Here is a 54830-nt window from a genome sequence, read left to right on the forward strand (position 1 = left end):
CCTCGTCACGGGCGCTTCATCGCGCCTGCCTAGGCTCTTGCGTTCGATCCACTTTCGAACGATCCGATGAGCTCCGCCAGCCAGCAGACACGCCCGCACGACGACGAGGACCACAACACTTCAGGCAACCCGAGCTTCCAGTCGGTGCTCGACGCCCGCCTGAGCCGCCGCGGCCTGTTGCGCGGCAGCGTCGGCACGGCCGCCACCGCGATGTTCGGCAGCCTGGCGTTCGCCGGCTGCTCGAGCGACGACGACGCCCCCGCGCCCGCCCCGGCGCCTGCACCGGCACCGGCCGAGAAGCTGCTCGGCTTCACGGCCGTCGCCAAGAGCCTGGCCGACAGCGTGGTCGTGCCCGCGGGCTACACCGCCAGCGTGCTGTACGCACTGGGCGATCCGCTGACCGCCGACACGCCGGCCTTCAGGAACGACGGCACCGACGAGGCCTTCGACAAGCGCGCCGGCGACCACCATGACGGCATGGAGTGGTTCGGCCTGAGCGCCACCGGCACACCGTCGACCACCTCGGTCGCGCGCGGCCTGCTGGCGATGAACCACGAGGCGACGACCGACGAGACCTTCGCATCCTTCTTCGTGCATGCCAACGGCGGCACCTCGACGCTGCCGCGGCCGGCCGCCGAAGTCGACAAGGAGATGGCGCTGCACGGCCTCTCGGTCGTCGAGGTCGCGAAGACCGGAAGCCAGTGGGCGTACGTGCAGAACTCGGCCTTCAATGCCCGCCTGCACCAGCAGACCGAGATCGAGATCGCCGGCCCGGCGCGCGGCGATGCGCTGCTGGTCACGAAGTATTCGCACACCGGCACCGTCACGCGCGGCACCTTGAACAACTGCGGCACCGGCAGGACGCCCTGGGGCACGCTGCTGACCGGCGAGGAGAACTGGTCCGGCTACTTCACGCGCCCGACCGGTGATGACGCCGCGCGCGGCAACGACAGGAGCGTGACGGCGCTGAAACGTTACGGCCGGGCTGAAGGCGCCGGCTCGCGCCACGCCTGGGAAACCGGCGGCAGCGAGGATCGGTTCACGCGCTGGATCAACGCGAAGACCGGCACCTCGACCGACGGCAGCGACGACTACCGCAACGAGATGAACGGCATGGGCTACATCGTCGAGCTCGATCCGTACGACCGCACGAAGAAGGCGACGAAGCGCACCGCGCTCGGCCGCTTTGCGCACGAGGCCGCGGCGTTCGGCAAGCTGGTGGCCGGCCAGCCGCTGGCGGTGTACATGGGCGACGACTCGCGCGGCGAGTACTGCTACCGCTACACCTCGACCGCGTTGTGGGACGCGGCCGACGCCGGCGCAGCCAACCGCATGGCCACCGGCGACAAGTACCTCGACGCCGGCAAGCTCTACGTCGCGAAGTTCAATGCGGACGGCACGGGCCAGTGGATCGAGTTGTCGATCACCAACCCGGCGGTCGCCGGCTACACCACCTACCGATTCGCGAACCAGGCCGACGTGCTGGTCAACGCGCGCCTGGCCGCCGACGCGGTCGGCGCGACGAAGATGGACCGCCCCGAGTGGAGCGCCGTGCACCCGACGACCGGCGAGGTCTACTACACGTTGACCAACAACAGCAACCGCCGCGCCGAGCCGAGCGGCTCGTCGCAGTTCGCGCCTGACGCCGCGAATCCGCGCGCCTACACCGACCAGCGCGGCAGCAGCACCCAGCAAGGCAATGTCAACGGGCACATCGTGCGCCTGAAGGAAAGCGGCGGCCCCGCCGGCACGACGTTCACCTGGGACGTCTACCTGTTCGGCGCCGAGGCCGGCGCCGGATCGACGGTCAACCTCTCGGCCTTGAGCGCGGAGCAGGACTTCTCCAGCCCCGACGGCATCGCCTTCACGCCGTCGACCGGCCTGTGCTGGATCCAGACCGACGACGGCGCCTACACCGACGTCACCAACTGCATGATGCTGGCGGCCGTGCCCGGCCAGGTGGGCGACGGTGGCAAGAAGACGATCCAGCATGCCCGCGCCAGCGGCGGCCCGCTGAACGTGGACACCTATGTCGGCAAGGCGCCGACCGCCGACACGCTCAAGCGCTTCCTCGTCGGGCCGGTCGGCTGCGAGATCACCGGCATCACCGAGACGCCGGACGGCAAGGCGCTGTTCGTCAACATCCAGCACCCGGGCGAGAGCACCGCGAAGGCCAACATCGCCGATCCGGCGAAGTACACCAGCCAGTGGCCGAGCAATGCCGGCTACGGTGCCGGCAAGCGGCCGCGCTCGGCGACGATCGTGATCACGAAGAACGACGGCGGACGCGTCGGCACCTGAGCCCTCTTCTGGTGCGGTCAGTGCTTGCCGGTCGAGCCGAAACCGCCCTCGCCGCGCGACGAGGCCTCGAACTCGTCGACGCGGCGGAAGACGGCCTGCACCACCGGCACGATCACCATCTGCGCGATGCGCTCCATCGGCTGCACGACGAAGCTCGTCGCGCCGCGGTTCCAGCAACTGACCATCAGCGGCCCCTGGTAGTCGCTGTCGATCAGGCCGACGAGGTTGCCGAGCACGATGCCGTGCTTGTGGCCCAGGCCCGAGCGCGGCAGGATCATCGCGGCCAGGCCGGGATCGCCGATGTGGATGGACAGGCCGGTCGGGATCAGCACCGACTGGCCGGGCTCCAGGGTCAGCGGCCCGTCGAGGCAGGCGCGCAGGTCCAAGCCGGCGCTGCCGGGGGTCGCGTAATGGGGCATCTGCTCGGCCATGCGGGCGTCGAGCACTTTCACGTCGATGGTGGTCATGAGGTCTGAAGGCGTCTGGCGATCTCGCGCACCAGTTCGCGCGCGAGGCTGAGCTTGTCGGCGGTGGCGAGCTCGCGCTCGCCGTCGGCATCGACCAGCAGCAGCGTATTGAGGTCGCTGCCGAAGGTGGCCGGGCCGTGGTTGGCGACGATCAGCGGCACGTTCTTGCGCGCCAGCTTCTCGCGCGCATGGCGCGCGATGTCGTGGCTCTCGGCCGCGAAGCCGACGCAATAGGGCCGGTCGGGCAGCCGCGCGACGGCCGCCAGGATGTCGGGGTTCTCGGTCAGCTCGAAGCTCGGCACGCGCTTGGTGCCGTCCTTCTTGATCTTCTGCTCGGCCAGCGTCGCGGGCCGCCAGTCGGCGACCGCCGCGGTCGCGACGAAGACGTCGTGCGCCGCGGCCCGCGGCAGCACCGCGTCGTGCATCTGCTGTGCGCTCTTGACGTCGATGCGCTGCACGTGGCGCGGTGTCGGCAGGTGCACCGGGCCGGCGACCAGCGTGACCTCGGCGCCGGCTTCCTGTGCCGCGCGCGCGATCGCGAAGCCCATCTTGCCGCTGGAGAGGTTGGTGATGCCGCGCACCGGGTCGATGGCCTCGAAGGTGGGGCCGGCGGTGATCAGCAGCTTCCTGCCGGCCAGCAGCTTGGGCTGGAAGAAGGCAATCAGCTCGTCGCAGAGCTCGGCCGCTTCGAGCATGCGGCCGTCGCCGATCTCGCCGCAGGCCTGGTCGCCGGCGGCTGGGCCGAGGATCGTCGCGCCGTCGGCCTGCGCCTGCGCGACGTTGCGCTGCGTCGCCGGATGGGCCCACATCTCGCGGTTCATCGCCGGCGCCAGCAGCAGCGGGCAGCGCTCGATCGGGCGCGCGACGCACAGCAGCGAGAGCAGTTCGTCCGCCCTTCCCTGCGCGATCTTGGCGATGAAGTCGGCCGATGCGGGCGCGACCAGGATCGCATCCGCCTCCCGCGACAGGTTGATATGCGCCATGTTGTTCGGCTCGCGCGCATCCCACTGGCTCAACGCGACGGGGCGGTTCGACAGCGCCTGCATCGTCACCGGCGTGATGAACTGCGTCGCGGCGTCGGTCATCACCACCTGCACGCTGGCGCCGGCCTTGGTGAGCTCGCGCACCAGCTCGGCGGACTTGTAGCAGGCGATGCCGCCGGACAGGCCGAGCACGACATGACGGCCCGAGAGGGGCAAGGGGGCGGCGGACATGGCTGCGCAATGTAGCGCAGCGGTCCCAATCCCCAGGCCGCTGCACGGTCAAGCTTCCGCAACTTTCAGAATTTCCTGAAATTCAGGCAAACTCTGATCCACGTCAAACCGGCGGCAGATCCAGGACCTCGCGATGCTCGATGCCCCCACCCCGCTGATGCGCGCATTCATCGGCCACTTCGGCGAGATGGGCAGCCGCTGGGGCATCAACCGCACCGTCGGCCAGATCTACGCGCTGATCTTCGTCTGGCCGCAGCCGATCAATGCCGACGAGATCGCCCAGCACCTCGAGTTCAGCCGCTCCAACGTCAGCATGGGGCTGAAGGAACTGCAGGCCTGGCGGCTGGTGAACCTGCGTCACCTGCCGGGCGACCGACGCGAGTACTTCGACGCGCCGCGCGACGCCTGGGAGATCTTCCGCACGCTGGCCGAGGAGCGCCGCCGGCGCGAGATCGAGCCCACCTTGTCGATGCTGCGCAACGCGCTGCTCGAAGCGCCGACCAGCGAGGAAGACCGCATCGCGCAGGAACGCATGCGCGGCATGCACGACCTGATCGAGATGCTGACGACCTGGTTCGACGACGTGCAGCGGCTCGATGCGCAGACGCTGTCGCAGCTGATGCGCATGGGCGCCAAGGTGCAGCGCCTGCTCGAGTTCACCGGACGCACCAGGTCGACGCGAAACACCTAACGGACAAAAACCATGGACGCCCTGCTGCTCGCCCGCATCCAGTTCGCTGCCAACATCAGCTTCCACATCCTGTTCCCGACGATCAGCATCGCGCTGGGCTGGGTGCTGCTGTTCTTCCGCTGGCGCTGGTTGTCCACGCATCAGACCGGCTGGCTGCTGGCCTATCGCTTCTGGACCAAGGTGTTCGCGCTGACCTTCGCGCTCGGCGTCGTCAGCGGCATCGTGATGAGCTTCCAGTTCGGCACCAACTGGCCGGGCTTCATGCAGAAGGCCGGCAACATCGCCGGGCCGTTGCTGGGCTACGAGGTGCTGACGGCCTTCTTCCTCGAGGCCACCTTCCTGGGCGTGATGCTGTTCGGCCACGAACGGGTCGGCGAACGCATGCACCTGCTGGCGACCTTCCTGGTCGCCTTCGGCACCACGCTGTCCGCTTTCTGGATCCTGAGCCTGAATTCCTGGATGCAGACGCCGGCCGGCCATCAGATCATCGACGGCGAGTTCCACGTGCGCTCGTGGCTCGAGGTGATCTTCAACCCGTCGTTTCCGTACCGCCTGACGCACATGCTGCTGGCCTCGGCGCTGACGGTGGCCTTCCTGGTCGCCGGCCTGTCGGCGTGGCAGGTGCTGCGCGGCACCACGAACCGCTCGACGCCGAAGGCGCTGCGCACCGGCCTGACGATGGCCGCGCTGCTGGTGCCGCTGCAGATCCTCGTCGGCGACCTGCACGGGCTGAACACGCTGGAGCACCAGCCGCAGAAGATCGCCGCGATGGAAGGCGTGTGGAAGACCGAAGCCGGCGCGCCGCTCCTGCTGTTCGCCTGGCCGAACGAGGCCGAGCGCCGCAACGACTACGCGCTGGGCATCCCGCGCGGCGCGAGCCTGATCCTGAAGCACGACGCCAATGCGGTGATCCGCGGCCTCGACGAATTCCCGAACGCCCATCCGCCAGTGAAGCCGCTGTTCTTCGGCTTCCGCATCATGGTCGGCATCGGCGTGCTCATGCTGCTGGCGGGCTGGACCGGCCTGGTGCTGCTGTGGCGCCGCGCGTGGCTGCCCGACCGCCTGCCGCGACCGCTGCTGTGGACGCTGGCGGCGATGAGCTTCTCGGGCTGGCTGGCGACGCTGGCCGGCTGGTACGTCACCGAAATCGGCCGCCAGCCGTGGATCGTGCAGGGGCTGCTGCGCACCGCCGACGTCGCGTCGACCCAACCCGCGCCGACCATCGCGCTGTCGCTGGCGCTGTACCTGATCGTCTATGCCTTCCTGCTGCTGGCCTACATCGGCGTGCTGCGCTACATGGCCGAAAAGCCCGAGGCCGTGCTGCTCGCGCCGCAAGCCCCGGTCAAGAGCCGCGCCTTCGCCTGATCAACGGAAGTCCACCATGAACGACGCCACCTGGATGCCCGTCGCCTTTCTCGGCCTGATGGGGCTCGCGATGCTGCTGTACGTCGTGCTCGACGGCTTCGACCTCGGCGTCGGCATGCTGCTGCGCCATGCCGACGATGCGCAGCGCGACCTGATGATCGGCAGCCTGGGCCCGTTCTGGGACGCCAACGAGACCTGGCTGGTGCTGGGCATCGGCATCCTGCTGATCGCCTTTCCGAAGGCGCATGGCGTCGTGATGGGCGCGCTGTACCTGCCGGTGGCCTTCATGCTGATCGGGCTGATCCTGCGCGGCGTGGCCTTCGACTTCCGCGTCAAGGCGCCCAGCGGGCACAAACAGCTGTGGACCCGCGCCTTCTTCGCCGGCAGCGTGATCGCCGCGGTCGCGCAGGGCTGGATGCTGGGGCGCTACATCACCGGCTTCGCGGACGGCTGGACGGCGGACCTGTTCGCGGCGGCCATTGCCGTGACGCTGCCGGCGGCTTATGTGCTACTGGGCGCGTGCTGGCTGATCCTGAAGACCGAAGGGGAACTGCAGAAGCGCGCCGTGGCCTGGGCCAAGCGCGCCTGGCCGGCGATGGTGCTGGGCATCGCGCTCGTCTCGATCGCCACGCCGGTCGTCAGCGCCACGGTGCGCGACCGTTGGTTTACTCTGCCCGGCTTCATCGGCCTGCTGCCGATCCCGCTGTCGACCGCCGCCGCGCTGCTCGGCGTGCGTGCGCTGCTGAACTCGCAGCGCATCCTCGGCAAGCTGTGCTGGCTGCCGTTCACGCTGGTGATCGGCGTGTTCGTGATGGGCGCGCTGGGGCTGGCGTACAGCCTGTACCCGTACGTCGTGATGGACCGGATGACGGTGTGGCAGGCGGCCAGCGCGCCGGCCTCGCTGGCGGTGATCCTGGCCGGCTGCGCGGTCACGGTGCCGGCGATCCTCGGCTACACGGTCTATTCGTACCGCGTGTTCCGCGGCAAGGCGACGGTGCCCAGCTACGCCTGAGCCTGCGCCCTCATGCAGCGCTCCAAACGGAGCGCCGCGTCCTGCGCCTGTTCTTGCGCCTGCTCAAAGCTGGAGCGGCGGCCGATCGATCCTTGCGGGCAAACCCGCGCGTTGCCCGCCTTTGCCGCGTCCTGCGATGCTGGCACCGCTCTTGCGCCATCGAACCTCGTCCACCCGAGGAGACACCCGATGCGCCTTCAGCTCACTTCCGCCTTGATCGCCCTCGCCTTCAGCGCCCCCGCGCTGGCGGGCCCCGTCACCGACGCGATGATCCGCGACGACGCCCGCACCGGCGGCGACGTGCTGTCCTGGGGCCTCGGCACCCAGGGCCAGCGCTACTCGCCGTTGAAGCAGGTGACCACCGCCAACGTGCAGCGCCTCGTGCCGGCATGGGCCTTCTCGTTCGGCGGCGAGAAGCAGCGCGGCCAGGAATCGCAGCCGGTGATCCACGACGGCCGCATGTTCGTCACCGCGTCGTACTCGCGCCTGTTCGCGCTCGATGCGAAGACCGGCGCCAAGCTCTGGAAGTACGAGCACCGCCTGCCCGATGGCGTGATGCCCTGCTGCGACGTGATCAACCGCGGCGCCGCGCTCTACGACAAGCTGGTGATCTTCTCGACGCTCGACGCGCAGCTGGTCGCGCTCGACCAGGCCACCGGCGACGTCGTGTGGAAGGAGAAGATCGATGACTACGCCGCGGGCTACTCGAACACCGCCGCGCCGATCATCGCCAACGGCCTGGTGCTGACCGGCGTCTCGGGCGGCGAGTTCGGCGTCGTCGGGCGTGTCGAGGCGCGCGACGCGAAGACCGGTGCGCTGGTCTGGTCGCGGCCGACGGTCGAGGGCCACATGGGCCACACCTACGACGCCGACGGCACCGCGAAGGACAACGGCATCACCGGCACCACCAACGCCTCGTGGCCGGGCGACCTGTGGAAGACCGGCGGCGCGGCCACCTGGCTCGGCGGCACCTACGACGCGAGCACCGGCCTCGCCTACTTCGGCACCGGCAACCCGGCGCCGTGGAACAGCCACCTGCGCAAGGGCGACAACCTGTACTCCTGCTCGACGGTGGCCATCGACGTCAAGACCGGCAAGATCGTCTGGCACTACCAGAACACGCCGAACGACGGCTGGGACTTCGACGGCGTCAACGAGTTCGTCACCTTCGACATGGACGGCAAGCGTGTCGGCGGCAAGGCTGACCGCAACGGCTTCTTCTACGTCAACGATGCGAAGACCGGCGCGCTGCTGAACGCCTTCCCGTTCGTGCGCAAGATCACCTGGGCCAGCAGCATCGACCTGAAGACCGGCAAGCCGAACTTCGTCGCCGCCAACCGCCCCGGCGACCCGACCGCCGGCGACGGCAAGAAGGGCCAGAGCGTGGTCGCGGCGCCGTCCTTCCTCGGCGGCAAGAACCAGATGCCGATGGCCTACTCACCCGATACGAAGCTGTTCTACGTGCCGGCCAACGAATGGGCGATGGAGATCTGGAACGAGCCGATCGCCTACAAGAAGGGCGCGGCCTACCTGGGCGCCGGCTTCACGATCAAGACGGTCGCCGACGACCACATCGGCGCGTTGCGCGCCGTCGATCCGAAGAGCGGCAAGATCGTCTGGGAGGTGAAAAACGGCGCGCCGCTGTGGGGCGGCGTGCTGACCACCGCCGGCAACCTGGTGTTCTGGGGCACGCCCGAAGGCTTCCTGAAGGCCGCCGACGCGAAGACCGGCCAGGTGGTCTGGCAGTTCCAGACCGGCTCGGGCGTCGTCGCGCCGCCGGTCACCTGGCAGCAGGACGGCGAGCAGTACATCAGCGTCGTGTCCGGCTGGGGCGGCGCGGTGCCGCTGTGGGGCGGCGAGGTGGCCAAGAAGGTCAACTACCTCGAGCAGGGCGGCATGGTGTGGGTCTTCAAGCTGCCGAAGGCCTCGTGATGGGCTCAGCGCGCCGGCTCGGCGGCTTGGCCGTCGTGCTCGCCGCACTGGCCGCATCGGGGGGCGCGTCGGCCGGCGACCGGCCCTTCCTGCTCGGCGGCACCGCGCTGCAGGAGGACGACGACGAACGCGTCTTCGAAGTCGGCAGCGGCGCCGCGCGCGCCGGCCGGGCCCGGGCCTACACGGGTGAGCTGCAGTACAGCTTCGCGCCGTGGTGGTCGGTCGAGCTCGGCTGGTCGCGCCGGCTCGCGCGCAACGATCAGCGCGAGACCGAGCGCGAGTGGTCGGTCGAGGCCCGCTACGGCTGGCTCGACCCGGCCCGCCACCCGGTCGGCGTCGCCCTGCAGGCCGAGCTCGAGCGCGCACGCGAATCCGATGTCGAGGGCCGCGGCCGCTGGCAGCTCGAACGCACGGCACTCACGCTGCCGCTGACCGTGCAATGGGCGACGCACCGGGGCCAGGCAGCGCTGCACCTGACGCCCGGTGTCGAGCACCGCCATGGCGAGGGCCGCCGGCCGCTGCTGGCGCTTGCCGGCCAATGGCCGCTGCTGCGCTCGGTCGAGCTCTTCGGCGAGTGGGGCGCGGTGCGCGAGCGGCAGCGCTTCGCCCAGGCCGGCGCGCGCTGGTGGATCAAGCGCGAGCGTTTCGCGCTGGACATCAGCGTCGGTCGCCAGCGCGGCGGCGGCGAAGCCGTGCCGATGGCCGCGCTGTCGTTGTCGCTGATGGACTTGTCGTACTGACGGGCGCATCCTTGCAGGCTTCCCACAACGCGAGGCCTGCGATGAAGCTCTACTACCACCCGGCGTCGACCACCAGCCGCCCGCTGGTGATGTTCATCGAGGACCACGGCATCCCCGCCGAACTGCAGGTGGTCGACCTGTTCACCGGCGAGCACGTGGCGCCGCCGTACGCAGCGATCAACCCGAACTGCCTGGTGCCGGTGCTCGAGGACGGCGACTTCCGCCTCACCGAGAGCTCGGCGATCCTGAAGTACCTGGCCGACCTTGTCGATTCGCCCACCTACCCGAAGGACCTGCGCCAGCGCGCGCGCGTCAACGAGATGATGGACTGGATCAACACGCAGCTGAACCGCGACCTCGCCTACGGCACGGTCTACGTCCAGGTGTTCCCGCACCACAAGCGGCCCAGCGACGAGGCGCAGCGCGCGACCATTGCCTGGGGCCAGGAGCGCGCGAAGCGCTGGCTCGGCATCCTCGACCAGCACCTGCTCGGCAGCGACAAGGCCTACCTGTGCGGCGCGCAGCTGACGATCGCCGACTACTACGGTGCGTCGTTCGTGCACCTGGCCGAGGTGGTGGGGTCGGACCTGAAGGACTACCCCAACGTGCGCCGCTGGCTCGACCGCATGAAGTCGCGCCCGACCTGGGAGAAGGTCTACGCCGCGATCAACGGCTTCGCGCAGCAGCTGCCCCGCGGCCAGCTGGCGAGCGTCTGAGCGCAGGGGGCCGCGATGATCAAGGGCCTGCACCACAACGCCTACCGCTGCCGCGATTCGGAAGCCACGCGCGCGTTCTACGAGGACTTCCTCGGCCTGCCGCTGGCCGGCACGCTGGAGATCGGCGAGACCAAGACCGGCCGCGCGACGCAGGTGCTGCACACCTTCTACCGCCTGGGCGACGGCTCGTACCTGGCGTTCTTCGAGGCGCCGGACATGCCGTTCGAGTTCAAGCCGCAGCACGACTTCGACCTGCACATCGCCCTCGAGGTCGACCGCGCGACGCTGGACGCGATGTTCGAGAAGGGCCCGGCCTGCGGCATCGAGACCCGCGGCGTCTCGAACCACGGCTTCATCGACTCGATCTACTTCCGCGACCCCAACGGCTACGTGATCGAGCTGACGACGAAGCGCGCCGGCCACGACGAGGCGATGGACCCGGCGCGCAACGGCGCGCGCGACAAGCTCGAGCGCTGGCAGGCCGGCAAGGCCGCGTCGAAACTGCGTTAGGGCGTCAGCCGGCGCGGGCCAGGCCGAGTTGCTCCGCGGCGCGCTGTTCGTCGCGATAGGCCTCGCGCAGCGTGGCCGCGTAGTCGGCCGGGCCCAACAGCGCCGGCGCCTGGTCGGCCTTCGCCAGCTCGGCCAGGAAACCCGGCTCGAGGGCCGCTGCGCGGAACGCCGCGTGCAGCCGGTCGACCACCGCCGGCGCCAACCCGCGCGGTCCGGCCAGGCCCCACGGCGAGGTCGCGACCAGCCCGTGGCCGAGCTCCTTCAGCGTCGGCACAGCAGGCCAACGCCGCGAGCGTGTCGCGCCGAAGGTGGCCAGCAGGCGCAGCCGGCCGTCGTCGATGAAGGGGCCGAACCCGGTCGAACCGGCGCCGGCCATCACCTGGCCCGCGGCGATCGCCAGCACCATCTCGTTGACGCCTTTGTAGGGTACGTGCGTCCAGCGGGCATCGCGCCGCCGCATCAACGTGTCCAGCACCAGGTGTGGCGTGCTGCCGATACCGCTGGTGGCGATGCTGAGTTCATCGGGCCGCTCGGCGGCGTGCGCGAGCAAGTGATCGAGCGTGCGCCAGGGGCTCGCCGCCGGCACCACGATGCCGAAGGTCGTGCCGGCGACCTGCAGGATCGGCGTCGTGTCGCGCAGCGGGTCCCAGGCCACCGGGTGCAGCCAGGGCGCGCGCAGCACCGTCTGCGGCAGCTGCGCGAGCGTCAGGCCGTCCGGAGCCGCCTGCTGCAGCAGCGGCATCGCCAGCGTGCCGGCGGCCCCCGGCCGGTTGTGCACCTGCACCGGTTGCTGCAGGCGCTGCGACGCCGCCTCGGCCAGCACGCGCAGCGCCTGGTCGGTCGGGCTGCCGGCGGGCCACGGCACCCATAGCGTGATCGCGCGGCCGTCGGCCCCGGCGCCGGTGGCGGCGCCCATGCCCGTGGCGCCGAGCCCCGCGGCGATGAACGTGCGGCGCTTCATGCCGCGCGCCGCGCCGGCGTGAAGCCGCGCTGCGGGTCGTAGCCGATGCAGGCGAACGCGAAGCAGAGCAGCCCGATGGCGATCACCACGACGGGCGCCAGGCCCGGGTCCTTGCCGTACCAGGCGAAGCGCATCCATTCCACCGCATGCGTGAACGGGTTCAGCCGCGCCAGCTCGAAGACCCAGCGGGCACCCGATTCCTCCAGCTTCCACAGCGGGTACAGCGCGGTCGACAGGAAGTACATCGGGAAGACGACGAAGTTCATCGTGCCGGCGAAGTTCTCCAGCTGCTTCACGTGCACGGTGAGCAGCAGGCCCAGCGCGGCCAGCATCAGCGCCGCGGCGAAGGCGGCGATGCTGACGCTCAACAAGCGCGTCCATTGCAGTGGCAGCTCGGTGCCGAGCATCAGCGCGATCACCACGAACGCCGCCGCCTGCAGCAGCGACTGCAGCGCCGCCGCCAGCAGCTTCGCGCCCAGCAGCAGCGGCCGCGGCAGCGGCGCGGCCAGCAGCGCGCGCAGCACGCCGAGCTCGCGGTCGACCACCAGCGCCAGCGACGACTGCATGCCGTTGAACAGCAGCACCATGCCGACCAGGCCCGGCGCGATGTAGGTCTCGTAGGGCACGTAGGTGTCGTAGGGCTCGACGATCGCGATGCCGAAGACGTTGCGGAACCCGGCCGCGAACACCGCCAGCCACAGCAGCGGCCGCAGCAGCGCGGCAAAAAGGCGCCCCGGCTGGCGCAGGCTGCGCAGCAGCTCGCGTTCGACCAGCGCGCTCACCGCGCGCAGGGCGTGGGCGCCGGTCACGGCTGCCCCTTCGCGCCGGCGGCCGCCGCGCCCGCAGCGGTGCAGCGCCGCTCGCCCTCGTCCGCACCCAGCGTGTCCATCACATCGCGCGGATGCAGCACGCCGTCGACCGGGGCGAGGCCGGCGACGCCCTGCCCGTCCGTCAGCAGCAAGGGCTGGCGCAGCTGGCGATCCCAGGCGCGGAAGCTCAGGCGCGGGCCCTTGAAGCCGTCGAGGCCGAAGGTCGGCGCGCCGGTCGACGTGCGCTCGAGCGCGGCCTGCACGATGGCCTTCGCGGCCATCCACGCGGCCCAGTCGGGCGCAGTCATCGGGCGACCGGCGAGGCGTTCGAAACGCCGAGCGAGCTGCGGCGCGCCGTTGCGCTCGTGGTGCGGCGCCCAGGCCAGCGCCAGCAGCCCGGCATCGCCGACCACCGGACGCGGCAGCGCCGTGCGGTAGGGCAGGCCGCGCGCGAACTCGCCGTCGCTGTCGACCACCCACACGGCGTCGTGCTCGATGCCGCCGGTCAGCAGCAGCGGATTCGCCAGCGCCCGCTCGCGCGGGTCGGCCGAGAGCTTGAAGGGCCGTGCCGCGACCACCTTCAGGCCATGTCGCTGCAGCGAGGCCTGCGCGGTCGCCCGCCGCTCGGCATCGGCCGCGCTCGACCCGTGCAACAGCAGCACGCGCTGCCAGCGCCGCGCGACCAGCCACTGCGCCAGCGCATCGGCGCGCATGCGTTCGCTCGGCAGCGTATGCCACAGGTTCGGACGGCAGTCCGCCTCGCGCAGCGCGTCGTCGGCGGCGCCGGCATTGAACACCGGCAGCGGCGTCGCGGCCGCCAGCGCCTTCAGCTGCGGCGCCGGCAGGTCGGCGATCAGCGCGACCGCGCCGGCCTGCTGCAGGCGCTGCAGCGCGGCCTGCGGTGCTTCGCCGTCGCTCAGCTCGACCGCTTCGATGCGGGCCGTGCGCTGGGCGCTGGTCAAGGCCAGCCGCGCATCGGCGATCGCCAGCGCCACGCCGGGCTGCAGCGGCCCGCCAGGGTGGCCGGGGTAGGCCGATGCGAGCCGCGCCGGCGCCAGCCGGTCGTCGTTGGCCCGTTGCACGACGCCGATCACCAGCGGTGTCGCCAGCGACGGCAGCGCGGCCAGCGCGAGCAGCCCGGCCAGCAGGGCGTGGCGCCCGTCAGTCATCGACCACCACCGAGTGCGGCACGCGGCCCACCGCGACCGTCTTCAGCGCCTTCGCGGCGGCCACGTCGACGAGCGTCAGGTCGTCGGAGAGCCCGTTGGCGACATACAGCCGCGCCCCGTCACGGCTGATGCCGAGTCCCCACGCGCGCTTGCCGACCAGCACCTGCTTCGTGACCTGCCGCCGCGCCGCGTCGATGAAGGCCACGTGGTTCGCTCGCCCGAGCGCCGCGAACACCGTGCGGCCGTCCGGCGCGAACAGCAGGCCCACCGGCGTGACGTCGCTCGCCCGCAGGCCCGGCAGCTGCAGCGCGACGGTGTGCGTGACGGCCAGCGTGATGGTGTCGATGACGCTCAGGCTCGCGCCCAGCTCGTTGCTGACCCACAGCTCGCGCCCGTCCGGCGACAGCGCGAAGCGCCGCGGCCGCTGCCCGACCGGGATCGACTTGAGCAGCCGGCCGCTGGCGACCTCGATCACCTGCACCGCGTTCGCGACCTCCGAGGTGACGAAGACCCGCGCCCCGTCGCGCGACAACTGCACGCCCTCGGGCTCCGGCCCGACATCGACCGCGCGCAGCTTGCGGCCGCTGCCGGTGTCGATGATCGCCAGCTCGCCGTCCTCCTCGTTCGAGACGCAGGCGGTGCGGCCGTCGGCCGACAGGTCGAAGACCTCGGGGTCGGCGCCCAGCGGCACGCGGCGCACGGAGCGCCGGCTGTCGAGGTCGATGACGTCGGCCGCTCCGGAATCGCTGCAGGCCACCCACAGCTGGCGGCCACCGGGCGCGCGCTGCAGGTGGCGCGGCCGCTTGCAGGTCGGCACGCTGGCCACCACGGCGAGCGTCTGCGGGTCGAGCACGGCCAGCGCGTGGTCCTTCTCGCTCGAGACCCAGACCAGGCCGGTGGCTGCCGACGCGACGCCCGGCACCATCGCTGCTGCTGCTGCTGCTGCGGCGGCGGCGGCGGCCAGGCCCATCCTGATAACACGTGATCTCATCGTCCGTCTCCTTCGCCATCGCCGGTCGCGCGCACGAACACGTCCTCGAGCCGCCCGCCGCCCAGCGCCGCGGCCACCGCGTCGGGACGGCCGTCCGCCAGCAGCCGGCCGTGGTGCAGCACCAGCACCCGATCGGCGGGCAAGGCCTCCTCGACCCAGTGCGTCGCCCACAGCACGCTGCTGCCGCGCTGGCGCACGTCCTCGTGCAGCGTGGCCAGCAGCGCGCGGCGTGACGCCGGGTCGAGCCCGACCGTCGCTTCGTCCATCAGCAGCAGCGCCGGCCGGTGCAGCAGCGCCCGCACCAGTTCGACCCGCCGGCGCAGCCCGCCGGACAGCGCGCGCACCGGGCGGTCCAGCTCGGCGCCGAGGCCGGCGCGGGCCGCGTCCTCGTCGATGCGCTGCTGCGCGAGGCGCCGCGGCAAGCCGTGCAGCGCCGCGTGCAGCGCGAGGTTGCGGCGCGCGCTGAGCTCGAGGTCCAGCGACAGCGGCTGGAAGACGACCCCGATGCGCGCCAGCGCGGCGCTGGCCCGCGCGCGCAGGTCGATGCCGTCGATGCGGATCGTGCCGCGGCTGGGCGTGAAGAGGCCGGTCAGCAGCTGGAACAGCGTCGACTTGCCTGCGCCGTTCGGACCCAGCAGCGCGACGAACTGGCCGGCCGCGATGTCGAAGCCGATGCCGTCCAGCGCCGCGCGTGTGCCGAAGCGCTTGTGCAGGTCCTGCACGTTCAGCATGGCGCCGCCTCGGCCGCGGCCCCGGTGCATCGCGCCCGCGAGTTCGCATCGGTGCGGAAGACCAGCCCGGGGACATCGCCCTTCGCCTTCGGCATGAAGACCAGCGGCTGCGCGCGATCGACGATGGCGTCGACCAGCGGCCGGTCCGGGCTCTTCGGGCAGACCGGATCGGTGGCCGACGCATCGCCCGACAGCAGGAAGGCCTGGCAACGGCAGCCGCCGTGGTCCTGGCCGCGCCGCTCGCAGCTGCCGCAGGGCTCGGGCATCCAGTGCTCGCCCCGGTAGCGCTCGAAGGCCGTGCTGCGGCGCCAGATGTCGGCCAGCGACGTGTCGCGCACGTTCGGCAGCTGCAGCCCCGGCAACTGGCGCGCGGCATGGCACGGCATCGCGAGGCCGTCCGGCGCGACCACCATGAACACCGAGCCCCAGCCGTTCATGCAGGCCTTCGGCTTCGCCTCGGCATAGTCCGGCGAGACCCAGAAGATCCTCATGCGGCCGGCCAGGCGCGCCTTGTGGCGATCCACCACGCCTTCAGCCTCGGCCAGCGCAGCGCGCGTGGGCATCAGCGCGTCGCGGTTCAGCCAAGCCCAGCCGTAGTACTGCGCATTCGCGAGCTCGAGGAACTCCGCGCCCATCGCTTCGGCCATCTCGACGATGCGCCCGACATGCGGCAGGTTCCAGCGGTGCATCACGCAGTTCAGCACCATCGGGTAGCCGAGCGACTTGATGATGGCGGCCACGCGCGACTTCATCTCGAAGGTGCGCGTCGACGACAGGAAGTCGTTGAGCTCGCGCGACGAGTCCTGGAACGACAGCTGGATGTGGTCCAGCCCGGCCTCGCGCAGCGCGCGGGCGCGGGCCTCGGTCAGCCCGACGCCGGAGGTCACGAGGTTGACGTAATAACCCAGACCATGCGCGTGCGCGACGATGGCCTCCAGGTCGTCGCGCAGCAGCGGCTCGCCGCCGGACAACCCCAGCTGCACCGCGCCCAGCGCGCGGCCCTGCGTCAGCACCTCGCACCAGGCCGCCGTGTCCAGTTCCTGCCGGTGCGCGGCGTAGTCGACCGGGTTCGAGCAGAACACGCAGTGCAGCGGGCAGCGGTAGGTCAGCTCGGCCAGCAGCCACAACGGTGGGCCGGGCGGCGGTGCGATCGAGGGGCCCATGTCAGCGGATCCAGCCGCGCGCCTGCGCATCGGCCAGGAAGTGGCAGACGTCGGCGCGCAGCCGCGGCGCGGTGTCGGCGCCGCCGAACGCGGCCTCGAGCTCGGCGATCAGGCCCTGCACGCTGAGCACGCCGTCGCAGCGGCGCAGGATCTCGCCGGCGGGGCCGTTCAGCCGCACCATGCCTTCGGGATACAGCAGCACCCAGGCCTGCTGCGCGGTCTCGTACTGGCAGCGGTAGAGCGGCGCGATGGCCGGGCGGCTGTCGAGATCCAGGGTCATGGCCGGCGCTCGTCGATCAGGTCGTCCGGGAAGGCGCGTTCGATCGAATCGAGCATCGCCCACAGCACGTCGAGCTTGAACTGCAGGATCTCGAGCGCGCGCTGCTGGCGCTCGCGCGTGCGGCACCAGTCGTGCGCCACCTCGAGCCCGTGCTCGACGTCGCGCGAGGCCAGCGGGATGCGGCTGCGGAAGTACGCCAGTCCCGCCGGCTCGATCCACGGGTAGGCATCGGGCCAGGTGCGCAGGCGGTCGGCATGGATGCCGGGCGCGAACATCTCGGTCAGCGATGAGATCGCCGCTTCCTGCCAGCTGGCCTGGCGCGCGAAGTTCACGTAGGCCTGCACCGCGAAACGCACGCCGGGCACGACGAAGCGGTGCGACCACAGGTCGTCCCGCTCCAGGCCCACCGCCTCGCCCAGCCGCACCCAGGCCTCGATGCCCCCGGCGTTGGGGCCCTCATGGTCGCCACGGCCGTCATGGTCGAGCACCCGCTCGACCCAGCGCCGGCGCGTCACGCGGTCGGGGCAGTTGGCGAGCACCGCCGCGTCCTTGATCGGGATGCAGACCTGGTAATAGAAGCGGTTCGCCACCCAGCCGCGCACCTGGAAAGGCTGCAGCTCGCCGCGGTTCAGGCGCTGGTTGAACGGGTGGTGGCTGTGGTAGCCGCCCTCTTTCGCGCGCAGACGGGCCTCGAACTGTTCCGGGCTCCACGGCGCCGGTGGGTCGATCGTCCGGTGGACGCTCATCTCGTCCGTCAGCAGCAGTTCAAGGCTCATAAGTCGATCTCCATGCCGTCGTGCGCGACTTCGATGCCGTGGCGCGCGAGCTCGGTGCGTTGCGGGCTGTCCTCGTCGAGGATCGGGTTGCTGTTGTTGATGTGGATGAGCACCTTGCGCCGCGCCGGCAGCGGCGCCAGCGCATCCAGCATCCCGCCCGTGCCGCTCTGCGGCAGGTGGCCGAGCTCGACCGCGCGCTCCGGGCGCAGGCCGGCGGCGGCCATCTCGTCGTCGGTCCAGAAGGTGCCGTCGACCATCACGCAGCTCGCGCCGGCCATCCAGGCGCGCTCGGCGTCGCCGATCGCCGCCAGGCCGGGCGCGTAGAACAGGCGCTCGCCGCTGGCGAGGTCGTCGATCACCAGCGCGATGTTGTCGCCCGTCGCCGAGTCGTTGCGGTGCGGCGAGTACGGCGGCGCCTTGCCCGGGATCGCCAGCGCCGTGAGCGCCAGACCGGGCAGCGCGGGGATGCGGAAGGCCGCTTCGCTCTCTTCGCCGGCCACCGGCAGCACGTGCCAGTGCACGCCGCAGTAGTGCTCCAGCGCGGGCAGCAGCGGCAGGCCGCTGGTCAGGTCCTCGAACACGCAGGGCGTGCAGTACAGCTCGATCGGCGGGCCTTCGCGCAGGCTCAGCAGGCCGGTGACGTGGTCGATCTGCGCGTCCATCAGCACGACGGCGGCGATCGGCGTGTCGCGCAGCTTCGGCGGCACCATGGACCGTGGATGCAGCAGCGGATGCGCGCGCAGTTGCTGGCCGATGTCGGGCGACGCGTTGATCAGCACCCAGCGCTCGCCGTCGGCAGACACCGCGATCGAGCTTTGCGTGCGCGGCACGGCGCGCGTGCTGCCGCGCCGCAGGCCGGCACAGTGCGCGCAGTTGCAGTTCCACTGCGGAAAACCGCCGCCGGCCCCGGCGCCGAGCACAAGTATCTTCATGGTCAGGTCTCGTCCGCCCCTGCGGAACCGCGAACGGCGCCGCAGGGGCCGTTCGATCAGCGGGCCGAGATGTACATCGTGATCTCGAAGCCGAAGCGCAGGTCTTCGTACGCGGGGGTGGTCCAAGCCATCGTGGTCTCCTGGGGGTGGGTCATGCCGTCAGTGGCAGACCTTCAACCGCAAGAGGTGTGCCGATGTCGTCCATCGCGCGATTCGTGCTCGCTAACCCCGAAAGACGCATGCCTCTGCGGCGATTTCTCCTGACGCCCGGCCTTGCTGCGACGGCCCGCGCCGGATGACCCCATCAAGGTGTGGCGACTTGGAGCAGTGCGACGTTCACTGCGGCACAGGGCAAACCCGTGCGGTGGGGCTGATCAGCCTGAGTGGCGGTTGTCGGCCCGTTGCGGACATTGGTGTGGATGGTCCACGTGGGACTTGCGACGTGCAGAGCGACAAAGGCGCGGTCGGGCAGGCCGCATCGCGCGAGTCCGGCGGTCGGCCCCGGGGGGCCGACTTCCCGGGCTTGAGCGGCTCGGGGGCGCGCCGTCCATTTAGCTTCGCTCGCTGCGCTCGCTACGCACAGCGCCGGCGAGTCAGTTGTCGATGCTCGCTGCGCTCGCCGCCCCCGAGCCGCTCAAGCCCGGCGCCTCCCACGCGCGCTGCGGCCTGCCCGCCCGCGCCTTTGCGAATCACCGAGGACTTAGCGGGACCGCATGCCACCGCACTCAGCAGGAGAGCGGCTTGGGCTGCGGGCGCAGCGGGCCGTGGGAGGCGGTGAGGACCGGAGGCCCGGGGCCGGCGAGCGAAGCGAGCATCGACAACTGACTCGCCGGCGCTGTGCGCAGTGAGCGAAGCGAACGAAGCTAAATGGACGGCGCGGCCCCGGGCTGAGGACCGCAACGGAGTCGGCCCCCCAGGGGCCGACCGCCGGACTCGGCCCGCTGTGCCCGCACTCCGAGACGCTCGGGCGCTCCATTCCGGCCGCTGAGCACGAAGCCGCCGTTGGCGCGGCGGTGATGTCGCCGACATAGCCGCAGGCCTGAACGTCCCGGCTCGGCACGTTCAGGGCCTTGCCCGGCGCGTTTGTTCGTGGGAAGAACCCTGGAGCCGCGGGAAATTGCAGCCGCCTCTGACCTGCGTCAACCTGCGCTTCACCGCGCCGGCGATCGACAAGCAACGCTACCTATAGTGTCCGTCACCACGACGAACCACATATCTAGTGCCCATGACCACGCCGCACGACCCTACGCATGTCATCAAGCGCGACGGCACGGTCCGTCCTTTCGATCTGGGCAAGATCGTCAGCGCGCTCGAACGCGCCGGCCGCGCCAGCGGCGAGTTCGACGCCGCCGAGGCGCGGCGGCTGGCCGCCGACGACGTGCTGCCCGCAATCCGCGCGCTGGGCCCGGTGACGCCGCACATCGAACAGCTGCAGGACATCGTCGAGGCCGCGCTCTACGACCGCAGGCACCGCCGCACGCTGCGCGCCTACATCGTCTACCGCGAGCAGCACCGCAAGCTGCGGCAGGACAAGCGCAGCCTCGTCGACGTCGAGACCTCGATGAACGAGTACCTGCAGCAATTGGACTGGCGCGTCAACGCCAATGCCAACCAGGGTTATTCGCTGGGCGGGCTGATCCTCAACGTGTCGGGCAAGGTCACCGCGAACTACTGGCTCGACCATGTCTACCCGCCCGAGATCGGCCGCGCGCACCGCGATGCCGACATCCACATCCACGACCTCGACATGCTCAGCGGCTACTGCGCCGGCTGGTCGCTGCGCACCTTGCTGCACGAAGGCCTGAACGGCGTGCCGGGCAAGGTCGAGGCGGGGCCGCCGAAGCACCTGTCGAGCGCGGTCGGGCAGATCGTCAACTTCCTCGGCACGCTGCAGAACGAATGGGCCGGTGCGCAGGCCTTCTCGTCCTTCGACACCTATCTCGCCCCCTTCGTGCGCAAGGACTCGCTCGACTATGCGCAGGTGCGCCAGTGCATCCAGGAGCTCGTCTACAACCTCAACGTGCCCTCGCGCTGGGGCACGCAGACGCCGTTCACCAACCTCACCTTCGATTGGGTGTGCCCCGAGGACCTGCGCGAGCAGGTGCCGGTGATCGGCGGCGTCGAGATGCCGTTCTCGTACGGCGAACTGCAGGCCGAGATGGACATCATCAACCGCGCCTACATCGACGTGATGATGACCGGCGATGCCAAGGGCCGCGTCTTCACCTTCCCGATCCCGACCTACAACATCACGAAGGACTTCGACTGGGACGGCCCGAACGCGAACGCGCTGTTCGAGATGACCGCGCGCTACGGGCTGCCGTACTTCCAGAACTTCGTCAATTCCGACCTGCAGCCGAACATGGTGCGCTCGATGTGCTGCCGGCTGCAGCTGGACGTGCGCGAGCTGCTCAAGCGCGGCAACGGCCTGTTCGGCTCGGCCGAGCAGACCGGCTCGCTCGGCGTGGTGACGGTCAACTGCGCGCGGCTGGGCCACGTGCATGCCGGCGACGAGCCCGCGCTGCTGAAGCGCCTGGACGAACTGATGGAGCTCGGCCGCGACAGCCTGGAGATCAAGCGCAAGGTGATCCAGCGCCACATGGACGCGGGCCTGTTCCCCTACACCAAGCGCTACCTCGGCACGCTGCGCAACCACTTCTCGACGCTGGGCGTCAACGGCCTCAACGAGATGATCCGCAACTTCTCGCGCGACGCCTACGACATCACCGCGCCCGAGGGCCATGCGATGGCCGTGCGGCTGCTGGACCACGTGCGCGCACGCATGATCGACTTCCAGGAGCAGACCGGCCACCTCTACAACCTGGAGGCCACGCCGGCCGAAGGCACGACCTACCGCTTCGCGAAGGAAGATCGGCGCCGCTTCCCGGCCATCCTGCAGGCCGGCACGCCGGCGCAGCCGTACTACACCAACTCCAGCCAGCTGCCGGTGGGCTTCACCGACGATCCGTTCGAGGCGCTCGAGCGCCAGGACGAACTGCAGCGCAAGTACACCGGCGGCACCGTGCTGCACTTGTACATGAGCGAGCCGCTGTCCAGCGCCGACGCCTGCCGCCGCCTCGTGCAGCGCGCGCTGTCGCGTTTCCGGCTGCCGTACATCACGGTGACGCCGACCTTCTCCATCTGCCCGACGCACGGCTACCTCGCCGGCCAGCACGAGTTCTGTCCGACCTGCGACGACGCACTGCGCGCGCGCAAGCGGCTGGCGACGTCGAACTGACGTTCGCCCGCCATCCGACGTCCCCGCCCCACCCACGAGAGGAGTTCCCCCGATGACTGCCACGACGATCCATGCCCCGACCACCGCTCCCGCTGCGACGATCGCGCTCGCCGACAGCGAACGCCAGCGCTGCGAGGTCTGGACCCGCGTGATGGGCTACCACCGCCCGGTGTCGTCGTTCAACACCGGCAAGAAGGGCGAGTTCCACGAGCGCCTGTACTTCGAGGAACGGCGCTGCGATGACCAACCGCGTCTGGCTTGATCAGCCCGGCCTCGCGTCCGCCGCCGGGCCGGTGCCGGCGCCGCCGGCCGCGCATGCACGGCCGCTCCAGATCGGCGGTATCACGCCCTTCACCAGCATCGACTTCCCCGGCCGCCTGGCGGCCGTGGTCTTCGTGCAGGGCTGCCCGTGGCGCTGCACCTGGTGCCACAACCCGCACCTGCAGCCGCGGCGCGCCGACGACGCTTCCGGTGGTCGCCCCTGGGCCGAGGTGCGCGGCTGGCTGGCGCGCCGCACGGGCCTGATCGACGGCGTCGTCTTCAGCGGCGGCGAGCCGACGATCGACCCCGGCCTGGCGGCGACGATGGCCGACGTGCGCGCGATGGGCTTCGCGGTCGGGCTGCACACCGCGGGCATCTACCCGCGCCGGCTGCAGGACGTGCTGCCGCTCGCCGACTGGGTCGGCTTCGATGTCAAGGCGCCGCTGTCGCGCCCGGCGCTGCTCGATCGCACCACGGGTGTCGCCGGCAGCACCGGCGCCGTGCAGCAGAGCCTGCGCCTGCTGCGTGCCAGCGGCGTGGCCTTCGAATGCCGCACCACCGCGCATCCGGCGCTGCTCGACGAGGCCGCGCTGCAACTGATCGGCGACGAGCTGGCCGCGCTGGGCATCACGCATGTCGCGCTGCAGCGGGCGCGGCCGGTGGCTGCCGCCGCCGCGCCGCTCGACCCGGTGCCGAAGGACTGGCCGTCTGCGGCGACGCTCGAGCACTTCGAGCGCCTGTTCCCGCACTTCGTGCTGCGCGACGGCTGAGCGCCCTGATTCTTCAAGGGATCGCGCCGATCCTTCAAGCCGCGGCCATCCTCGCTGCGTAGGCTTCTGCTCGTCGCGCCATGTACCGGCTCCAACCCGGCCGGCGCGGCGCATTCAGCCTTCAATCCATCACGAGGAGACATGACATGGAAGCCGCGACCCGCTTCACCCGCATCCCGCAGTACTCGCCGCTGTGCGTCGACAGCGACAAGACGCCGTGGCATCCGTTCACGCCGTACTCCGAGGAGGTGATGATCAAGCTGCTGCACGTCGATGCCGTCACCGGCCAGGTCGTGATGCTGCTGAAGGCGCCGGGCGACTGTTCGCTCGGCGTGCACGACCACTACGGCACCATCCATGTCTACACGATCAGCGGCAGCTGGTACTACGAGGAGCACAAGCAGGACTGGGTCGCCAAGGCCGGCGACTTCATCTACGAGGTCGCGAACTCGAAGCACACCTTCCGCACCCTGCCCGGCGAGGACATGGTGGCCTTCATCATCTTCGAGGGCTCGCTCGCCTTCCTCGACGAGAACGGCCAGCGCGTCGGCCTCGAGACCGCGCGCACGATCCAGCAGCGCTACATCGACCACTGCCTGAAGCACGACATCCCCTTGATCGACCTCAACAGCGTGCCGGTGTCCTGATCGGCACGAGGGCTCTGGCCCCGGGAGAGTCCCCAGCACCGGAGGCCCGCATTCGGTCGCAGACTTCGCCGCATGGCGCGTTTCATCCGACCCGAGCAGCTGCCCGACTGGGTGCCCACCGGCGTGCTCGCCAGCAGCGAGCCGCTGGACTGGCGCGGGCTGGCCTACCGCGCCTACCGCCACCCGGCCTGCGACGTCGAGGTGCCCGGCATGACCGACTTCCTGGTCATCGGCCACCGCAGCGCCTGCCATGCGATCCACCGCCGCACTGAAGGGCGCTGGTCGCGTGTCGCGGTGGTGCCTGGCGACCTGTCGCTGCTGACTCGCGGCGAGGCCTCGCACTGGCACTGGGCGCAGCCGATGGACGTGCAGCACGTCTACCTGTCCGAGCGGGTGCTCAACGATGTGGCGCAGGAAGTCTTCGAGCGCGACGTCGCCGACATCCGCCTGCACGACCTGCTGAAGGTGGACGACCCGGCGATCGCCCGCTGCCTGCAGGCCCTGGCGCAGGAGGCGGCGCGGCCCGCACCGGGCAGCGCGCTGTGCGCCGACGCGATCGGCGTTGAACTGTCGGTGCACCTGCTGCGGCGCTTCGCGCGGGTGGCCTGGTCCGAGCGGGCCACCGACGGCGGCCTGAGCCCGACGCAGCGCCGGCGCCTCGAGGCGCTCGTCGAGCAGTCCCTGCACGAGGCGCTCACGCTGGCGCAGCTCGCGGCGGCAGCGCACCTGGGCGTCAGCAGCTTCGCGCGGCGCTTCCGCGCGAGCTATGGCGATTCGCCGCACGCCTGGCTGGTGAAGCGGCGCGTGGCGCGCGCCCGGCAACTGCTGGGGGCGGGCGCGCTGTCGCTGAAGGAAGTGGCGCTGGCCTGCGGCTTCGCCGACCAGGCGCATCTGACGCGCACCGTGCGTGCGCACCTGAAGACCACGCCGCGCGCATTGCAGCGCGGCGCCTGAATCAGGCCGCGCGCGGCGGGGCCGCGGTGCCGCGCAGCACCGCGTCGATCTCGCGGTCCTTCTCTTCCCACACCTCGGCCAGCCAGCGCGCCAGCGCGGCGCGACCGGACGCGTCGTCGCCGGACGCGGCAGTGATCGACGGCACCGGCCGGTGCGTGCAGCGCACGACGATGCGCGGCGTTCCGCCGCAGAGGAACTGCCAGAAGGTGGGCACGCCTTCGGGGTAGACGATGGTGAAGTCCAGCATCGAGCTGAACTGCGGCCCCAGTGCCTGCAGGCTGGACGCCAGCGCGCCGGTCTTGGGCTTGAGCAGATGGCGGTAGGGCGAGGCCTGCACCGCATGCTTCTTCGCGGTGAAGCGCGTGCCCTCGACGAAGTTCATCACGCAGGTCGGCACGCGCCGGAACTTCTCGCAGGCCTTCAGCGCGGTGGCTTCGTCCTGCGAGCGCAGCGCGGGGTCGCGGCGCAGGGCCGCCTTCGAATGGCGACGCATGAACGGGAAATCCAGCGCCCACCAGGCCAGGCCCATCACCGGCACGTAGAGCAGCTCGCGCTTGAGGAAGAACTTCAGCATCGGCACCTTGCGGTTCAGCACGCGCTGCAGCACCAGGATGTCGACCCAGCTCTGGTGGTTGCAGCTCACCAGGTACCAGCTGTTCCGGTCCAGGCCCTCCAGCGCGGGCAGCGCCCACGCGGTGCGCTGGGTCAGCCGCATCCAGGCGCTGTTGCCGCTGACCCAGCCGGTGGCGATGGCGTTCAGCAGGGGATCGAGCCGGCGCCGGGCCGCCTCGAAGGGCAGCACCAGTTTCACCAGCGCCGCGGCGAAGAGCAGGGAGCACCAGAACAGGGTGTTGAGCACCAGCAGCAGCAGCGCGAGCACGCCACGGGCCAGCGAGCCGGACGCTTGCGGGTCGCGCGCAGGCGCGACGGACATCAGAGGCCTGGGGGCCGCCATTGGGAGAACTCCGGAAAGAGGGGGTGGATCAGCCGGCGCGACCATCGGGCCGCGGCGTGCCGTACCAGCGACCATACCGCAGCGCCCAGGCGATGCAGGCGCCGGCCCAGGCCAGCGCGGCCGTGGTGAGCAGCACCTGGCCCCACGCGGCGTCCAGCGGCGCCACGAGGGCGGCCGCCAGCCGCATCACGATGGCGGCCTGCAGCAGCCAGAACAGGCGCCACGCCGGGTCGTCGGCCGCGACGATGCGCCCGCCGTGGCCGGTGCTGATGCGCCCGACCATCGTGAACATCGTCGTGCCGAGGAAGCCCATCGTGAACGCATGCAGGGCCGCGAGTCGAATAAAAGAGGGCTCGCCGAGCGCGGCCGCCACCGCATTCGACAGCCCGAAAAGCAGCAGCGCGACGCCGAGCCAGCTGAAGCCGGCATGCAGCATCACGAGCAGTCGCGCACGCGCGCCGCGCGTCGCGCGCCAGTGGATCGCCAGCGCGACGAGGCCCAGGCCCGCCGGCAGCTCGACCGCAGCGCGGACAGCGGCCCAACCGCGCCCGGAGACCAGCTGCAGCGCTTCGGCCGCGCCGGCCAGGCCTTCGAAGCCCAGCACGGCGAGCAGGCCGGCCAGCAGCCACTGCGGCCGCCACGCGGCCAGCGCCGGCACCGCGTCGCCGGAGAAAAAAGGGATCATGCGGTGGCCCGCGGCGACGAAGACGCCGCCGATGAAGCCCCAGAGCCCGAGCTGCGTCGCCGCACGAACGACCGTCAGCTCGCCCGCGGCGATGCCCCAGGCGGCCAGGCCGATCGCCGCCGCGCCCAGGCTGCCGGCGGCGAGCACCAGGCGCGCATGCAGCCGGTCGTTCACCTCGCTCGCGGACAACAGCGCGCCGAAGCGCCGCAACACGCCGGTCCAGCCCAGCAGCACGGCCGACAGGCCTATCGCACCAAGCGAGCGGCCGAAGGCCTCGTCGCGGCCGTGCGCCGCGAGCAGAAAGACGATCCATCCGGCCAGCATCGGCAGCAGGGCCGGCAGCAGCGCTGCGGCCGGCACGGCCGGACGGCCCAGCCACTTCGGCCCGGCGGTGAACAGGAAGCCGGCGAAGAACAGCGGCATGAAGCCGAAGCTCATCAGCAGGCCGTGCACCAGCGACGGGGGCAGCGCGCGCGGCGCGGCCTCGGCGCCAGCCCACTGCAGCGCGGCCCACCACAGCGCGGACAGCGCCAGCAGCAGCGCGCCCGCCGCGAACGCCAGCCGGTGCGGCGCGCGCAGCAGGTGCGCGAAGCGCCACGCACCGCTGTCGCGGGAGAGGGCGCAGGAGGAGCCGGCGGGAGGCATGGACGGGGAAGGGAGCGCGGGGCGGGATCGGGAAAACGGCAGCGCCGACTCTAGAGAGCCGGCGCTGCCAGGTCGCTGACCGAGGTCAAGCTTCGTGCGTTGCAGCGGCCACGTTCAGCGGCGGAACGCGGCACTCGTCACGGCACCGGCGGGCAGCGCCGCGGTGGCCGTCGGCCGGCGCAGCAGCTTCAGCGCATAGAGCGCAAGCGCAACGCTGCCGGCCGCGAAGACGATGTCGCCCGGCACGCGCAGCCACACCAGCGCTTCCATCAGCGGCGAGTGGATGAGCTCCGGCGAGCGGGCGTACCACAGGCCGTGCTGGATGCTGGCCCAGGCCTGCACGATGCCGGCGGGCAGCAGCGACATGAACACCATCATCGCCAGGCCGATGTTCAGGCTCCAGAAGGCCGGCTTCAGGAAGCGGTCGGCATGCAGGTGGCGCGCATACAGGCCGCGCAGGCAGAACAGCATCAGGCCGATGCCCAGCATGCCGTAGACACCGAACAGCGCGGCATGGCCGTGGGCGGCGGTCATGTTCAGGCCCTGCACGTAGTACAGCGACGCCGGCGGGTTGATCGCGAAGCCGAGCAGGCCGGCACCGACGGTGTTCCAGAAGCCGACGGCGACGAAGCTCAGGATGACCCACTTGTAGGCCCCCAGCCATTCGACGTTGCGGGCCCTGCGCCAGGTCTGCAGCGCCTCGAGGCCGATCAGCGTCAGCGGCACGACTTCGAGCGCCGAGAACACCGAGCCCACCGCGATCACCGAGGTCGGCGTGCCGGTCCAGTACAGGTGGTGCAGCGTGCCGAGGATGCCGCCGAACAGGAAGACGATGGTCTCGGCGACGATCGCGCGGTTGGCCGACGCGGCGCGCACCAGGCCCAGGTTGGTGAAGATCAGCGCGACCACCGCGGTGGCGAAGACCTCGAAGAAGCCTTCGACCCACAGGTGCACCAGCCACCAGCGCCAGTACTCGATCATCGAGTAGTGCGTGTGCTGGCCCCAGGTCAGCGAGGTGGCGTAGAAGCCGCCGATGCAGGTGGCCGACAGGAAGACCATCGCGATCAGGCCGCGGGTCTGCGAGGGCTTCTTCAGGGCCGGCCACAGCGCGCGACCGAGCAGGAAGACCCAGAACAGCAGCCCGACGAACAGCAGCAGCTGCCAGATCCGGCCCATGCTGGTGAACTCCAGGCCCTGGTTGCCGAGCCAGAACGCGAAGTCAATGCCGCGCTTCTGCAGCGTGCCGAGCCAGCCGGTGATCGTCGAGCCGAGCACGACGACGATCAGCGCCCAGAAGAGGGCATCGACGCCGAGGCGCTGGTACTTCGGTTCGCGGCCCGACAGCAGCGGCGCGACGTAGAGGCCGGTGGCCAGCCACGCGGTGGCGATCCAGAAGATGCCCACCTGCGTGTGGATCGTGCGGCTGGTGACGTAGGGCAGCAGGTCGGCCAGCGGCAGGCCGAAGAACGACTGGCCCTCCACCGCATAGTGCGCGGTGATGACGCCCATTCCGATCTGCAGCAGCATCAGGCCGATCACGACGAAGAAGTACTTGCGCGTGGCCTTCATCGACGGCGTCGCCTTCACGCCCGCCAGCGGGTCGGTCTTGGGCAGCTCGGCCGCGGCCTCGTCGGCATCGTGGCGGCCGTGCAGCCACAACATCGCCGCGATGCCGGCGAGCAGCAGGATGATGCTGACCATCGACCACATCGCGGCCGAGGTGGCCATCACGTTGCCCACCAGCGGCTCGTGCGGCCAGTTGCTGGTGTAGCTCAAGCCCGTCTCGCCGGGGCGGTTGGTCGACGCCGCCCAGGCCGACCAGAAGAAGAAGGCCGTCAGCGCCTGGCGCTCGGCCGGGTCGGGCAGGGCGCCGTCGGTCATCGCGTACTGCTCGCGCAGCCTGGCGAGCTTCGGCTCGGTGCCGAACAGGCCCGCATAGTGCGCGGCGACCTGCCTGATCGCCTGCGCGCGCTCGGGCGATACGGTGACCGTGCCGTTGATCGGGTCGTAGGTGTTGCGGCGCATCTCGTCGCGCACGCGGGCTTCGACGGCCGCGCGGGCGGCAACGTCACCGTCCGGCGCGCCGGCCTGCTTCGCGCGGATCGCGCCCAGCGCGACCGCTTCGCGGTGCAGCCAGTCGGCCGACCAGTCCGGCGCCACGTAGCTGCCGTGGCCCCAGACGGTGCCCAGCTGCTGGCCGCCGGCCGACAGCCAGGCCTGCTGGCCCAGCTGGACCTGGTCGCCGGTGTACAGCACGTCGCCGTCGCTGCTGACCACCGACTTCGGTATCGGCGGTGCCGCGAGGTAGATCTCCCATCCGAGGTAGCCGAGCGCCCCGAACGATAGGACGCAGATGAGGCCGAGCCATCGCCACAGCCTGGTGGTGCTCTTCATGTCAGTTCCCGTGGTTGATGCCGGCCGTTCCACAGGCCGGCTTAAAGCTGCATTTGAGATGCAGGAATAGTAGGAACCGGAAGCGGGCAGGGCTTTGACGGGCATCAACCGGCAGCGGTGGGGCGCCGCCTATGCCGGCGCGCCGAGGCGGCGCCTATACTGTTGAAATGAACGAAACAGTTCGTGCCAAACGGGCGGACCTCGCTCCGCGCCGGGCCGCCGGAAATGCCGTGGCGCGCAAGGAAACCGGCCGCACCAACGACCCCGAGCGCACGCAGGCCAACATCCTGGAGGTGGCCGAGGCCGAGTTCGGCGAGAAGGGTCTCGCCGGCGCGCGCATCGACGCGATCGCCGAAGCGACGAAGACCAGCAAGCGGATGATCTACTACTACTTCGGCAGCAAGGAGGGCTTGTACCTCGCGGTGCTGGAGGAGGCGTACCGCCGCGTGCGCGACGTCGAGGCCGAGCTGCACCTGCAGGACCTCGAGCCCGAGGAGGCGCTGCGCCGCCTGGTGGCCTTCACCTTTGACCACCACCTGCACCACGAGAGCTACATCCGCCTCGTGATGAGCGAGAACATCCACCGCGGCCAGTACCTCGCGGCCAGCCCGCGCATCCAGGAACTGAACGTGCCGGCCATCGCCGCGATCCGCAACCTCTACGAACGCGGCGTGAAGGCGGGTGTGTTCCGCAAGGGGCTGGATCCCGTCGACATCCATGCGTCGATCTCGGCGCTGAGCTTCTTCAACGTCTCCAACCGCCACACCTTCGGCCTGATCTTCAAGCTCGACATGCAGTCGCCGGCCTACATCGCGCAGCGCCGCGACAACGTGGTGGAGATGGTGGTGCGCTTCGTGCGCAAGCTCTGACGAACCGCCGGCGCGGACGGCGCCCCAGGGCGGCTCAGCGGGGCGCCGGGTGCGTCGGGTCGACCCAGGGCACGTGCTCGGGCTTCTCGGCCGGCTCGATGTCGAGGTTCACCGCAACCGCCTCGCCATCGCTGCGCACCAGCACGCACTCGAGCGTCTCGGTGGCACTGGCGTTGATCTCCTGGTGCGGCACGTAGGGCGGCACGTAGATGAAGTCGCCCGGCCCCGCCTCGGCGGTGAACTCGAGCCGATCGCCCCAGCGCATGCGCGCACGGCCCTTGACGACGTAGATCACGCTCTCCAGCGGCCCGTGGTGGTGGGCGCCGGTCTTGGCATTGGCGTGGATGTGCACGGTGCCGGCCCAGAGCTTCTGCGCGCCGACGCGTGCGAAGTTGATGGCCGCCTTGCGGTCCATGCCGGGTGTCTGCGCGGTGTTGGGGTCGAGGCGGTCGCCGGGCACGACGCGCACGCCGTCGTGCTTCCAGCGGTTCGGGTCATCGTGGGGCATGGCGGGCTCCCGGCTGCGTGGCGCGATTGTGTCGCAGCGGGCGCCGCAATGCCCCTCCCGTTCGACGGGACCGCGCCGGCGCCCGCCACGCTCCAGCACGCGGGTTTCCACCAACTTTAAAACTAACCAGTTCGTACAAAATGCGCCGCACGGAGACAAGGCGCATGCTCGACAACTTCATCGACCGGCTCTGCCGGCTGTTCGGATTCCTGATGGTCGGGTGCCTGGCGCTGATGGTGCTGATGGTCTTCGGCAACGTCGTGCTGCGCTATGGCTTCAACTCGGGGCTGACGGTCTCGGAAGAGCTGTCGCGCTGGCTCTTCGTCTGGATGACCTTTCTGGGCGCGGTCGTCGCGGTGCGGCGCCATGCCCACCTGGGCACCGATACGCTGATCTCCCGCCTGCCGCGCACCGGCAAGCTCGTCTGCTACGTCGCGGCCCATGTGCTGATGCTCGCGCTGTGCGTGCTGATGGCCCGCGGCGCGTGGCAGCAGATGCTGATCAACCGCGAGACCACCAGCGCGGTGATGGAAGCGTCGATGGCCTGGCTGTACGCCAGCGGGGTGATGTTCTCGGTGCTCGCCGGCCTGATCCTCGTGCATGAACTGGTGCGCCTGCTGACCGGCCGCGTCGCCGAGCAGGACCTGATCGCCGTCGCCGAATCGGACGACATGCCGCATGGCCAGCCGGCCGCGCCGGCCGGCAACGACACCGCCCTGACCCGGGAGAAGGCATGACCATCGGCATCTTCCTCGGTGCGCTGCTCGGCGCGATGGCGCTGGGGGTGCCGATCGCCTTCGCGCTGCTGTTCTGCGGCGCCGCGCTGATGTGGCACCTGGGCATGTTCGACCCGCAGATCCTGGCCCAGAACACCATCGAAGGCGCCAACAGCTTCCCGCTGCTGGCGGTGCCCTTCTTCATGCTCGCCGGCGAGATCATGAACGCCGGCGGCCTGTCGCGCCGCATCGTGAACTTCGCGATGACGCTGGTCGGCCACGTGCGCGGCGGCCTCGGCTACGTCGGCATCATGGCCGCGATCATCATGGCCGCGCTGTCGGGTTCGGCGGTGGCCGATGCGGCGGCGCTGTCGGCGCTGCTGCTGCCGATGATGGCGCGCGCCGGCTACGACAAGGCGCGCTCGGCGGGCCTGCTGTCGGCGGCCAGCATCATCGCGCCGGTCATTCCGCCGTCGATCGGCTTCGTCGTCTTCGGCGTCGCGGCCAACGTGTCGATCTCCAAGCTGTTCATGGCCGGCATCGTGCCGGGGCTGATGCTCGGCGCGGCGCTGTGGGCCACCTGGTGGTGGCTGGTGCGCAAGGAGAAGATCGAGCCGGCGCCGCGCGCCTCGCGCGGCGAGATGCTGCAGTCGCTGCGCGACGCCACCTTCGCGCTGGTGCTGCCGGTGATCGTGATCGTCGGCCTGAAGTTCGGCGTCTTCACGCCGACCGAAGCGGCGGTGGTCGCCGCGGTCTACGCGCTGTTCGTCGCCACCGTGGTGTACCGGGAGCTGAAGCTGTCGCAGCTGTACGGGCTCTTCCTGGCCGCCGCGCAGACCACCGCGGTGATCATGTTCCTGGTCGCGGCGGCGATGGTCTCGGCCTGGATGATCACGGTGGCCAACCTGCCGGCCGAGCTGGTCTCGCTGCTGCAGCCGCTGCTCGACCGCCCGGTGCTGCTGATGTTCATGATCATGGTCATCACGATGCTCGTCGGCACCGCGATGGACATGACGCCCACCATCCTGATCCTGACGCCGGTGTTCATGCCGCTGGTGAAGGCCGCGGGCATCGACCCGGTGTACTTCGGCGTGCTGTTCATCATCAACAACGCGATCGGGCTGATCACGCCGCCGGTGGGCACGGTGCTGTCCACCGTCGCCGGCGTCGGCAAGGTCAGCATGGACGCGGTCACCAAGGGCGTGTGGCCGTTCATGGTCGCGCAGTTCGCCGTGATGTTCCTGATGGTGGCCTTCCCCGCCCTCGTCACCGTGCCGGCACGGTGGTTCTATGGCTGACGCGCGTCAGCACCCAATCATTCGAAAGACACGTCCATGAAACACCTGATGCTGAAGACGCTGATCGCCGCGTTCGCGATCGCTGCCGGGGCGACGGCCGCGGCGCAGACCCGCACGATCAAGTTCGCGAACCAGAACGCGAAGGGCCACCCGATCGTGCTGGGCATGGAGAAGTTCGCCGAGATCGTCGACGCGAAGTCCGGCGGCAAGTTCAAGGTCAACGTCTTTCCGGGCGGCGCGCTCGGCAGCGACCAGGCCAACGTCTCGGCGCTGCAGGGCGGCGCGCTGGAGATGGCGTCGATGAACTCGGGCATCTTCGCCAGCATCGTCAAGGACTTCGAGGTCTACGACTTCCCGTTCCTGTTCGGCAATCCGAAGGAAGCCGATGCGGTGGTCGACGGCCCGTTCGGCGCCGGCCTGCACAAGAAGCTGGAGGACAAGGGCATCGTCGGCCTCGCCTACTTCGAGCTGGGCTTCCGGCAGCTCACCAACAGCAAGCGCGCGATCACCAAGGTCGAGGACATCGCCGGCCTGAAGCTGCGCGTGATCCCGAACCCGATCAACGTCGACTGGGTCAGCGCGCTCGGTGCGAACCCGACGCCGCTGCCTTTCCCCGAGCTGTACGCGGCCCTCGAGCAGAAGGCGGTCGACGGCCAGGAGAACCCGGTCGCGACGATCAACGGCGCCAAGCTGTTCGAGGTGCAGAAGTTCATGACCCTCACCAACCACCAGTACAACCCGCAGTCGGTGGTGGTCAGCAAGAAGTTCTGGGACTCGCTGTCGGCCGACGAGCGCAAGCTGCTGCAGGACGCCGCCACCGAGGCCTCGAAGTTCCAGCGCGAGCAGTCGCGCAACGCCGCGGCCGGCATCCTGGAGAACCTGAAGAAGGCCGGCATGCAGGTCAGCGAGCTGCCGCCGGCCGAGGTGGCGAAGCTGCGCGACAAGATGAAGCCGGTGATCGCCAAGCACAGCGCCAGCGTCGGCGAGGCCACCGTCAAGGCGGTGATGGCCGAGCTGGACAAGGTCCGCGCGAAGTAAGACGAGGGGGCGGCCCGGCCGCCCGAAGCAGATGCAGATCGATGGCCGCACCGAGGTGATCGCGCACCTCGGCTACCCGACCCATGCCTTCAAGGCCCCGCTGGTCTACAACCCGTACTTCGAGGCGGCGGGCATCAATGCCGTCGTCGTGCCGATGGCCTGCCGCGCCGAGCACTTCCCGGCGCTGCTGCCGCGGTTGTTCGAGCTCGACAACGTGCGCGGCGCGCTGATCACGATGCCGCACAAGGTGAGCGTGCTCGCGCTGCTCGACGAGCTGACGCCGACCGCGCGCGTGGCCGGCGCCTGCAACGCCGTCAAGCGCCTGCCCGACGGGCGCCTGGCCGGCGACCAGTTCGACGGCGCGGGCTTCGTGCGCGGGCTGCAGCGCAAGGGCTTCGCCACGGCCGGCGCGCGGACGCTGGTGGTCGGCGCGGGCGGCGTCGGCTCGGCGATCGCCGCATCGCTGGCGGCGGCCGGTGCCGCGCAGCTGGCCTTGTTCGATACGAACGAGGCCTCGGTCGATGCGCTGGCGCAGCGGCTGCGCACCGTCTTTCCGCAGGTCGGCGTGGTGACCGGCCAGCGCGACCCGGCCGGCTTCGACCTGGTCGTCAACGCGACGCCGCTCGGCATGCAGCCCGGCGACCCGCTGCCGGTGGACGTGGCGCGCATCGCGCCCGGCGCGTTCGTCGGCGAGGTCGTGATGCGCACCGAGAAGACAGCCTTTCTGCGCGCCGCGGAGGCGCGCGGCTGTCGCATCCAGGTCGGCACCGACATGCTGTTCGAGATGATCCCGCCCTATCTCGAATTCTTCGGCTACCCGACGACGACGGCGGAGCGCCTGCGCGAGCTGGCGCGGCTGCCGGTGACGACCGAGGAGATCGCATGAATGAATTGCTGCTCGACCCGGCGCGTGACGCCAGCGAAGGCGGCCGCGAGCCGGCTCAGGCCTCGTTCAGCGACGAAGCGAATCCGCTCGGCCTGAACGGCATCGAGTTCATCGAATACGCGACCAGCCGTCCGCAGGCGCTCGGCCACGTGCTCGAGATGATGGGCTTCCGGCCGGTCGCGCGGCACCGCTCGCGCGAGGTGCTGCTGTACCGCCAGGGCGGGCTGAACATCGTCGTCAACGCCCATCCGGTGGCCGACCGGGAGGCGGACGCCGCCGACGAGCCGCCGGCGATCAGCGCGATCGCGCTGCGCGTGCGCGATGCCCGTGCCGCCTACCGCCATGTGCTCGAACGCGGCGGCTGGGAAGCGCCGACGCATCCCGAGGCGATGGAGCTGAACATCCCGGCGATCCACGGCGTCGGCGGCAGCCGGCTCCACTTCGTCGACCGCTACCGCGAGTTCTCGATCTACGACGTCGACTTCGTGCCGATCCCGGCCGTCGAACGCCAGCCGCCGGCGCTGGCCGGGCTGCATGTCTTCGGCATCGTGCAGTACATCGGCCGCGGGCGCAGCGCCGACTGGATCGCGTTCTACCGCGAGCTCTTCGGCACCACGGTGATTCCGGACGAGGAGCGCTTCGGCATCCTGCCCGCCGGCACGCTGCTGCGCGCGCCGGCGCTGGACGCGACCAATGGCTTCCTGCTGCAGCTGGTGGAGCCGCGCGGAACGGACGGCGATGCGGGCGGCGAGCGCCTGCAGCGCATCGGCCTCGGTGCGCCCGACGTGCTGGCCGCGGTGCAGGCCCTGCGCGCGCGCGGCATCGAGTTCGTCGAGACCGCGGCCACGCACTCGGGCCAGCGTGGCGCGCTGACGAAGACGTACCTGGGCAGCGTGGTCTTCGAGCTCGTCCACAGCCCGGCTCGGTAAGTGACATGACCCCCAAGCTCACTTCGTTCGCGGCCCCCCGAGGGGGCGCTCAGCGCCTACGGGCGGCCGGGCGGCGCTGACATGAGTCACCGGAGAAGCATCGAACACGCCATCGCCGGCTTCGGCATGGACACGATCACGCTGGCCGGGCCGCTCGAAGCGAAGCTCGACGCGATGCGCGGCGCGGGCTTCGGCCAGGTGATGCTGAAGGCCAACGACCTCGTCGGTCATCCGCAGGGCTGGCAGGCGGCGGTGGCCGCGGTGAAGGCCAGTGGATTGCGCGGCACGGGTTTCCAGGTGCTGCGCGATTTCGAAGGCCTGTCGGGGCATCTGCACCAGTACAAGGTGGACATCGCGAAGACGATGCTGCAGATGTGCTCGGCGCTCGGCTGCGACGTGCTGCTGGCGTGTTCGTCGACCTCGACGCACGCGAGCACCGACCTGGATCACCTCGCGCGCGACCTGCGCAAGCTGGCCATGCTTGCTCTGCCCCACGGCATCCGCATCGCCTACGAAGGCCTGTCCTGGGGCCGCACGGTCAACGAGTTCACCACCGCATGGGATGTCGTGCAGCGCGCCGACTGCCCGAACCTCGGCCTCGGCTTCGACTCGTTCCACGCGCTGGCGGCGGGCACCTCGCTGGAGGCGATCGATGCGGTCGACCCGGCGAAGATCTTCCTCGTGCAGCTGTCGGACTTCATGTGGCAGGAGACGCGCACCTTCGAGGAACGCATGGCCACCGCGCGCACCTTCCGCGTCTTCCCGGGCGAAGGCGTGCACAGCGCGCAGCTCGTCGAGATGGTGCGCCGGCTCGATGCGCGGGGCTACGCCGGCGACTACAGCTTCGAGGTGTTCAACGACGACTACGTGCAGATGCCGCTGCCGATGGTGGCCGAGCGCGCACGCCGCTCGGCGCTGTGGCTGGCGGAAGACGTGCTGCGACGAGCCACGCCGCGGCCGAACCAGCTGCGGCTGCGGCGCTGAGGCCGCGGCGATCCACGACATCCTGTACGACTTCACCGATGCCATGACACACCGGACTGCCTTGATCGCCTGGTCTTCCTTCGTGGCCGCGGCCGCGCTGGCGCTGCTGTCGGGCTGTGCGTCGACCACGGCGCCGGCATCGCCGCCGACACCCGCGAAGCCGTCGGCCGCCGTGCGCGCCTGCGCCGACGTGCAGTCGGCGTTCGCGCATCCGGGCCTGCGCGTGCTGTCGGCCGAGGCGGTGGCGGCCGACAGCCTGCGCGTGCCGGGCATCACCGCGGCGATGCCTGCGCACTGCGTCGTCAAGGGCCGGCTCAACGAGCGCAGGAGCCCGGTCGACGGCAAGGACTACGCGATCGGCTTCGAGATGCGTCTGCCGCTGCAGTGGAACGGCCGCTTCTTCTACCAGGCCAACGGCGGCCTCGACGGTTTCATCCCCCCGGCCTACGGCAACATCCTCGGCGGCGGGCCGACCAGCAACGGGCTGCTGAAGGGTTTCGCGGTGCTGAGCTCGGATGCCGGTCATGCCTTCGAGCGCACGAACCCGGTGATCGGCGCGGCGCTGTTCGGGCGCGATCCGCAGGCACGGCTCGACTACGGCTACAACGCGGTGGCGCAGCTGACGCCGATGGCGCGGGCCTTGATCGGCTTCTTCTACGGCCGGCCCGCGGACAAGGCCTACCTCGTCGGCACGTCCAATGGCGGGCGGCATGGCTTCGTCTCCGCGGCACGCGACCTCGGCGCCTACGACGGCATCCTCGCGTCGGCCCCGGGCTACCGGCTGCCGCTGGCCGCGTTGGCGCAGGTGTGGGGCGCGCAGCGGCTGGCGACCATCGCGCGCACGAAGCGCGCCGACGGCGTGCCGGACCTCGAGACCAGCCTGACACCGGCCGAGATGGCGACGGTTGCGCGCGCGGTGCTCGCGCGTTGCGATGCGCTGGACGGGTTGCGCGACGGCCTCGTGCACGACCTGGCCTTGTGCCAGCGCGCCTTCGACGCGCATCGCGACATCCCGGTCTGCAGCGGCGCCGATGCCGAGGGCTGCCTTGCGCCGCAGCGCCGCGAGGTGCTGGCTTCGCTGATCGCCGGGCCGGGCTTCTACGACGGCCTGCCGTGGGACAGCGGCCTCGCCGGCCGCAACTGGCGCGAGTGGAAGTTCGTGAACAGCATCGGCCCGCGCGACGCCATCGCGCTGGCCTATGTCTTCACGACGCCGCCGCAGACGGCCGAGCGTCTCGCCGGCGGGGCGACCGCGGTGGCCGAGTACGCGCTGGGCTTCGACGTCGCGGCAGGCCGCGACTCGGTGCAGGCGCGCGACGGCGTCTATGCGCACAGCGCGATGGACTTCATGACGCCGCCGGAAGCGACCGCGATGCGTGCCTTCGTCGCCCGGGGCGGCAGGCTGCTGGTGACGCACGGCTCGGCGGACCCGGTGTTCTCGGCGCTCGACACGGTGCGCTGGGTCGAAGGCTTCCAGCGCGTGCACGGGGCCCGCGCCGCGGACCATGCACGGCTGTTCCTGGTGCCGGGCATGAACCACTCGTCCGGCGGTCCGGCGACCGACCAGTTCGACATGGTCGAGGCGCTGGTCGCCTGGGTGGAGCAGGGCATCGCGCCGCAGGGCATCGTCGCCGCCGCGCGCGGCGCCGGCAGCGCGACCCCCAACCCGGAGGTGCCCGCCGACTGGTCGCCCACGCGCACACGCCTGCTGTGCCCGTGGCCGAGCGTCGCGCGCTACGCGGGCAGCGGCGATCCGGAGAGCGCGGCGAGCTTCCGCTGCGAACCCTGACGCCCGAAGGACGCGGCCCTCGGCGAGCGTCGCGCGGCTACTTCGCCGCCGGCTCGAGCGCGGTGATGGTGATCGCGCCGGACACGCGTTCGGCCGAGAAGCGGATCTTGTCGCCTTCCTTCAGCTGATCCAGCCACTTCGCATCGGCGACGCGGAAGATCATCGTCATCGGCGGCATGTCGAGGCTGGGGATCGGCCCGTGGCGCAGCGTGAGCTTGCCCTGCGCCTTGTCGACCTTGCGCACTTCGCCGTCGGCCAGGTTGGTGGTCACCGCCTGCGCGAACACGACCGCGGCGGCGGCCAGGCCCCCTGCGATCGCGGCCGCGCCGCGCAGCAGGTTCATCCTTGTCGAGTGCTTCATTTGACGCTCACCTTGCCGACCATGCCGGCTTCGAAATGCCCCGGGATCAGGCAGGCGAACTGGAACTCGCCCGGCTGGGTGAACTGCCAGACGATCTCGCCGCGCCTGCCCGGCTTCACATGCACCATGTGCGGCTCCTCGTGTTCCATCTCCGGGAACTTCTTCATCAGCTCGGCGTGCTGCTTCAGTTCGTCGGGCGTGCCGAGCACCAACTCGTGCAGCACCTGGCCCTTGTTGCGGGCGACCAGGCGCACCGTCTCGCCGCGCTTGACGGCGATCGACGCCGGCGTGAAGCGCATCGTGTCGGCCATGTCGACCTGGATCGTGCGCGTGACCTGGCGCGGATCGCCCTCGCGGCCGAAGGGCGTGTCGGCGACCTTGGCCGCGTCGTAGGTCTTCGGCTTCTTCGCGTGCTCCTCGTTGCCGTGGGCGAAGGCGGCGCCGGCCGCGGCGGCGAGCGCCAGCACGAGGGCGGTCGACAGCGGGAATCTGTTCATCGGATGTCCTCGTGGTGGGTCAGTGGTGGCCGGCATGGCCGGCGCCGGGCTTGCGCACGTTCATCGTCTTGGCGTCGGCCTTCGGCGCGTCGGCGCGCGCGGGCGCCTGCACCGCGCCGGTGTACTCGTAGGCCACGCTGCCCTGGGGATGCCGGTACCAGCCGGGGTCCTTGTAGTCGCCGGGCTTCACGTCGTCGCGCACCTTGACGACCGTGAACATGCCGCCCATCTCCAGCGGTCCGTAGGGCCCGGTGCCGGTCATCATCGGCAGCGTGTTGTCGGGCAGCGGCATCTCCATCGAGCCCATCTCGGCCATGCCCTTGTCGCCCATCACCATGTAGTCGGGCACCAGCTTCGTGATGCGCTCGGCGATGCCGCGGTGGTCCACGCCGATCATGTTCGGCAGTCCGTGGCCCATCGCGTTCATCGTGTGGTGCGACTTGTGACAGTGGATCGCCCAGTCGCCGGCCACCGCGTCGAACTCGATCGCCCGCATCTGGCCGACCGCGACGTCGGTCGTCACCTCGGGCCAGCGCGCGGCCGGCGCCACCCAGCCGCCGTCGGTGCCGGTGACGACGAAGTTCGGGCCGTGCATGTGGATCGGGTGGTTGGTCATCGTCAGGTTGCCGATGCGGATGCGCACGCGGTCGCCCGTGCGGGCCACCAGGGGATCGATCCCCGGAAACACCCGGCTGTTCCATGTCCACAAGTTGAAGTCGGTCATTTCCGCGGTGCGCGGCGTCGCGCTGCCGGGCTCGATGTCGTAGGCGGCGAGCAGGAAGGCGAAGTCGCGGTCCACCCGCATGAACTTCGGGTCCTTCGGGTGGATGATGAACAGCCCCATCATGCCCATCGCCATCTGCGTCATCTCGTCGGCATGCGGGTGGTACATGTGCGTGCCGGCGCGCGGCAGCGTGAACTCATAGACGAAGGTCTTGCCCGGCTGGATGTGCGGCTGCGTCAGGCCGCCGACGCCGTCCATGCCCGAGGGCAGCATCACGCCGTGCCAGTGCACGGTGGTGTGCTCGGGCAGCCGGTTGGTGACGAAGATGCGCACGCGGTCGCCCTCGACCGCCTCGATCGTCGGGCCCGGGCTGGAGCCGTTGTAGCCCCAGAAGTTGGCCTTCATGCCGGGCGCGAGCTCGCGCACCACCGGTTCGGCGACGAGGTGGAATTCCTTGACGCCGTTGTTCATGCGCCAGGGCAGCGACCAGCCGTTGAGCGTGACGACCGGGTTGAAGGGCCGGCCGGTGGCGGGCGGCTTGGGCGGCTGCATCGTCGTCGTGGCATTGCTCACGGCTTCGGGCAGCGAGGCGGCACCGGCCCGGCTGACCGCCGTGGCGCCGATGGCGGCGGTTCCGGCCGCGCGAAGAAACTGTCTGCGGTTCGACATCGTGGAATCTCGTTCAGTGGCCGGCGCCATCGGCCGGCGCGGCGGGGGAAGCGGCGGAGCGGGTGGCGGCGGGGCCGGGAGAACGGCCCGCCAGCGCACTCTGCAGGCGTGCGTCCGCGATCCAGAAGTCGCGCAGCGCCTCGACGTACCCGGTGACGCCGGCGATCTGCGCGCGTGCATCGGCCAGCAGCTCGAAGACGCTGATGAACATGCCGTTGTAGCGCAGCAGGTTCTCTTCCGAGATGCGCTTCTTCAGCGGCACGACCTCGTCGCGGTAGTGGCGGGCCAGCTGGTACGCGCTGCGGCGCGCGGCATCGGCCTCGCGCACTTCGGAGCGTGCGTTGATCGCGGTGTCGGCCACCTGGTGCAGCGCCTGCAGGTACAGCGCCTCGGCCCGCGCGACGCGGGTGCCGCCGAAGTCGAACAGCGGCAGCTCCAGCTCGACCTCCCAGCCGTTCTCGCGTGGATCGAAGGTCGTGCTCTTGTTGTGGTAGCCGAGCTCGAGCACGTTGATGAAGCGGGTGGCCTTCGTCAGCCCGAGGGTGCGCGCCGTGGCTTCGGCGCCGCGGCGGGCCATCAGCACATCGAGGCGCTTGTCCATCGCCGCCTGTGCGAGGCCGGGTGCTTCGGGGACCGCCGGCGGCAGGTCGGGCAGGCGCTCGGGCAGCTTGAAGCCGGCGTCGGGCAGGCCCAGCGCACGTGCCAGCCGCTCACGTTCGGCGTTGGCAGCCTGGGTCGATCTGGCCAGCTGCACGGTGGCGTCCGACTGGAACGACTGTTCGCGCAGCTGCGCCAGCGCATTGAAGTTGCCGGCCTGCTTCATGCGGGCGGCGAGCTCGCTGGAGGCGTCCGCGGCGTCCTTCACCTGCCGGTGGTAGCGCACCAGCTCCTCGGCGGCGACCGCGCTGAAGAAGGCCTGGCGCGCGTCGATGGCCGCCGCCACCGCATCGCTGGCCGCCTGCAGCTGCGCCTGCTCGAAGCGGCGCCGGCCGGTTTCGCTGGAGGCGGGCAAGGTCAGCAGCCCCAGCACGTCGAACATCAGCGAGCGCTCGATCTCCTTCAGCGCGAAGGGGCCGCGGGTGCGGCTGAACGAGAAGGTCGGATTGCGCAGGCGTCCGGCGCGCACGAGCTCGGCCTCGGCGATGCCGAGGTCCGCGAAGCGGGCCTGCAAGCCGCGGTGGTTGATCAGCGCGATCTCGACTGCGGCGTCGGCGTCCAGCGGCTGGCTCAGCAGCTCGGCGACGCGCTGGCGCACCGCATCGGAGGGCTCGGGCGTGCGTTGCAGCACGGGCGCGCGGCCGGTGCGTTCGCGCGTCATCTCGCCGACGGCATCGAAGCCGCCGTCGGCCGAGAACGACGCGCAGCCGGCCAGCAGCGCGGCCGCCATCATGGCCGTGGGGGCGGCCATCGTTCGCAAGGGATTCATGGTTCTTCGGGTCCCGGATGCTCGGCGTCGACACGAACGACAGGGCGGTTCGTACCGGCCGTGGCCGTGCGTGGGGCACGCACGGATCGTCTGCAGGCCTTGCGCAAAGGCCTGCCGCGGCGTCAGGCCGCTCGGGGCGGGCGTTCGGGGCCGCCGGTAGCGAAATGCGGCGGCGGCGCGTCGGGAGCTGGCACGGGCGAGTCCGCCGCGTCGTGCGGCGGCAGCCCGGGCGCGCCGGTGGCCGGCATCGGCGTCATCGAGCAGAACGCCGCGCACAGCGTGCACTTCTGTGGCAGGTCGGTGGCGCCCGGGTCGCCGCCGGCTTCGGAAGCCATCGCGTGGTGGTCGTGCGCGGCATGATGGGCGGCCTGGTGCGCGTGCGCCGCGGCGTTGCCGTCGCCGTCCTGCGCCATCGGTGCCTCGGCCGCGGTGCGGGCGGCGCCAAGCCCGACCGTCGGGCACAGCATCGCCGCGGCCATGCCGCTGCGCACCGGCAGCAGCACGGCGAGCAGCAACAGGAGGGCCAGGCGCAACAGCTTCACAGGGGCGGGAGGTTACCAGCGGACCTGGCGCAGTCTGCACCTTGCCCCCATGGCAAGGTCAAGCGGGATCACCGCCATGGGCGGCGGGTGCCGGGACCCCTACAGTGGTTCGATGCGTTCCATCCTGACGATCTCCCTGCTGGCCGCCGCCGTGCTGGCTTGCGTTCAACCCGCGCGCGCCGAGATGGTGGACATCGCCTGGGACGGCGACGGCCGCTTCACCAAGGCGGTGACCGTCGCGCCCGGCAAGTTCGTCGAGGCCTGCGAGAAGCTGGCGAAAGGCGCGCGGGTCGAGTGGCGCTTCGACGCCGCGGCGCCGCTGAACTTCAACATCCACTACCACGTCGGCAAGGACGTGCAGTTTCCCGAGAAGCGCGATGCCGTGGCGCAGGGCGACGGCACGCTCGCGGTCACGCTGAAGCAGGACTACTGCTGGATGTGGACCAACAAGGGCGAGACCGAGGCGAACCTGCGCTTCAGCCTGTCGCGCCGCCCTGCAGCGTCTCGATGATCGGGCAGTCCGGCCGGTCGTCGCCGTGGCAGCAATGCACCAGGTGCGCCAGCGTCGCCTTCATCGCCTGCAGCTCGCGCAGCTTGGCATCGAGCTCGTCGATGTGCGCCTGCGCCAGCGCCTTGACCTGACGGCTCGGGCGGCGGCGGTCCCGCCACAGCCCGAGCAGCGTGCGGATCTGCTCCAGCGAGAAGCCGAGGTCGCGCGAGTGCCGGATGAAGCGCAGCGTATTGATGTCCTTGTCGCCGTACTGCCGGTAGCCTGACTCGGTGCGCGCGGCCTCCGGCAGCAGGCCGATGCTCTCGTAGTGCCGGATCATCTTGGCCGACACGCCGGTCGTCTTCGCCGCTTCGCCGATGTTCATGCCGCTGCCTTCCTGTCGTCGTCGCTGCTGGCATGCCAGCGCCGCAGCAGCAGCGCGTTGGCGACGACGCTGACGCTGCTGAAGGCCATCGCCGCGCCGGCGACCACCGGGCTGAGCAGGCCGAAGGCGGCCAGCGGGATGCCCAGCACGTTGTACACGAAGGCCCACCACAGGTTCTGCTTGATCTTCGCGACGGTGCGGCGCGAGACGTCGAGCGCGTCGGCCACCAGGCGGGGGTCGCCGCGCATCAGCGTGATGCCGGCGGTCTCGGTGGCGACGTCGGCGCCGCCGGCCATCGCGAAGCCGCAGGATGCCGCGGCCAGCGCCGGCCCGTCGTTGATGCCGTCGCCGACGAACGCGACCACGTCGCCGGCCTCGCGACGCTGCTGCACGATCGCCGCCTTGTCGCCGGGCAGCACTTCGGCGCGCACCTCGTCGATGCCGAGCGCGCGCGCCACGGTTTCCGCGGCGCCGCGGTTGTCGCCGGTCAGCATCAGCGTGCGGATGCCGAGCGTGTGCAGGCGTGCGACCGCGTCGCGGGCCGCCGGCTTGATGGCGTCGCCGAACGCGACCAGGCCCAGCACGCGCGATTCGTCGAGCAACCACGACACGGTGCGGCCGGCGGCTTCGTGGCGCGCGGCGGTGTCGGCCAGCGGGCCGGCGTCGAGACCGCGTTCCTGCAGCAACCGCGTCGAGCCGAGCGCAAGACGCCGACCATCGACGAGGCCTTCGAGCCCGCGCCCCGGCAAGGCCTGCGCCGCCTGCACCGGCGGCAGCGCCACGTTCCCGGCGCGTGCCGCATCGAGCAGCGCACGGCCCAACGGGTGCGAGCTGGACTGCTGCAGCGCGGCGGCCCCGCGCAGCAGGTCTTCGCGCGCGACGCCGGCGGCCATCTCCAGGCCAGCCACCGTCGGCCGGCCTTCGGTCAGCGTGCCGGTCTTGTCGAAGGCGACGACGTTGACCGCATGCGCGACCTCCAGCGCCTCGGCGTCCTTGATCAGGATGCCGCGCCGCGCGGCGACCCCGGTGCCGGCCATGATGGCCGTCGGCGTCGCCAGGCCGAGCGCGCACGGGCACGCGATGACCAGCACCGAGACCGCGTTCATCAACGCACCTTCGATGCCCGCACCGGCCAGCCACCAGCCGACGGCCGTGACCAGCGCCAGCACCAGCACCGCCGGCACGAACACCGCGCTGACCCGGTCGACGATGCGCTGGATCGGCGCCTTCGCCGCCTGCGCCGATTCGACGAGCCGGATGATCTTCGCCAGCGTCGTCTCGGCACCGACCGCGGTGGTGGTGACGGTCAGCGCGCCTTCGCCGTTGATCGCACCGCCGGTCACCGCATCGCCGGGACCTTTCGCGATCGGGCGGCTCTCGCCGGTGAGCATCGATTCGTCGACGTGGGTGCGGCCGTCCTGCACGGTGCCGTCCACCGGGATGCGATCGCCCGGGCGCACCAGCACGAGGTCGCCGAGCGCCACCTGCTCGACCGGCACGTCGCGCTCGACGCCGTCGCGGCGCACCCGCGCGGTGGTGGGCTTCAGCGCATTGAGGGCGCGGATCGCGTCGGTGGTCTGCCGCTTCGCGCGCTGCTCCAGCCACTTGCCCAGCAGCACCAGCGTGATGACGGCGGTCGACGCCTCGAAGTACAGGTGTGGCATGCCGTGCTCGCCATGCTGCAGCAGCGCGTAGACCGACAGCCCGTAGGCGGCCGAGGTGCCCAGCGCGACCAGCAGGTCCATGTTGCCGCTGCCGGCGCTCAAGGCCTTCCAGCCGGCGCGGTAGAAACGCGCGCCGAGGCCGAACTGCACCGGCGTGGCCAGCAGCCACTGCAGCCACGGCGGCGCCATCCAGGCGATGCCGAGCGGCAGCAGCAGCATCGGCAGCGCCAGCGGCAAGGTCAGCAGCGCGCTCAGGGCCACCGGCCACCAGGACGGCAGCGCACGCTGCGCCGCGGGGGCGTCCTGCGCGGCCACGTCCTTCGCGGTATAGCCGGCCTTCTCGACCGCGGCCTTCAGCGCCTCGACCGCCACCGACGGCAGCGCCTGCACCGTGGCCTGCTCGGTCGCCAGGTTCACCGACGCGCCGGAGACGCCCGGCACCTTCATCAGCGCCTTCTCGACCCGCAGCGCGCAGGAGGCGCAGGTCATGCCGCCGACCTGCAGGCGCACGCCGGCGGGGTTCGCAAGGACCTTCGGGAGGGGGGTGGCCAGGGTGTTCATGGCGCCGATGTTCGAGCTTCCAATCATGGCAAGGTCAAGCGGAGGGTGGAGCCATCGACGCCAGCGGGGGCTTGCCGGCCACGCATTCGGCCATTGGACGCTGCGGGGGCGCTTGATCCGGCGCAAGGGCCGGGGTTGGAGGCGGGGGGAGCGGGCGGCGGGCGGGGGCGGGCCGGGGCGCCCGCGCGCCGTTCAGGCCGTGAGGCGGCCCGCGCTGATCGCCTCGGCCAGGTGCGCGGGCAATTGCGCGCGTTCGCCTTTCAGCGCACGCCGGATGCCGCTGCTGAACTGGGCCAGGTTGATCGGCTTCGACCAGTACTCGTAGGCGCCGAGGCTCAGCGCCTTCAGGATGTCGGTCGAGATGCGGTCGGCCGTCAGCAGCACGATGCGGAACGCGCCGGTGGCGATCTCGCGGTTGAGCTCCCGGATGACCTCCAGCCCGGAGGTGTCGGGCAGGTGCATGTCCAGCAGCACGAGGTCGGGATGCTGTTCGCGCGCGAGGCGCACGCCTTCACCGCCGGTGGCGGCGCGCAGCAGCGACAGCTGCGGGTGGAAGGTCCGCAGCACGTCCTCGACCAGCACGCTGCTGACGGGATCGTCCTCGATGTAGAGGATCGTCCCGTGCAATGCAGCCTCTGGCGCGCCGGCTGGAAGGTCGGTCACGTTGTCCGATCGTGGGTGGACTTCGGGTGGGTAAGGGGGCGGTGCCTGATGACAGCAGGCGCTCCGCCCGAACGAGAAAAAGCCGAATCCAGCGTCCTAAGGAGAGGGAGGTAGGGAGGTCGGGGACGCTGGGTTGGGGTTCGGCGTTAAGGAGTCCCTGAGCGAGGTGTTCTGTGTGTGTTCGGTGCGCTGGTGCGACGGGTGGTCTACCAGCCGGTGCGCGGGAAACTCGTGCGAACTGCAATTGCGGCTTGCGACATGGTGGTACCCCTCGGATGGCAAAGCGCCGTGATGAAATCGATACAGCAATTCCATCAAGGGGAGGAGAACCGCGAAACTGCGCTCGGGCGGAGCTTGACGAACTTGGCGTTGCGTGCTAGGTGCGCTCCAGCAGGCCATACTCGAGAGCTCTCAGAACAGCCGCGTGGCGGCTCTCGCAGTTCAACTTTGCCATGGCGTTCTCGGCGTGAAACTTCACCGTATTGGGACTGAGCCCAAGAATCTGCGCGATGGCACTTGTGTCCTTGCTCAGCATCGTCCAGTGCAGAACCTCCGTCTCCCGACGGGTCAGCGAGACCGCCACGGTCGGCTGCGCGAGCGGTGCCAGCAAACGGACGGCCGCGTCCTGCGCGTGCACCGCAAGCAATTGAATGTCGCCGAGCAAACGCGTCAGTTTCATCTGGTTCTTCGGCAGAGCATGTTCGCGATCCACGCCGAGCAGGAAGTGCCGTGCACCCGGCAGGTGAAGAGCGACCGCGACACCCGTGCGATAGCCGAACGGCGCCTGCGCGTCCCATAGGTCGACGGCATCTTCATCGGCGTAGGTCGACTGGTCCCACACGATCGGGATGCTCAGGCGCTTGAGCTTCTGCAGTACCGGGTCTCGCTTCGAAGCCGACGGCTCCCGCGAGGCTTCTTCAAAGCCATCCGGTGTATTCGCCAGCGGCACTGTCACGGCCGCCTGCTGAGGGCGCTCGACGACCAGCAGCGTATTGAGCAACCCGAAGTCCAGCTTGTGCGCGACCGCCAGCAGCGCCGCGAGCAGCTCGTCCTTCGTCCGAGCCTCGGCGACCGCCTGATAGTCGTTGAGCGTTGGCATAAACCGTCGAGCTTGTCTAGCTGCGCCCCCGCGGAGTTAACGGGAAAGCGACACGGGCCGAAGATCAATCTAAGCGCACCAGAAAGGCGTGATGTCCGTTTGATTTCGGAGGATGTGACATGGGAGCGTTGAACACCACCAAGGCCTGGCCGGCGGTATTGTCGCCGCAGCACGAATTCCAGCGCGCTGCGTTCCGCCACTGGGGAACCCTGATCAAGAACCCGCAGAAGCTGCCGGGCTGCCGCAGCGGGCGCACGGTGTGGGTCAGCTCGAAATCGCCGTCCATGGTGCTGTCGTGGGAATGGAGCGAAGCACTGCCGTGGATCGTCGTGATGGCGAACCCGATGAAGGTCTCGACCAACGTCGAGCTGCTGCATGCGCACGGCGAGGCGATGGATCGTGACGCCTGCGTCGTCGTGCTGAACGACGTCGTCAACCGGCTGCCGTGGCAGCGCTGGGTGCGCCGCCAGTTGCGCGGTGAGCTGCAGCCCTTCGACATGGCACGGCGCGAGGCGGTCGCGGCCTGAGCAGGGTCGCAGGGCCGCGGTTGCGCGCGGCCCGTCATTCCCGGAACGCCAGCACCGCCTCGAGCACGCTGCGCGCGGGCGCGTCCAGCGTCGCCGCGGCGCGGCTGGCCACGCCGAGCCGGCGCACCAGCGCCGGCCGCAGCTTGCGCACCTGCAGGCGGCCGTCGAGCGTCTCGCTCGGGTGCTCGAAGGGCAGGATCGCTGCGCCGTAGCCGGCGGCCACCAGCCGCCGCGTCACTTCGTTGTAGATCATCTCGATGCGCGGGCGCGGCAGCACGCCGCCGGCGGCGAACCAGTCCATCACCTGGCGCCGCACGTGGGTGTCGGGCTCGTTGAGGATCAACGGCTTGTCGGCCAGCCAGCGCGGCGTGATGGTGGCCGGCGCCTCCCAGCGCGGCGGCAGCATCGCCACCACCGGCGTGCTGCGCCACGGCGCGACGCGGATCTTCGGGTAGCGCGGCTGCGGCGCGGCGACCAGCGCGATGTCGAGCTCGCCGACGAAGAGCCGCGCCATCAGCTCGCTGGAGCGGCCGACGCTCACCTGCACCTCGATGTCGGGCAGCGCAAGGTCCAGCGTCTCCAGCAACCTCGGCAGCAGGTGCACCATCGCGCCGGTCGAGCTGCCCAGCCGCACGCGGCCGGCACGGCCGGCGTGGTGCTGCACTGCTTCCACCGCTTCGTCGGCCCCGCGCAGCAGGCGTCGGGCGTGTTCGGCCAGCACGTCGCCGGCGGGGGTCGGCTGCACGCGCGGGCCGCCGCGCAGCACCAGCGGCGTGCCCAGGCGCGACTCGAGCTCGCCGACGTGCAGGCTGACCGTCGGCTGCGCCAGGTGCAGCGCACGCGCGGCGGCCGAAAAGCTGCCGAGCTCGAGCACCGACAGCAGCGTGCGCAGCTGGTCGAGGTTCAGTGCACGCATCAGAATTCCTGATCGGCGGCGTCAGAAGTATTCATTTCCATGATGGCCCTCCGGCCGGCAGCATAACCGGCCATGACGGATGAACGAGGACCCCGGCCGCCGCACCGCCACGGCCACCATGCGCTGGTGCTGCTGTGCGTGCTGGCACACAGCGCGCTGACCGGCTGCCGTGTCGCGGTGTCGCTGCAGGCGCTGGCGTTGGGCGCGCCGGCCTTCGCCTTCGGCGCGCTGCTGGCGTCGTTCGCGATCGTGCCGACGCTGGCGTCGCTGGCGATGGGCCGCTGGGTCGACCGCGTGGGCACGCGGCGCCCGGTGCTGGCCGGGCTGGCGCTGCAGCTCGCAGGGCTGGCGCTCGCGGCCGCCTGGCCGCAGTCGCTCGGCGTGCTGGCAGTGACCGCGCTGTGCACCGGCGCCGGTTATTCGATGGCGCTGCTTGCGCTGCAGCGCCAGCTCGGCCAGCGCGACGAGCCGCAGCGCAGCGCGGCCTTCGCCAGCTTCGGCATCGGCACCTCGCTGTCGATCGGGCTCGGGCCCTTCGTCGCCGGGCACGGTCTCGCGGGCGGCGGCGCCGCCTTCACGTTCGCACTGCTCGCCGGCTTCGTGCTGCTGGCCGGGCTGGGCGCCGCGTTCGGCCGGCGCGGGCTGCGGGGCAGCGGCAGCGGCGGCGCGGCGTCGACCGCGTCGACCGGCGGCGTGGTGCTGCACGACGCCGCGCTGCGCCGCATCCTCGTCGCCGACCTGCTGATGGCGCTGGGCTGGAACGCCAATGGTTTCCTGCTGCCGCTGTTCGCCGCGCAACAGGGCTGGTCCGCGGCGACGGTCGGCGACCTCGGTGCGGTGTTCGGGCTCGGCGTCGGGCTGGTTCGGCTGGGCAGCGCCGCGTGGCGCCGCCGCGTCGGCGACTGGACGACGATCCGCGCCACGCTGGCGGTGGCCGCGGCCTGCTTCCTGCTGCTGCCGCTGCTGCCGACGCTGGCCTGGACGCTGCTGCTGCAGTTCGTGCTCGGCGCCGGCCTCGGCATCGCGCTGCCGAGCGTGATGGCGCTGCTGCATGCACGTTCGCCCGCCGGGCGCCACGGCGAAGCGCTGGGGCTGCGCATCGTGATGCTCAATGCCAGCTACCTGGCGGTGCCGCTGCTGCTGGGCGGGCTCGGTGCGGCGGCCGGCGTGACGGTGCTGCTGTGGTCGCTGGGCGGCGGCCTGTCGCTCGGCGCGGCGGTGCTGCGGCGGGGGTAGCGTGCAAAAGGCGTGGCGCTAGCATCGCGGCCCATGCATGCCTGCCCGCCCCTGTCCCGCCGTGCGCTGCTCGTCGGCGCTTCGCAGATCGCCGCGGTGACGCTGGCCCGCGCGTCGACCGCTCCAGTGACGCTGAGCGCGCTCGACCAGTTCTCGCTGGTGCGCAGTGGCGGGCGCTGGTGGCTGGTCGGCGAGCTGGTGGTCGCGGCGGCGGGCGAGAAGCCGGTCGCGCTGCGTGAACTGCGCGCGGTGACGGGCGACATGGCATCGCCGCTGTGCGTGCTGCCGGCCGACGCGCTGCGTGCCGCGGGGGCGACGCGCCAGGGCCGTCCGCTCGAACGGGCGATCGTGGCGGCGGGCGACACGGCGACGCTGTTCCTGTGGCACGCGATCGACGGCGCGCCGCCGACCGGCCCGGGCGTGCAGCTGCGGCTCGTCACCGACGCCGGCGAGGCCACGCTCGAGGTGCCGCTGCAGCGCCCGACGGTGCTGCAGCCGCCGTTGCGCGGCGGCCCGTGGGTGGCGGTCTACGATCCGCTGTTCCCGTTCGGCCACCGCCGCTCGGCCTTCGAGCGCGACGGCCGCCGGCACATCCCGGCGCGATTCGCGGTCGACTGGATCCGGCTCGACGCGTCGGGCCGGCCCGCGCCCGACGGGGCCGGCTTCGATCGCTGGTTCGGCCTCGGCGCCGACGTGTTCGCCGTGGCCGACGCGACGGTGGCCGCCGCGCGCGACGGTGCACCCGACGTGCTGGAGACGCTGCGGCCCGCGGGTCGCTGGGCGCCGGAGGAGGTTGCCGGCAACTTCGTCTGCCTGGACATCGGCGGCGGCCGCTTCGTGTTCTACGAGCACCTGAAGCGCGGCTCGGTGCGGGTGTCGGCCGGGCAGGCGGTGAAGGCCGGCGAGGGCATCGGCCAGGTCGGGCGTTCGGGGGTCAACTCGTCCGGGCCGCACCTGCACTTCCATGTGGCGGACGGGCAGTCGTTGCTGCATGCGCAGGGTCGGCCCTGGAGTCTCGAGGGCTTCCACCAGCTGGGGGACTATCCGGGCATGGCGGCGGCCGAATCCGGCCGCCCCTGGCGCCCGGCGGCCGCGGCTGCCGGCGGCGGCGCGCCGGCGCTGCCGCCGCCGAACGGCGTTCTGCAGTTCGGCTGAAATTGATTATCTGATTTAACTAGTTGGCATGGCTTTCTCTCGCACAAATGCGGGTTTGCCCCAATCATTTAGTTGATTCAATGAAATAGATTTCGGCCCCATCAACCCTGTGACGATGGCCGCCGAAGTGAGCAAGACCCATGTCCACCGTGTCGACGTCACCTTCGGTGACTGCGACCCGGCGGGCATCGTCTTCTTCCCGAACTTCTCGCGCTGGATGGACCAGGCGTCCCTCGGCTACTTCATGGCCTGCGGGCTGCCGCCGTGGCGCGAGCTGGCGAAGAGCCGCGGCATCGTCGGCACCCCGCTGCTCGAGATCCACACCCGCTTCCTGCGCCCGGCCACCTATGGCGAACAGATCGAGGTGCACACGACGGTCGAGGAATGGGCGGTGAAGACCTTCCGCCACCGCCATGTCGTGCGCCGCGGCGGCGAGATCCTGTGCGAAGGCACCGAAGTGCGGGCCTTCGTCGTGCGCGACGCCGACAATCCCGAGCGCCTGCGCGCGATCCCGGTTCCCGAGGACATCAAGGCCCTGTGCCTGTGATGCCGCTTCCTTCCCGATGACGTTGACGGAGACGAGACGATGAAGCTGCTGAAGAACCTGCTGGCCGCCGCCGCGGCCGCGCTGACGGTGCTGCCGGCGTGGGCCGAGGTCACCGTGGGCATCAGCCTGCCGCTGACCGGGCCGGCCTCCGGCCTGGGCATCCCGATGCAGAACTACTTCAAGCTCTGGCCGCAGACGGTCGGCGGCGAGAAGCTGAAGGTCATCATCCTGGACGACGCGACCGACCCGACCAAGGGCGTGCAGAACGCGCGCCGCTTCGTCACCGAGGACAAGGTCGACATCATCATCGGCTCGGCCGCGACGCCGGTGGCGATCCCGATGGCCGACGTGGCCGCCGAGTCGGGCACCGTGCAGCTGGCCGCATCGCCGGCCGGCCTGCCCCCGGGCAAGGACGCCTGGACCTTCCGCCTGCCGCAGTCGAACTCGGTGATGGCCTTCGCGATGTTGAACCTGATGCGCAAGCACAACATCAAGACGGTCGGCTTCCTCGGCTACACCGACGCCTATGGCGAGCAGTGGCTCAAGGAGTTCACGCCGCTGGCCGAGAAGCAGGGCATCAAGATCATCGCCACCGAGCGTTTCGCGCGCAGCGATACCAGCGTGACCGCGCAGGCGCTGAAGCTGACCGCGGCGAACCCCGACGCGATGCTGATCGTCGCCTCCGGCTCCGGCGCCGCGATGCCGCAGAAGGCCATCGTCGAGCGCGGCTACAAGGGCAAGATCTACCAGACGCACGCCGCGGCCACGCGCGACCTGATGCGCATCGGCGGCAAGGACGTCGAGGGCACCTACGTCGTCTCCGGCCCGGCCGTCGTCGGCGAATTGCTGCCCGACAGCCACCCGTCGAAGCCGCTGGCGCTGGACTTCGTGCAGAAGTACGAGAAGGCCTACGGCGCCGGCTCGCGCAACCAGTTCGCCGGCCATGCCTACGACGCGCTGATCGTGCTGGAGAAGGTGGTGCCGGTGGCGCTGAAGAAGGCCAAGCCGGGCACGCCGGAGTTCCGCGCCGCGCTGAAGGATGCGATCGAGAACATGGGCCGCACGGTGTTCTCGCACGGCATCATGAACTGGACCAAGGACGACCACTGGGGCTACACGACGAAGACCGGCGTGATGCTGAAGGTCGTCAACGGCGACTGGGCCTACGAAGAGTAATCGGCGAAGTACGCGTCACCAGCCCGGACTGACCCATGGACCTGTCGATCGCCGGCATCCTCGCGCTGGACGGCGCCACCAACGGCGCGGTCTACGCGCTGCTGGCGCTGGCCACCGTGCTGGTGTTCGCCGTCACCCGCGTGATCTTCATCCCGCAGGGCGAGTTCGTCGCCTTCGGCGCGCTGACGCTGGCGCTGCTGCAGATGGGCCAGGTGCCGGGCACGGTGTGGTTCCTGCTGGTGCTGGCCGGCGCGGTGGCCATCGCCGACCTGGCCGACGGGCTGCGGCACCACCGCAGCAGCGGGCGCATCGCGTTGCGCCTCGTGCGCACGCTCGCCTACCCGATCGCGATCGCGCTGGTCACGATGTGGGCCGCGCCGCAGAAGTTCCCGCTGCTGGTGCAGGCGGTGCTGACGCTGGCGCTGGTGACGCCCTTCGGCCCGCTGATCTACCGCCTGGCCTATGAATCGCTGGCCGATGCCAGCGTGCTGGTGCTGCTGATCGTCTCGGTGGGCGTGCACTTCGCGCTGACCGGGCTGGGGCTGTACTTCTTCGGCGCCGAGGGCTACCGCAACCCGAGCTTCTGGGACGCGCGCTTCAACGTCGGCCCGCTGACCTTCAGCGGGCAGACGATCATCATCTTCATCGCCTCGGTGCTGCTGATCGTGTCGCTGTGGCTGTTCTTCGAGCGTTCGCTGTACGGCAAGGCGCTGCGCGCGACCGCGGTGAACCGCCTCGGCGCGCGGCTGATGGGCATCTCGTCGAACTCGGCCGGGCGCCTGACCTTCACGCTGGCCGCCTTCATCGGCGCGCTGTCCGGCCTCCTGATCGGCCCGACGACGACGGTGTTCTACGACTCCGGCTTCCTGATCGGCCTGAAGGGCTTCGTCGCCGCGGTGTTCGCCGGGCTCGCCAGCTACCCGCAGGCGCTGCTCGGCGCGCTGGCCGTCGGCCTGCTCGAGAGCTTCGGCTCGTTCTGGGCCAGCGCGTTCAAGGAAGTCATCGTCTTCAGCTCGATCATTCCGGTGCTGCTGTGGCGCTCGCTGACCGATCCCCACGGGGAAGAACATTGATGGCCCACACGGCTGCTCCGCTCGCCCCGCAGGCGTCCGCCGCCCGCCTGCGGCGCTTCGGCTTCCCGGTCTTCGCGCTGGTGATGCTGGCACTGCCGCTGCTGCCGCTGCCGGACTTCTGGATCACGCAGCTCAACTACATCGGCCTCTACGCGATCGTCTCGCTGGGGCTGGTGCTGCTGACCGGCGTCGCCGGGCTGACGTCCTTCGGCCAGGCGGCCTTCGTCGGCGTCGGCGCGTACACCGCGGCCTTCCTCGCGGTGAAGATGGGCGTCTCGCCATGGCTCACGCTCTTCGTCGGGGTCGGGCTGTCGGTGCTCGTCGCGCTGTTGCTGGGTGCGATCACGCTGCGCATGTCCGGCCACTACCTGCCGCTGGCGACGATCGCCTGGGGGCTGTCGATCTACTACACGATGTCCAACATGGAGTGGCTCGGCAAGTACGACGGCATCCTCGGCGTGCCGCCGATCACCCTGGGCGGCCTCAGCCTCGGCAGCGGGCGCGGCATCTACGTGCTGATCTGGATCTTCGCGCTGGCCGCGGCGGTAGGTGTCACGCACCTGCTCGATTCGCGGCCGGGCCGCGCCATCCGCGCACTGAAGACCGGTACGACGATGGCCGAGGCGATGGGCATCTCGACCCTGCGCTACAAGGTGCTGGCCTTCGTGCTGGCCGCGGTACTGGCGTCGGTGTCCGGATGGCTGTTCGCGCACTTCCAGCGCACGGTGAACCCGTCGCCGTTCGGGTTGCACCGCGGCATCGAGTACCTGTTCATGGCGGTGCTCGGCGGCGT

Annotated in this window: 55 protein-coding genes (1 of these 55 cut by a window edge); 29 read left to right on the forward strand and 26 right to left on the reverse strand. The window is 70.6% G+C overall.

All coding sequences use genetic code 11. The features are described 5' to 3' along the window. The first annotated feature begins 66 nt into the window (after positions 1-66). Complete coding sequence (locus P1K89_RS31145) at positions 67-2301, forward strand: PhoX family protein (RefSeq protein WP_284620448.1); 2235 nt, start codon at positions 67-69, stop codon at positions 2299-2301. Between the two features lie 17 nt (positions 2302-2318). Here P1K89_RS31145 and dut read toward each other — a convergent pair whose 3' ends face one another. Together dut and coaBC are read right to left on the reverse strand one after the other, a co-directional pair. Further along, the gene (gene dut, locus P1K89_RS31150; protein WP_284620449.1) at positions 2319-2768 is read right to left on the reverse strand and encodes a dUTP diphosphatase; all 450 of its coding nucleotides are present in this window, start codon (positions 2766-2768) and stop codon (positions 2319-2321) included. Next, complete coding sequence (coaBC, locus tag P1K89_RS31155) at positions 2765-3982, reverse strand: bifunctional phosphopantothenoylcysteine decarboxylase/phosphopantothenate--cysteine ligase CoaBC (RefSeq protein WP_284620450.1); 1218 nt, start codon at positions 3980-3982, stop codon at positions 2765-2767. Before coaBC ends, dut begins: the two co-directional genes overlap by 4 nt. 133 nt (positions 3983-4115) lie before the next feature. On the opposite strand from coaBC, the gene P1K89_RS31160 reads away from it, so the two are divergent. The 7 genes from P1K89_RS31160 (at position 4116) to P1K89_RS31190 (ending at position 10948) form a co-directional block, all read left to right on the forward strand. Beyond that, the gene (locus tag P1K89_RS31160) at positions 4116-4673 is read left to right on the forward strand and encodes a GbsR/MarR family transcriptional regulator (RefSeq protein ID WP_284620451.1); all 558 of its coding nucleotides are present in this window, start codon (positions 4116-4118) and stop codon (positions 4671-4673) included. A 12-nt stretch (positions 4674-4685) separates the two neighbouring features. Beyond that, positions 4686-6038: a cytochrome ubiquinol oxidase subunit I gene (locus tag P1K89_RS31165; protein WP_284620452.1), complete on the forward strand. Its 1353-nt coding sequence runs from the start codon at positions 4686-4688 to the stop codon at positions 6036-6038. A 16-nt stretch (positions 6039-6054) separates the two neighbouring features. Continuing rightward, on the forward strand, positions 6055-7050 hold the full coding sequence (locus P1K89_RS31170; protein ID WP_284620453.1) for a cytochrome d ubiquinol oxidase subunit II: 996 nt from the start codon (positions 6055-6057) through the stop codon (positions 7048-7050). Between the two features lie 189 nt (positions 7051-7239). Continuing rightward, on the forward strand, positions 7240-8982 hold the full coding sequence (locus tag P1K89_RS31175; protein WP_284620454.1) for a PQQ-dependent methanol/ethanol family dehydrogenase: 1743 nt from the start codon (positions 7240-7242) through the stop codon (positions 8980-8982). Next, entirely contained in the window at positions 8982-9722 is a 741-nt protein-coding gene (locus P1K89_RS31180; RefSeq protein ID WP_284620455.1) for a hypothetical protein, read from the forward strand. The genes P1K89_RS31175 and P1K89_RS31180 overlap by 1 nt, the downstream gene beginning before the upstream one ends. A 41-nt stretch (positions 9723-9763) precedes the next feature. Next, positions 9764-10438 (forward strand): glutathione S-transferase family protein, encoded by a 675-nt coding sequence (locus P1K89_RS31185; protein WP_284620456.1) that lies wholly within the window; start codon positions 9764-9766, stop codon positions 10436-10438. Positions 10439-10453: 15 nt separating this feature from the next. Continuing rightward, the gene (locus P1K89_RS31190) at positions 10454-10948 is read left to right on the forward strand and encodes a VOC family protein (protein WP_284620457.1); all 495 of its coding nucleotides are present in this window, start codon (positions 10454-10456) and stop codon (positions 10946-10948) included. Between the two features lie 4 nt (positions 10949-10952). Here the strand turns inward: P1K89_RS31190 and P1K89_RS31195 are convergent, their stop codons facing one another. Genes P1K89_RS31195 through pqqA form a run of 10 tightly spaced genes read right to left on the reverse strand, consistent with a single transcriptional unit; the run spans position 10953 to position 18891 of the window. Further along, positions 10953-11909, reverse strand: a complete 957-nt coding sequence (locus P1K89_RS31195) for a tripartite tricarboxylate transporter substrate binding protein (protein ID WP_284620458.1) — start codon at positions 11907-11909, stop codon at positions 10953-10955. Beyond that, positions 11906-12718 carry a lanthanide ABC transporter permease protein PedC gene (pedC, locus tag P1K89_RS31200; RefSeq protein ID WP_284620459.1) on the reverse strand — a complete coding sequence of 271 codons (813 nt, stop codon included), beginning with the start codon at positions 12716-12718 and terminating at the stop codon, positions 11906-11908. The genes P1K89_RS31195 and pedC overlap by 4 nt, the downstream gene beginning before the upstream one ends. Continuing rightward, positions 12715-13887 (reverse strand): ABC transporter substrate-binding protein, encoded by a 1173-nt coding sequence (locus P1K89_RS31205; protein WP_284620460.1) that lies wholly within the window; start codon positions 13885-13887, stop codon positions 12715-12717. The genes pedC and P1K89_RS31205 overlap by 4 nt, the downstream gene beginning before the upstream one ends. Continuing rightward, positions 13880-14878: a PQQ-dependent catabolism-associated beta-propeller protein gene (locus tag P1K89_RS31210; RefSeq protein ID WP_284620461.1), complete on the reverse strand. Its 999-nt coding sequence runs from the start codon at positions 14876-14878 to the stop codon at positions 13880-13882. Before P1K89_RS31210 ends, P1K89_RS31205 begins: the two co-directional genes overlap by 8 nt. Next, positions 14875-15609 carry a lanthanide ABC transporter ATP-binding protein PedB/LutE gene (gene pedB / locus P1K89_RS31215; RefSeq protein ID WP_284620462.1) on the reverse strand — a complete coding sequence of 245 codons (735 nt, stop codon included), beginning with the start codon at positions 15607-15609 and terminating at the stop codon, positions 14875-14877. Before pedB ends, P1K89_RS31210 begins: the two co-directional genes overlap by 4 nt. After that, a complete protein-coding gene (pqqE, locus tag P1K89_RS31220) occupies positions 15603-16802 on the reverse strand; it encodes a pyrroloquinoline quinone biosynthesis protein PqqE (protein WP_284620463.1) in 1200 nt (399 codons plus the stop codon). The genes pedB and pqqE overlap by 7 nt, the downstream gene beginning before the upstream one ends. Then, on the reverse strand, positions 16774-17052 hold the full coding sequence (gene pqqD, locus P1K89_RS31225; RefSeq protein ID WP_284620464.1) for a pyrroloquinoline quinone biosynthesis peptide chaperone PqqD: 279 nt from the start codon (positions 17050-17052) through the stop codon (positions 16774-16776). Before pqqD ends, pqqE begins: the two co-directional genes overlap by 29 nt. Continuing rightward, entirely contained in the window at positions 17049-17798 is a 750-nt protein-coding gene (gene pqqC, locus P1K89_RS31230; RefSeq protein WP_284620507.1) for a pyrroloquinoline-quinone synthase PqqC, read from the reverse strand. The genes pqqD and pqqC overlap by 4 nt, the downstream gene beginning before the upstream one ends. Before the next feature lie 26 nt (positions 17799-17824). After that, entirely contained in the window at positions 17825-18760 is a 936-nt protein-coding gene (pqqB, locus tag P1K89_RS31235; protein WP_284620465.1) for a pyrroloquinoline quinone biosynthesis protein PqqB, read from the reverse strand. A gap of 56 nt (positions 18761-18816) precedes the next feature. Continuing rightward, positions 18817-18891 (reverse strand): pyrroloquinoline quinone precursor peptide PqqA, encoded by a 75-nt coding sequence (gene pqqA, locus P1K89_RS31240; protein WP_350082520.1) that lies wholly within the window; start codon positions 18889-18891, stop codon positions 18817-18819. Positions 18892-19985: 1094 nt separating this feature from the next. On the opposite strand from pqqA, the gene P1K89_RS31245 reads away from it, so the two are divergent. The 5 genes from P1K89_RS31245 (at position 19986) to P1K89_RS31265 (ending at position 24630) form a co-directional block, all read left to right on the forward strand. Next, positions 19986-21998, forward strand: coding sequence for a ribonucleoside triphosphate reductase (locus tag P1K89_RS31245; protein WP_284620467.1), 2013 nt, complete (start codon positions 19986-19988; stop codon positions 21996-21998). A 52-nt stretch (positions 21999-22050) separates the two neighbouring features. After that, positions 22051-22260, forward strand: coding sequence for an anaerobic ribonucleoside-triphosphate reductase (gene nrdD, locus P1K89_RS31250; RefSeq protein ID WP_284620468.1), 210 nt, complete (start codon positions 22051-22053; stop codon positions 22258-22260). A gap of 70 nt (positions 22261-22330) precedes the next feature. Next, the gene (locus P1K89_RS31255) at positions 22331-23029 is read left to right on the forward strand and encodes an anaerobic ribonucleoside-triphosphate reductase activating protein (RefSeq protein ID WP_439898062.1); all 699 of its coding nucleotides are present in this window, start codon (positions 22331-22333) and stop codon (positions 23027-23029) included. A 146-nt stretch (positions 23030-23175) separates the two neighbouring features. Further along, a complete protein-coding gene (locus tag P1K89_RS31260; RefSeq protein WP_284620470.1) occupies positions 23176-23676 on the forward strand; it encodes a 2,4'-dihydroxyacetophenone dioxygenase family protein in 501 nt (166 codons plus the stop codon). A gap of 72 nt (positions 23677-23748) precedes the next feature. Continuing rightward, positions 23749-24630 carry an AraC family transcriptional regulator gene (locus P1K89_RS31265; protein WP_284620471.1) on the forward strand — a complete coding sequence of 294 codons (882 nt, stop codon included), beginning with the start codon at positions 23749-23751 and terminating at the stop codon, positions 24628-24630. A 1-nt stretch (position 24631) separates the two neighbouring features. On the opposite strand, the gene yihG is transcribed toward P1K89_RS31265, so the two are convergent. The 3 genes from yihG to P1K89_RS31280 all read right to left on the reverse strand — a co-directional run bounded on the left by yihG (position 24632) and on the right by P1K89_RS31280 (position 29309). Then, positions 24632-25564: a 1-acylglycerol-3-phosphate O-acyltransferase, YihG family gene (yihG, locus tag P1K89_RS31270; RefSeq protein ID WP_284620472.1), complete on the reverse strand. Its 933-nt coding sequence runs from the start codon at positions 25562-25564 to the stop codon at positions 24632-24634. 49 nt (positions 25565-25613) lie between these two features. Continuing rightward, complete coding sequence (locus P1K89_RS31275) at positions 25614-26915, reverse strand: NnrS family protein (protein ID WP_284620473.1); 1302 nt, start codon at positions 26913-26915, stop codon at positions 25614-25616. A 114-nt stretch (positions 26916-27029) separates the two neighbouring features. After that, positions 27030-29309 (reverse strand): nitric-oxide reductase large subunit, encoded by a 2280-nt coding sequence (locus tag P1K89_RS31280; protein WP_284620474.1) that lies wholly within the window; start codon positions 29307-29309, stop codon positions 27030-27032. A 167-nt stretch (positions 29310-29476) separates the two neighbouring features. Between P1K89_RS31280 and P1K89_RS31285 the strand changes: the two genes are divergently transcribed. Further along, positions 29477-30178: a TetR/AcrR family transcriptional regulator gene (locus P1K89_RS31285; protein WP_284620475.1), complete on the forward strand. Its 702-nt coding sequence runs from the start codon at positions 29477-29479 to the stop codon at positions 30176-30178. Positions 30179-30212: 34 nt separating this feature from the next. Here P1K89_RS31285 and P1K89_RS31290 read toward each other — a convergent pair whose 3' ends face one another. Then, the gene (locus tag P1K89_RS31290; protein ID WP_284620476.1) at positions 30213-30686 is read right to left on the reverse strand and encodes a cupin domain-containing protein; all 474 of its coding nucleotides are present in this window, start codon (positions 30684-30686) and stop codon (positions 30213-30215) included. A gap of 164 nt (positions 30687-30850) precedes the next feature. On the opposite strand from P1K89_RS31290, the gene P1K89_RS31295 reads away from it, so the two are divergent. From P1K89_RS31295 to P1K89_RS31325, 7 genes are all read left to right on the forward strand, one after another. Continuing rightward, positions 30851-31423: a TRAP transporter small permease gene (locus tag P1K89_RS31295; RefSeq protein ID WP_284620477.1), complete on the forward strand. Its 573-nt coding sequence runs from the start codon at positions 30851-30853 to the stop codon at positions 31421-31423. After that, entirely contained in the window at positions 31420-32700 is a 1281-nt protein-coding gene (locus P1K89_RS31300) for a TRAP transporter large permease subunit (protein WP_284620478.1), read from the forward strand. Before P1K89_RS31295 ends, P1K89_RS31300 begins: the two co-directional genes overlap by 4 nt. A gap of 36 nt (positions 32701-32736) precedes the next feature. Then, positions 32737-33738 (forward strand): TRAP transporter substrate-binding protein, encoded by a 1002-nt coding sequence (locus P1K89_RS31305; RefSeq protein ID WP_284620479.1) that lies wholly within the window; start codon positions 32737-32739, stop codon positions 33736-33738. Between the two features lie 31 nt (positions 33739-33769). Further along, a complete protein-coding gene (locus tag P1K89_RS31310) occupies positions 33770-34624 on the forward strand; it encodes a shikimate dehydrogenase family protein (protein ID WP_284620480.1) in 855 nt (284 codons plus the stop codon). Further along, positions 34621-35553 (forward strand): VOC family protein, encoded by a 933-nt coding sequence (locus P1K89_RS31315; RefSeq protein ID WP_284620481.1) that lies wholly within the window; start codon positions 34621-34623, stop codon positions 35551-35553. The genes P1K89_RS31310 and P1K89_RS31315 overlap by 4 nt, the downstream gene beginning before the upstream one ends. A gap of 81 nt (positions 35554-35634) precedes the next feature. Then, complete coding sequence (locus tag P1K89_RS31320; RefSeq protein ID WP_284620482.1) at positions 35635-36537, forward strand: sugar phosphate isomerase/epimerase family protein; 903 nt, start codon at positions 35635-35637, stop codon at positions 36535-36537. A gap of 61 nt (positions 36538-36598) precedes the next feature. Continuing rightward, positions 36599-38326: a tannase/feruloyl esterase family alpha/beta hydrolase gene (locus P1K89_RS31325; protein ID WP_284620483.1), complete on the forward strand. Its 1728-nt coding sequence runs from the start codon at positions 36599-36601 to the stop codon at positions 38324-38326. Between the two features lie 37 nt (positions 38327-38363). Here P1K89_RS31325 and P1K89_RS31330 read toward each other — a convergent pair whose 3' ends face one another. From P1K89_RS31330 to P1K89_RS31350, 5 genes are all read right to left on the reverse strand, one after another. After that, positions 38364-38687: a copper-binding protein gene (locus P1K89_RS31330; protein ID WP_284620484.1), complete on the reverse strand. Its 324-nt coding sequence runs from the start codon at positions 38685-38687 to the stop codon at positions 38364-38366. Continuing rightward, positions 38684-39184 carry a cupredoxin domain-containing protein gene (locus P1K89_RS31335; RefSeq protein ID WP_284620485.1) on the reverse strand — a complete coding sequence of 167 codons (501 nt, stop codon included), beginning with the start codon at positions 39182-39184 and terminating at the stop codon, positions 38684-38686. Before P1K89_RS31335 ends, P1K89_RS31330 begins: the two co-directional genes overlap by 4 nt. A gap of 19 nt (positions 39185-39203) precedes the next feature. Next, positions 39204-40577, reverse strand: a complete 1374-nt coding sequence (locus tag P1K89_RS31340) for a multicopper oxidase family protein (protein WP_284620486.1) — start codon at positions 40575-40577, stop codon at positions 39204-39206. Positions 40578-40590: 13 nt separating this feature from the next. Further along, on the reverse strand, positions 40591-42003 hold the full coding sequence (locus tag P1K89_RS31345) for a TolC family protein (protein WP_284620487.1): 1413 nt from the start codon (positions 42001-42003) through the stop codon (positions 40591-40593). Between the two features lie 122 nt (positions 42004-42125). Next, entirely contained in the window at positions 42126-42545 is a 420-nt protein-coding gene (locus P1K89_RS31350) for a hypothetical protein (RefSeq protein ID WP_284620488.1), read from the reverse strand. 112 nt (positions 42546-42657) lie between these two features. Here P1K89_RS31350 and P1K89_RS31355 point away from each other — a divergent pair, with 112 nt between their 5' ends. Beyond that, positions 42658-43056, forward strand: coding sequence for a hypothetical protein (locus P1K89_RS31355; protein ID WP_284620489.1), 399 nt, complete (start codon positions 42658-42660; stop codon positions 43054-43056). On the opposite strand, the gene cueR is transcribed toward P1K89_RS31355, so the two are convergent. From cueR to P1K89_RS31375, 4 genes are all read right to left on the reverse strand, one after another. Further along, complete coding sequence (gene cueR, locus P1K89_RS31360; protein ID WP_284620490.1) at positions 43022-43420, reverse strand: Cu(I)-responsive transcriptional regulator; 399 nt, start codon at positions 43418-43420, stop codon at positions 43022-43024. The two genes, P1K89_RS31355 and cueR, sit on opposite strands and share 35 nt — an antisense overlap. After that, positions 43417-45645, reverse strand: coding sequence for a heavy metal translocating P-type ATPase (locus P1K89_RS31365; protein ID WP_284620491.1), 2229 nt, complete (start codon positions 45643-45645; stop codon positions 43417-43419). Before P1K89_RS31365 ends, cueR begins: the two co-directional genes overlap by 4 nt. A gap of 192 nt (positions 45646-45837) precedes the next feature. After that, positions 45838-46308 carry a response regulator gene (locus tag P1K89_RS31370; protein ID WP_284620492.1) on the reverse strand — a complete coding sequence of 157 codons (471 nt, stop codon included), beginning with the start codon at positions 46306-46308 and terminating at the stop codon, positions 45838-45840. A 376-nt stretch (positions 46309-46684) separates the two neighbouring features. Further along, positions 46685-47407: a helix-turn-helix transcriptional regulator gene (locus P1K89_RS31375; RefSeq protein WP_284620493.1), complete on the reverse strand. Its 723-nt coding sequence runs from the start codon at positions 47405-47407 to the stop codon at positions 46685-46687. A 119-nt stretch (positions 47408-47526) separates the two neighbouring features. On the opposite strand from P1K89_RS31375, the gene P1K89_RS31380 reads away from it, so the two are divergent. Then, positions 47527-47934, forward strand: coding sequence for a DUF4902 domain-containing protein (locus P1K89_RS31380; protein ID WP_284620494.1), 408 nt, complete (start codon positions 47527-47529; stop codon positions 47932-47934). Between the two features lie 34 nt (positions 47935-47968). Here P1K89_RS31380 and P1K89_RS31385 read toward each other — a convergent pair whose 3' ends face one another. Then, positions 47969-48850 (reverse strand): LysR family transcriptional regulator, encoded by an 882-nt coding sequence (locus P1K89_RS31385; protein WP_284620495.1) that lies wholly within the window; start codon positions 48848-48850, stop codon positions 47969-47971. Positions 48851-48922: 72 nt separating this feature from the next. Here P1K89_RS31385 and P1K89_RS31390 point away from each other — a divergent pair, with 72 nt between their 5' ends. From P1K89_RS31390 to P1K89_RS31415, 6 genes are all read left to right on the forward strand, one after another. Further along, entirely contained in the window at positions 48923-50086 is a 1164-nt protein-coding gene (locus P1K89_RS31390) for an MFS transporter (protein ID WP_284620496.1), read from the forward strand. 33 nt (positions 50087-50119) lie between these two features. Then, entirely contained in the window at positions 50120-51241 is a 1122-nt protein-coding gene (locus tag P1K89_RS31395) for a M23 family metallopeptidase (RefSeq protein WP_284620497.1), read from the forward strand. Between the two features lie 127 nt (positions 51242-51368). Next, a complete protein-coding gene (locus P1K89_RS31400; RefSeq protein WP_284620508.1) occupies positions 51369-51788 on the forward strand; it encodes an acyl-CoA thioesterase in 420 nt (139 codons plus the stop codon). A gap of 39 nt (positions 51789-51827) precedes the next feature. Beyond that, the gene (locus P1K89_RS31405; protein WP_284620498.1) at positions 51828-52964 is read left to right on the forward strand and encodes an ABC transporter substrate-binding protein; all 1137 of its coding nucleotides are present in this window, start codon (positions 51828-51830) and stop codon (positions 52962-52964) included. Between the two features lie 35 nt (positions 52965-52999). Beyond that, complete coding sequence (locus P1K89_RS31410) at positions 53000-54037, forward strand: branched-chain amino acid ABC transporter permease (RefSeq protein WP_284620499.1); 1038 nt, start codon at positions 53000-53002, stop codon at positions 54035-54037. Further along, on the forward strand, positions 54037-54830 hold the beginning of the coding sequence (locus P1K89_RS31415) for a branched-chain amino acid ABC transporter ATP-binding protein/permease (protein ID WP_439898061.1). It continues 1015 nt past the right edge of the window; the window shows 794 of its 1809 coding nt (coding positions 1-794); its start codon is at positions 54037-54039; its stop codon lies beyond the right edge, outside the window. The genes P1K89_RS31410 and P1K89_RS31415 overlap by 1 nt, the downstream gene beginning before the upstream one ends.

The organism is Aquabacterium humicola (assembly GCF_030167915.1).
In the GTDB taxonomy this organism is placed as follows: Bacteria; Pseudomonadota; Gammaproteobacteria; order Burkholderiales; family Burkholderiaceae_C; genus Pseudaquabacterium; species Pseudaquabacterium humicola.

Excerpts from the sequence above, each read along its gene's own strand:
- P1K89_RS31300 (WP_284620478.1), top strand. The coding sequence starts at position 31,420 with ATGACCATCGGCATCTTCCTCGGTGCGCTGCTCGGCGCGATGGCGCTG.
- pqqB (WP_284620465.1), bottom strand. The coding sequence starts at position 18,760 with ATGAAGATACTTGTGCTCGGCGCCGGGGCCGGCGGCGGTTTTCCGCAG.
- P1K89_RS31340 (WP_284620486.1), bottom strand. The coding sequence starts at position 40,577 with ATGTCGAACCGCAGACAGTTTCTTCGCGCGGCCGGAACCGCCGCCATC.
- P1K89_RS31185 (WP_284620456.1), top strand. The coding sequence starts at position 9,764 with ATGAAGCTCTACTACCACCCGGCGTCGACCACCAGCCGCCCGCTGGTG.
- P1K89_RS31385 (WP_284620495.1), bottom strand. The coding sequence starts at position 48,850 with ATGCGTGCACTGAACCTCGACCAGCTGCGCACGCTGCTGTCGGTGCTC.
- coaBC (WP_284620450.1), bottom strand. The coding sequence starts at position 3,982 with ATGTCCGCCGCCCCCTTGCCCCTCTCGGGCCGTCATGTCGTGCTCGGC.
- P1K89_RS31170 (WP_284620453.1), top strand. The coding sequence starts at position 6,055 with ATGAACGACGCCACCTGGATGCCCGTCGCCTTTCTCGGCCTGATGGGG.
- P1K89_RS31275 (WP_284620473.1), bottom strand. The coding sequence starts at position 26,915 with ATGCCTCCCGCCGGCTCCTCCTGCGCCCTCTCCCGCGACAGCGGTGCG.
- P1K89_RS31175 (WP_284620454.1), top strand. The coding sequence starts at position 7,240 with ATGCGCCTTCAGCTCACTTCCGCCTTGATCGCCCTCGCCTTCAGCGCC.
- P1K89_RS31375 (WP_284620493.1), bottom strand. The coding sequence starts at position 47,407 with ATGCCAACGCTCAACGACTATCAGGCGGTCGCCGAGGCTCGGACGAAG.
- P1K89_RS31295 (WP_284620477.1), top strand. The coding sequence starts at position 30,851 with ATGCTCGACAACTTCATCGACCGGCTCTGCCGGCTGTTCGGATTCCTG.
- P1K89_RS31305 (WP_284620479.1), top strand. The coding sequence starts at position 32,737 with ATGAAACACCTGATGCTGAAGACGCTGATCGCCGCGTTCGCGATCGCT.
- P1K89_RS31260 (WP_284620470.1), top strand. The coding sequence starts at position 23,176 with ATGGAAGCCGCGACCCGCTTCACCCGCATCCCGCAGTACTCGCCGCTG.
- P1K89_RS31310 (WP_284620480.1), top strand. The coding sequence starts at position 33,770 with ATGCAGATCGATGGCCGCACCGAGGTGATCGCGCACCTCGGCTACCCG.
- nrdD (WP_284620468.1), top strand. The coding sequence starts at position 22,051 with ATGACTGCCACGACGATCCATGCCCCGACCACCGCTCCCGCTGCGACG.
- P1K89_RS31365 (WP_284620491.1), bottom strand. The coding sequence starts at position 45,645 with ATGAACACCCTGGCCACCCCCCTCCCGAAGGTCCTTGCGAACCCCGCC.
- P1K89_RS31315 (WP_284620481.1), top strand. The coding sequence starts at position 34,621 with ATGAATGAATTGCTGCTCGACCCGGCGCGTGACGCCAGCGAAGGCGGC.
- P1K89_RS31160 (WP_284620451.1), top strand. The coding sequence starts at position 4,116 with ATGCTCGATGCCCCCACCCCGCTGATGCGCGCATTCATCGGCCACTTC.
- P1K89_RS31345 (WP_284620487.1), bottom strand. The coding sequence starts at position 42,003 with ATGAATCCCTTGCGAACGATGGCCGCCCCCACGGCCATGATGGCGGCC.
- P1K89_RS31190 (WP_284620457.1), top strand. The coding sequence starts at position 10,454 with ATGATCAAGGGCCTGCACCACAACGCCTACCGCTGCCGCGATTCGGAA.
- P1K89_RS31145 (WP_284620448.1), top strand. The coding sequence starts at position 67 with ATGAGCTCCGCCAGCCAGCAGACACGCCCGCACGACGACGAGGACCAC.
- P1K89_RS31165 (WP_284620452.1), top strand. The coding sequence starts at position 4,686 with ATGGACGCCCTGCTGCTCGCCCGCATCCAGTTCGCTGCCAACATCAGC.
- P1K89_RS31335 (WP_284620485.1), bottom strand. The coding sequence starts at position 39,184 with ATGAACAGATTCCCGCTGTCGACCGCCCTCGTGCTGGCGCTCGCCGCC.
- P1K89_RS31390 (WP_284620496.1), top strand. The coding sequence starts at position 48,923 with ATGACGGATGAACGAGGACCCCGGCCGCCGCACCGCCACGGCCACCAT.
- cueR (WP_284620490.1), bottom strand. The coding sequence starts at position 43,420 with ATGAACATCGGCGAAGCGGCGAAGACGACCGGCGTGTCGGCCAAGATG.
- P1K89_RS31245 (WP_284620467.1), top strand. The coding sequence starts at position 19,986 with ATGACCACGCCGCACGACCCTACGCATGTCATCAAGCGCGACGGCACG.
- P1K89_RS31320 (WP_284620482.1), top strand. The coding sequence starts at position 35,635 with ATGAGTCACCGGAGAAGCATCGAACACGCCATCGCCGGCTTCGGCATG.
- P1K89_RS31265 (WP_284620471.1), top strand. The coding sequence starts at position 23,749 with ATGGCGCGTTTCATCCGACCCGAGCAGCTGCCCGACTGGGTGCCCACC.
- pqqE (WP_284620463.1), bottom strand. The coding sequence starts at position 16,802 with ATGCGCAGGCGCGCGGCTGGATCCGCTGACATGGGCCCCTCGATCGCA.
- P1K89_RS31395 (WP_284620497.1), top strand. The coding sequence starts at position 50,120 with ATGCATGCCTGCCCGCCCCTGTCCCGCCGTGCGCTGCTCGTCGGCGCT.
- P1K89_RS31285 (WP_284620475.1), top strand. The coding sequence starts at position 29,477 with ATGAACGAAACAGTTCGTGCCAAACGGGCGGACCTCGCTCCGCGCCGG.
- P1K89_RS31205 (WP_284620460.1), bottom strand. The coding sequence starts at position 13,887 with ATGACTGACGGGCGCCACGCCCTGCTGGCCGGGCTGCTCGCGCTGGCC.
- P1K89_RS31355 (WP_284620489.1), top strand. The coding sequence starts at position 42,658 with ATGCGTTCCATCCTGACGATCTCCCTGCTGGCCGCCGCCGTGCTGGCT.
- P1K89_RS31180 (WP_284620455.1), top strand. The coding sequence starts at position 8,982 with ATGGGCTCAGCGCGCCGGCTCGGCGGCTTGGCCGTCGTGCTCGCCGCA.
- P1K89_RS31380 (WP_284620494.1), top strand. The coding sequence starts at position 47,527 with ATGGGAGCGTTGAACACCACCAAGGCCTGGCCGGCGGTATTGTCGCCG.
- pqqC (WP_284620507.1), bottom strand. The coding sequence starts at position 17,798 with ATGAGCGTCCACCGGACGATCGACCCACCGGCGCCGTGGAGCCCGGAA.
- P1K89_RS31290 (WP_284620476.1), bottom strand. The coding sequence starts at position 30,686 with ATGCCCCACGATGACCCGAACCGCTGGAAGCACGACGGCGTGCGCGTC.
- P1K89_RS31405 (WP_284620498.1), top strand. The coding sequence starts at position 51,828 with ATGAAGCTGCTGAAGAACCTGCTGGCCGCCGCCGCGGCCGCGCTGACG.
- pedB (WP_284620462.1), bottom strand. The coding sequence starts at position 15,609 with ATGCTGAACGTGCAGGACCTGCACAAGCGCTTCGGCACACGCGCGGCG.
- P1K89_RS31280 (WP_284620474.1), bottom strand. The coding sequence starts at position 29,309 with ATGAAGAGCACCACCAGGCTGTGGCGATGGCTCGGCCTCATCTGCGTC.
- P1K89_RS31210 (WP_284620461.1), bottom strand. The coding sequence starts at position 14,878 with ATGAGATCACGTGTTATCAGGATGGGCCTGGCCGCCGCCGCCGCCGCA.
- pqqD (WP_284620464.1), bottom strand. The coding sequence starts at position 17,052 with ATGACCCTGGATCTCGACAGCCGCCCGGCCATCGCGCCGCTCTACCGC.
- yihG (WP_284620472.1), bottom strand. The coding sequence starts at position 25,564 with ATGTCCGTCGCGCCTGCGCGCGACCCGCAAGCGTCCGGCTCGCTGGCC.
- P1K89_RS31195 (WP_284620458.1), bottom strand. The coding sequence starts at position 11,909 with ATGAAGCGCCGCACGTTCATCGCCGCGGGGCTCGGCGCCACGGGCATG.
- P1K89_RS31330 (WP_284620484.1), bottom strand. The coding sequence starts at position 38,687 with ATGAAGCACTCGACAAGGATGAACCTGCTGCGCGGCGCGGCCGCGATC.
- P1K89_RS31410 (WP_284620499.1), top strand. The coding sequence starts at position 53,000 with ATGGACCTGTCGATCGCCGGCATCCTCGCGCTGGACGGCGCCACCAAC.
- dut (WP_284620449.1), bottom strand. The coding sequence starts at position 2,768 with ATGACCACCATCGACGTGAAAGTGCTCGACGCCCGCATGGCCGAGCAG.